Below are 54,986 nucleotides of genomic sequence, written 5' to 3'. Positions count from 1 at the left end.
GTGACGTCGAGCGCGCTGCCGAACGTCGAGATCACCGACAGGTAGGTGGCAACCCGACCGTCACGGCGGATCGTCACCGGCAACGCCGGCACGGAGGCGGACGGTTCGGCCAGTTCGACGGCCCCGGGCACGTACGACTCGCACTCGTCGAGCAGATCACTCAACTCCACGTCGCCCGCCACGGCAGCCTGGCGTCGCAGATGATGCAGCAGATGTGCCGCGACCTGGTCGAGGTCGTCGAGATACGGGGCCAGCCCGTCGGGGTGCAGCGTGAGGCGCAACACGTTGATCGTCGGCGACAGCAGGTGCTCGGCCACGCCCTCGGTCAGGGCGAACGCCGACTCGTTGGCCATCAGCAGGTTCCAGTGACGGTCCATCACCAACGTCGGGTTCGGTTCGCTCCCGTCGAGGATCGACCGGAGCGCGGCGACGACCGGCGCCATCTCCGGGTCGGTCAGATCGAACTGGCGATACGCCGGCGCATGGCCCGCGGCCAGCAGGAGGTCGTTCTGTTCGCGGGGCGGGACGTCGAGATGGCGTGCCAGGTGCAGGACGAGCTCGCGGCTCGGTCGGGACCGGCCGGTCTCGACGTACGACAGGTGCCGCGTCGACACCTGCGCCGCCGACGCCAGATCGAGCTGGCTCATCCGTCGTCGCGCACGCCACGTCCGCAGCAACGGACCGACGCCACGCTCGACCTGCCCGCGGCGGTCCGCAGATCGGGTCGTGTCGAGGGGGACCACCGTGTCGCCGGCCATGCGATCACCGTACCGACGGAGCGGAGCCGGTTCGATGACCTCGGAGGTCATCGACTCCGCACACCGACAGGTCACACGATGACGCCATGACCGACATCATCAGCACACCCACCACCACATCCACCACGTCCGACTCCACCACTCCCGCTCGACGGGACCACGAACGTCAGCTCCGGATCGTCCTGCGGGTCAACGCGGTCAGTTCGTTCGTGGCCGGCATCGTTCTCGCCGTCGTCCCCGACCGGGTGGACCAGGTCCTCGACACCGGCCACCCAGGCTGGGTGCGCGTCGTCGGGCTGGCACTGCTGCCGCTCGCCGCGTTCTACGCCTGGGTCTCGAGTGCGTCGCTCACGGCGCTGCGCCGGTTCACGCCGGAGATCGCGATCGCCGACGTCGCCTGGGTCGTCGCGAGCATCGTCACGGTGCTGCTCGGCTGGTACTCCACCGGTGGCGCCGTCGCCGTCCTCGCGGTGGCCGCACTCATCGACACCTTCGCTCTCCTACAGTGGCGGGGATGGCGACGGATCCGCTCGACCCGCTGACCGAGATCCGACGGATCTGCCTCGGGTTCCCGGAGACGAACGAGCGCATCAGCCATGGTGCACCGTGCTTCTTCATCCGCGACAAGAAGTCGTTCATGTACTTCCGCGAGGAGCACCACGACAACGACCGGGCACACCTCGTGTGTCCTGCACCGCCCGGCGTGCAGGAGCAGATGGTCGAGGCCGAACCCGAACGGTTCTTCCGTCCGCCCTACGTCGGCGGACGCGGCTGGCTCGGCGTGTACGTCGACGTCGATCCGGACTGGGACGAGATCGCCGGCATCGCGGAAGAGGCGTTCCGCCACGTCGCGCCGAAGACGGTCGTCAAGCAGCTCGACGTCTGATCGGCTCGATCAGGAGACGGCCACGGACAGGTTGTCCTCGATCCAGGGACCGACGCCGCTCATCCGATCGACGGTGACCCGCACGACCACGGCGGTCGGCGAGTCACGCAGCGCCAACGGGTGCCGTTTCAGGCTCGTGTACTTCTGCGCCAGCCGGTCCATCAGTTGCGGATCCGGGCCAGGCTCGACCTGTGCCCGACCGCGGATCACGAGGTGACGCTGATACCCACGTTCGTTCCGCTCGACATCCTCGATCGACAGGATGACGCGGTTGTCACGGGCGAGGTTCCGGGCCTTCATGCTGCTGGCGTCGGTGCCGAACAGGATCTCGTCGCCCTGCGCGATCACCCACACCACCGAGACCTGCGGACTGCCGTCGGCGTTGGTGGTCCACACGTGGGCCACCGCGTCGGATCCGAGCATCGCCTGAGCTTGGGCGTGGATGGCGGACATCGGGCACCTCCTGGTCGTGCCGACGACACTAGTGCACTTGTGATCGGGTGGCCAGCGACCCGGACGTGGTAGCGACAGCACCCGGATTCCCCATCGCTCCGCCGCCGCATCCGGACCTACGATTCCGCGATGCTGACCGCGTACCGCGATGCCTTCACCGGCCAGGGTGAACTCACCGAGCGGCAGGGCGGTCTGCTCGTCGTCGGTGCCGGCGTGCTGTTCAGCGTCACCGCGATCGCCTACGCCGCCGTCGAGGACGCGACCGACTTCCAGTTCCTCGCGTACCGCGGCGCGTCGACCGCGCTCGCGATGGTGATCCTCATCGTGCTCCGACGCGGCGGTCGGCCGGTCGACTTCTCGACGGTCACCCGCACGACGTGGCTCGCCGGCGCAGTGCTGGCGTGTACGTCGATGCTCTACATCCTCGCCCTGTCCGGCACATCGGCGGCGACGACGCTGTTCCTCCTCGCGGCGGCACCGATCTTCGCGGCGCTGATCGGTTGGATCTGGCTGCGCGAGCCGGTGGCGCGAACGACCGCCATCGCGATCGGCATCACGCTGGTCGGCGTGACGATCACGGTGGGCGCCGGCCTCGAGGTCGGATCCGCATCCGGGCTGCTGTTCGCCGGGCTGATCCCCGTCAGTGTCGGCACCTACAGCGTGCTGATGCGCTCGGCTCCGAGCGTGGATCCGGTCGTGCCGACGTTGATCGCCGGTTCGATCCTCGGCCTCGGCGCCGGCATCGTCGCAGTGGCACAAGGTGAGGGGCTGGGCGTGAGCCTGCGGGACGGAACGATGGCATGCGTGTCGGGCGGCGTCGCGCTCGGGTTCGGGCTGCCGTGTTTCAACCTCGGCCATCGGTCGGTGCCCGCGGCGAAGGTGCCGCTGCTCCTGATGACCGAGGTCGTCCTCGCTCCACTCTGGGTGTGGATCTGGCCCGGGGAGGTGCCGAGCGTCGCGACGCTCGTCGGCGGTGCGATCATCCTCGGTGCGGTGATCTGGCTGGTGCTGGTGTCGCGCGATGCACCCGCGCCGCGATCTCGGCGCGGATCTCAGCCGGCGAAGTTCGCGGCGATGCGCTGTTCGAGATAGTCGGCGGCGGTGATCGGGGCGTGCGTACCGCTGGGACTCTCGATGATCGCGTCCCGATCCGCCTGCGCGAAGTAGGCCATCGAGTAGCGCGGGCCGAGGCGGTCACCGACGATCTCGTCGGGTCGCGGCATCCGCACGCGGTGCAGGGTGGACGGGAGTTGGTCGTCACTCCAGCGCATCAGCATGTCGCCGATGTTGCACGTGACGGTCCCGGGCACGGGCTCGACGTCGGTCCATCCGAGCGGATCGTTCGACTCGCGGCTCGCCGCCTCGGCGCCCGGACACAGCTGGAGGCCGCGCTGGCCGACCCGCTGGTGGAGCAGCGTGAGGCAGTCGAAGTCGGTGTGGGCGCCGGCGCGCCACTCCCCCGGGCGCAGGTCGCTCGCGTCCATCGGGAGGTAGTGCAGGATGCGCAGCGTCGACTGGTACTCCGGCGAGGAGGGGTCGTGACGTTCGGTGAAGAACGCTTCCGGGAATCCGAGCTTGCGGGCGAACGACGACAGCAGCCGCATGGCGAGCGCGTGGTTCGCCGCCTCGAACTCGGAGAGGATCCGCCGGAAGTCCGCGATCTCGTCCTCGGTCGGCCAGAGGTCGTACTTCTCCATCCGCGAGATCGTGACCTGGAACGTCTCCTTGTGGTCGTACGTCCCGGTCGAGGGCCGCTTCTGTGACTTGAACTCCCAGCCGCTGTTGGTGCGCGGCGGCATCGACCGTCGCTCCTTCACCTCGGTCGGCAGGTCGAAGAACCGTTCGGTGATCGCGAACGCGGCATCGACGTCGGCCTGCGCGATGCCGTGCCCCGTCACCTGGAAGAAGCCGGTCTCGGCCGCAGCGGACCACAGCGCGTCGTCGATGTCGTCCTGCGACGAGCTCGGATCGGACAGGTCGATGATGCGGATCTCGCGGTCGACGTCGACGCCGTCGCCGCCGAAGGTGCGCTCTTTCGCGAGTTCGGTCTCGACCGATCCGGTTGCGGCGCGGGTCGCGTCGGTGGGTGCAGGCATGGTGATCTCCTCGTGGTTGCGAGGGGCAATGACCTGCGCGCCGTCGGCGTGCTGACTGCTTCTACCCGGTGTGCGTTCCACGATATCGAACCCGGCGAGTGTTCCAGCGATGCGGGTTTCCCCGCGCAGGCCGTCGAAGTGATAGCACGTCGTCGGTGACCGCACCGCGCCTTGTCCTCGGACCACTCCTCCGCCACGTCGGCGAGCGCGACGCGACGGTGTGGGTCGAGGTCGATCGAGCGTGCGTCGTCGAGGTCCTCGACTGCCGTGCAAAGACCTTCGAGGTGGCCGGACACCACTACGCGCTGGTCATCGTGCGCGGACTCGAGCCCGGTACCGCGACGCCGTACGAGGTCCGCCTCGACGACGCGGTCGTGTGGCCGGACCCGGACGCCGACCTCCCCCCGTCGCGCATCCGCACGTTCGATCCGGCGAATCCGATCCAGTTGCTGTTCGGGTCGTGCCGATACGCGCGACCCGATGCGGTCGAAGACGACAAGCGCTACGCACCCGACGCGCTCGACACGTACGCGCAGCGCCTGCTGCAGATGCCGGAGGACGAGTGGCCCGATGCCGTGCTGCTCCTCGGCGATCAGGTCTACGCCGACGAGACGACCGACGAGACCCAGGACCGCATCCGCGAACGCCGGAGCATCGCCGAACCACCGTTCGAACAGATCAAGGACTTCGAGGAGTACACGTGGCTGTACGAGGAGAGCTGGACCGATCCGGACATCCGTTGGCTGCTCTCGACGTTGCCGACCGCGATGATCTTCGACGACCACGACATCCACGACGACTGGAACACGTCCGGGTCGTGGCGCCGGGACATGCAGGAGACGTCATGGTGGAACGAACGCATCATCGGCGGCCTGTCGTCGTACTGGGTGTACCAGCATGTCGGGAACCTGTCGCCCGACGACCTGGAACACGACCTGACGTACCAGCAGGTGACCGCTCACGACGGTGACTGCGAGCCGCTCCTGCGCGAGTTCGCCGCCGCTGCCGACGCCGAGGCCGACGGAGCGAAGGGCGCGCGGTGGTCCTACCGACGGATCTTCGCCAACACCGTGTTGCTGATGATCGACTCGCGGTGCGGTCGGATTCTCGAGGGCGATCGCCGATCGATGGTGTCCGACGACGAGTTCGAGTGGATCGAGGAGCAGGCGAACGGCACCTACGACCACCTGTTGATCGGGACGTCCCTGCCGTGGCTGCTCCCCCGATCGTTCCACGACATCGAGTCGTGGAACGAGGTCTTGACGAAGGGCGAACGCGGCGAGCGGATGGCGCGCTGGTCCGAGAAGTTCCGGCGGGTGGCCGACCTCGAGCACTGGGCATCGTTCCGGGAGGGATTCGACCGGCTGACCGCGCTGTTCGAACGGGTCGGAAACGGTGAACACGAGGGTTCCGACGGTCGGTCCCCGGCGACGATCTGCGTTCTGTCGGGAGACGTGCACCACGCGTACGCGGCGCGTGCGAACTTCGATCGGGACGTCGATGCGGCCGTCTACCAACTCACGTGCTCACCGGTCCACAACTACGTGCCGGCCTTCATGAAGATCGGCTTCCGGGTGGCGTGGAGTCGTGCGGCCGCGGCCGCGACGCGGGTGCTGCTCCGTCGGGTGGCGCGCGTGCCCGACCAGCCGCTGACCTGGACGCGCGAGGCCGGACCGTTCTACGGCAACGAGATCGCCACGCTCTCGATCGACGGGCGCCACGCGCGGATGAAGCTCGAGCGCTCGGGCCGCAACGCGGACGGAGAGCCCGAACTCACCGAGGTCGTCGACCTCGAACTCGCCTGAACGACGAGCTCGGCAGGCCGCCCGGGCAGAGGTGCTACGTTCCACGCCCAGGGGGAACGAGCATGGATGCCGAACAACTGCGGTCGATACCACTCTTCGACGGGCTCGATGAGGGCAACCTCGCGAGTTGTGCCGAGCCGTTCACCGAGATCGAGATGGTCGCGGGGAGCAGCCTCGCGAAGCAGGACGATTTCGCCTACAAGTTCTTCGTGGTGCTCGACGGCGAGGTCGATGTCCACCGCAACTTCGAGTTCGTCACCAGTCTCGGGCGCGGCGAGTTCTTCGGGGAGACCGCGCTCGTCAAACACGAGAAGCGCAACGCCCGCGTCACGGCGAAGACCCGTTGTCGCCTGGCGTGCATGATGAGCTGGGAGTTCACGGCGATGACCGAGCGGTTTCCCATCGTCGCCGAGCGCATCGAGGCCGTCGTCCGCGAACGCGAGGCGTAGGGCAGACGACCGGCTGGGCTCGGCTCAGCCGCGACCGACGAAACCGGCACCGACGACGATCGTCTGCGCGTCACGCACGTAGCGCGGCCCGAGATGGGCGCGGATGATCTGCAGCGCGTCGTCGGCCGACGCGACGCCCGCACGTTGGAGTTCGTCGAGGTCGGGGAACGTCGCCTCGATCGCGCGCCCGAGCGCCGTGTGCGCCTCGATCACGACGTCGCGATCCAGCGGCGCGGGGAGCTTGTCGAGTTGCCCGAACGTCGCGCCCCGATCGCGGACACGATCGGCCGCGTCACCGGACGCGTCACCGAGCGCCGCGGCAGCATCGGCGAGCGTGCGGATCATGTCGTTGTGTTCCTCGACGAGTTGCTCGTCGAGCACCGGCAGCGTCTGACGCAGGCTCTGGATCAACGACTGCATCATCTGCGCGGTCGCGTAGGCCTTGGGGTTCGTCAATGCAGGGAGGATCTCGTCGTCGAGAGCCATGATCAGCCCTTCGAGGATCTGATCGACGGACGGCGTCGTGTTCATGCGGGGACCCCTGGGTACTGGAGCAGCTGGGCCATCCCGGGGAGGGCAGGCGTGCTCGACTGGACGAGGTAGAGGTGGAGCAGTTCGTGGTTGTCACCGTCGGTGCGGCGTTTGATGGCGGTGTTGATCGGCACCGCGATGTTGGCGGTGCCGAAGAGGATGAAGTAGCCGATCTCCTGCTCGGTGATCTCGAACCCGGTCAGCTTGTTGTAGTAGGCGAGGAAGCCGCCTTCGTCGGCGGGGTGGTGCATCACCTTCGTGTTGGACAGGTCGTCCATCATCAGCATCCAGCCGATGTCCTCGCGCGGGTCGCCGACGCGGGAGTTCTCCCAGTCGATGAGCGCCGTCACCTTCCCGTTCTCGTAGAGGAAGTTGGCCGGGTTGAAGTCGCCGTGGATCAGAGACAACGGGAGTGGCCGGGGCTTGTTCCGGCGCAGGGTGAGGTAGGCGTCGAGGAGGATGCAGAGCATCGGGTCGCGGTTCGTCGACGGGTAGCTGTCGAGGTAGTACTCGAACGTCGACTCCATGTAGCTGTCCCAGCTGCTCGCGTCGATGCCGACGCCGCGCGGGTCATCGAGGTCGCCGTGCGGATTGAGCGTGGCGATGTCGGTCTGGTGCAACTCGACGAGCGACTCGCACAGGTGACGGGCAACGTCGTCGGCCTGGTCGGTGTCGGGACCATCGTTGAAGAGGTCGGTCGTGAGCGAGTTGCCCGGCGCACGGCGGAGGATCATCGCCGCCTCGCCGAGGATCGACCGGTCCATCTCGAAACCGAGGCTCTGCGTGACCGGGACGCCGGTCTGGAGCCGGACCGCTTCGATCAGATCGTGCTCGACGGCGCGGCTCGTCTGCAGGATCGCCACCGACTCGGGCGGGTCCTTGCGCAGGATCAGCTCGTGACGTTGCTGGCCGCCGGCGGCGTGCACGATGGCGTCGAAGCGGAACGTCTCACGCGAGAAGCCGCCCGGAATCGGTCCGAAGTCGACGATCTCGACGTTCGACGATCCGGGGAACAGCCCCGCGACGACCTTCTTCACCGCTTGCTCGATGCCCCCATCCATGTGACGAACGTAACACCTGGCCGACAGGGTTCGACACCTGGCTATTCGGGTTCGGCTGCTCCACCGTCGTCGTCTCCGTCGTCGTCGTCGCCGTCGCGGGCGACCACGTAGCCGGCCGCGGCCACACCGATCGCGGCGGACACGGCACCGAGACCGATGAGGCCACCGAGTGCACTTCCCGCCGTGATGGCGCCGACTGCCCCACCGATCGCCGCAACGCTGGCCACGCGCCCGTGCTGCAGCTCGATGTGATCGCACACGACGACGAGATCGGTCGAGATCTGCTGGGACAGCAGGTGCGCGAGCCGACCATCCGGAAGCTCGAGCGTCGAGTCGGGAAGTTCGTCCGGGTGCGTCGCCTTGCGCCCGCGGATCGTGACCCCGCCGAAGCCCACCACGACCGCGCGGGCCCCGTGGGAGCTCTCGATCGCGTCGTCGAAGGAGTCCCGCTCGCCGTCCTGTTCGTAGACGGCGATCTCGTCGTGGGCGATCGCCACGCGCGCCGCGTGGAGGGCGTCGGCCGAGCGGGTGTCGGCGTTCGACCGGTCGCCTGCCAGGCGCAACACGTGGAGTGGACTCCGAGTCGTGCCGGCGAGTCCCGCGGCGAACAGGGCCGCGAACCCGGCGTCGGCGTGGGCCGGATCCAACTCGACGACCGGGCCGGTCGTCGGAGCATCGGGATGAACGATGGTGACCGCCAGCACGGGCAGACCCTCGACCTCGGACTGCGCGGCAGCTTGGATGATCTTGCGGAGGAACTCGCCCGGATGCCGCTCGACCCGGGGAACGTACGCCGCGTAGATGTCACGCTCGCCGCACAGCGCGAGCGCATGACGGATGCCGGTGTGCGGTGCGAGCTCGACGATGTCGATCGGGACACCGGCGTCGGCCGCGTCGGCCCGGTTGGCGGCGGTGTTCGGGGAGTCGGACGCAGTCGCCAGCACGATCTCGGCGGCGTGGTCGAGCGCCCGCGTCATCGCGGCGCGGGCGTTCGGCGTGCCGTCATCGAAGACGAGCACGGGGATGCGGTCGGAATCAGACATCGGAGGACCAGTCTCGCGTGTGTCGACTCACCGCTTGCGTTTCGCCCGGGCGGCCTTGTCGAACGACGACAGTCCGGCCGACGGTCTGCCCGACTCGGTCGCCGGCAACAGGCCGGCCTTGCGGGCCGCTCCGACACGTTTCGGACCCGATGCGGGCGACAGCCCGCGCGCGATCGCGACGTTGGCCGACGGTTTGGGTGAGCCGAGCGCCACCGACAGCAGGTAGACCAGCGCGTCCACACGCTCCTGCTCCTCGTCCGGATGGTCCTCGACCACGCCCGGCCATCCACGCTCGCCGAGCACCTCGGCTTCCATCGCCTGGTCGACGAGGTCGCCGATCGCGACGCGAATGATGCCCGCCATGCGAACGGGTTCGTCTCCGGCGGTCAGGAAGGTCGCCTCGCGGATGGTGAGTCGACGTTCACGCTCGTCCCACTTCGTCTCGAATCGCAGGTCGTACGGCTCGAGATCGGTGACCTTGATCGTGAACGACGACGGGACGGTGACGGTCGGACCGCCCGGTGGACCGACGGATTCCCGGGATCGGCTCGCCTTCGTCTCGAATTGCATGTGTCAATCCTAGTCCGTGGTGGCCTAGGTGTGAAGCTTTCCTGGGTTGACAATCAGTATGTGACGCCTGACCCTCTGTCAACCACGTTGGGTGTTGGTTGACTACTTGCCATGGCTTGCAGTGAGAATCGACAGGGGGAAGCGGCGTGCGACAGATGAACGACTCCCGATTCTCCACCTGGACCGGCCCCGCGCCCGTGCGTCCTGACGCGTCGATGACCACCCGCCGCCTGATCGACCTCGTCAACCTCGTGCCACCGGCACGCTGGGTGAGCGACGAGGACCTCGCACTGGCCTACTCGGCCCGGTACGGGAAGCCGATGACCGTCCACAAGCTCGCCGGCGCGCTGCTGCCGGATCAGCAGGCGAGCGTCGCCGACTGGGCGCTGCCGTGTCACCGTCTCCGCCTGGCAGACGGGCGACCGATCTCCCGCAAGTACGGCATCCTCGGGTCCGACGACGACTTCAACCGGATGTTCGAGGCCGAGAACGGCGAGGTTCGCGATGGCGCCGCCACCCGCGACTGCCACTTCGACCTGCTGACCGCCGTGCGGACGTCCGGTTCACGCCGCCAGGAACGCTGACGCCGCAAGTCGGCCCCGGCGCGTCCGGTGTCGACTCGGACGTCAGTCGCCGTTGATCGGAGCGATCACCTGCTCGACGAAGCGGAGCGCCGGCTCGACGTCGAGTGGATGACCGAAGTCCATGACGAAGTGTTCGACGCCGAGATCATGCAGATGGGTCAGTCGCTCGACCCACTGCTCCGATGCTGCATCGGAGTCGGGGAGCTCGCCGGCGACGGTGACGCTGCACTCGATGTCGGCGGGGTCACGTCCCGCATCACTCGCTGCCGAGTGGACGATGTCGCGCATCCGCAACCACGACTCGTCGCCGCCGCGGAGTGACCCGTTCCAGATGTCCGCCTGACGGCCGACGATCGGCAGACCGATCTGCTCACCGGAACTCCCGATGCAGATCGGTGGAACGACGTCGGGTCGCGGCGTGGCGGCGGCGTCGTCGATCTGGAAGTAGGTGCCGTCGAAGGTGGGGTGCGCCTCGGTCCACATCAGTCGACAGATCTGCACGACCTCCTCGAGTTGGCGGAGGCGGGTCGCGGTCGACGGGAAGTCGTAGCCGTACGACTCGTACTCGTCCTCGCGCCATCCGCCGCCGATGCCGAGGACGAACCGGTTGCCCGACAACACTTGGAGCGTGGAGGCCATCTTCGCGGTGAGTGCCGGATTGCGGTAGCCGTGGCCGAGAACGTGATGACACAGCATGACGTCGGGAAACCGCGCCGCGAGCCAGGTGAGGGTGACCCACGCTTCGAGGAAGCCCTCCGTCTTCTCGGAGTCGAATCCGTAGAAGTGGTCGGCGATCCACAGCGAGTCGAAGTGCGGCAACGCCTTCGGCAGGATGTGCTCCTCCTGATACATCACGATCGGCTGGAAATCGCTCCCCGCATGTCCGGCAACCGGCGACAACCATCCGAATTTCGTCATGCCGACAGGTTCGCACGTCGGATCCCGGTCAGCACTCTCACTCGAACGGCCCGAAGTGCCATGATCTCCCGATGCCGACCACCACCGCGAACGACATCGACCTCTGCTACGAGAGCTTCGGGCCCGACGACGCTCCCCCGCTGCTGCTCGTGATGGGACTCGGGGCGCAGATGACGCTGTGGAGCCCGGGGTTCATCTCCGAGCTCCTCGAGCGCGGGTTCCGGGTGATCCGATTCGACAACCGTGATGCGGGCCTGTCCACGAAGTCCGACGCGCCACCTCCGGACGTGATGGCGGTGTACGCCCAGGCGTTGGCAGGTCAGCCCGTGGAATCGCCGTACACCTTGTCGACGATGGCGGCCGATGCGGTGGGTCTGCTCGACGCGCTGGACATCCCCGCCGCGCATCTGGTCGGTGCGTCGATGGGCGGGATGATCGTGCAGATGATGGCGATCGAACACCCCGACCGGGTGCTGTCGATGACGAGCATCATGTCGACGACCGGCGCGGGTGACGTGGGCCAGCCTGATGCGGCCGCGATGACCGCCCTGCTCACGCCTCCGCCGACGGACCGCGCCGGTGCGATCGACGCGACGGTTGCGACGTCGCGCGTGATCGGCGGTTCGCTGTTCGACGAGGCCGAGGCACGGGCGCGAGCCGCCGAGGCGTACGACCGCTGCTTCCATCCCGCGGGAACGGCCTTCCAGATCGCCGCCGTCGCGGCGACCGGGGATCGCACCGAGCGCCTGCGGAGCGTGGAGGTTCCGACGCTGGTGGTGCACGGCCGCGAGGACCCGCTGGTCACGCTCTCGGGTGGCGAGGCCACGGCCGCTTCGGTTCCCGGCGCCGACCTCTTGGTGTTCGGACTCATGGGCCACGACCTGCCACCGCTCTACTGGTCGCAGATGGCCGACGCCATCTTCGGTGTGGCCGTGCGCGCCGAGTCGTACTGACCCGGGCCGTCCGCGGTCACCTCTCGGTGAGCAGGCCGCGCAGCTCCGGCTTCGGTGCACCGTAGCTGACGAGGACCACGTCGAGATCGGCACCCTCGTGGCAGGCGACGGCGCGTCGGATCGCGTCGACGATCCACTCGGTCCGGTTCCCGAACACTCCACCGCCGACCAGCGTCAGGAACACCGAGCGGTTGCCGGTCGACTCGGCAGCGATCGCCGCGGCCGAGAGTGTCGCCTCGTACGTTGCGTCGAGGACCAGTCGGGCGAGCGGCTCCCACCTTCCCGCCGGCTGATCGGAGTAGCCCACCGGGACCGCCGAGCAGTACGCCTGGCTGACGAGGTGACCGGCTGTCCCCGCGGCCGTCCCGAACGTCACCTCGGTGTCGGACTGCAATCCGATCCGCAGATGCCCGAGCAGTTCGTCGCGCTCGTCGACCGAGCAGCCTGCGACCACGTCCTCGACCCGATCCAGACCGCCGGCAGTTGCGAACAGGTAGCCGTTCTGCATCGTCCAGAGATCGCGGCCATCGGGTCCACCACCCAACGCCGCACCGAGGTTGGCGGCGCAGTCGATCTGGCGCTCGGCGGTCTGGCCGATCTGGTCACCGACACTCGCGAACCAGTTGCGTTGGATCGTTCCCGCACCGCAGGCGACCGCGCACGCTGGTCCTTGCGTCCGATCGTTCCAGTACCCGGTGACGCCGCGTTCGGGTGTGACCGAGGGACCGGGCATCTCCAGCAGGTTGAACTGCGACGCGACCTGGAACACCGCTCCCGCGTTCGCCGGATCGAGGTGCAGCGCACGCGCATCGGCGACGATCTCCCGAACCGAGACCGGTCCCTCCCGCGCCGGGCGAGTGCGGCGCAACTCGGCGAGCGATGGCGTCGTCAGCGTCCCGCAGTGCATCGAGCGACCGTTCACGCTCGACCGCAACACGTCGCCGTCGATCGTCAGCGATGAACGGACCGCCTGCTCGCTCTCGTCGAAACCGGTGAGCTCGACGAACCAGTTCATGCACCGATCGTAGGCACGGTGGCAACGCCGCGGTGTCCGTCCGCCAGGCACGCACCGGCCGGCCCGGAGCCCTACCGAAGCAGCGAACGCACGGTGGTTTCGAGCACCCGGGCGGTCGTCGCCAGCTCGGCGATCGAGATGCGTTCGTCGACGGCGTGGGCGTGGACGATCTCGCCTGGTCCGTACACCGCGCACGCCGCACCGGCCTCGCGCCGCCAGAGTGCCATGTCACATCCGTAGGGCGCGCCGATCGTGCCGGGCCGGACGCCCGTCTCCGACTCGGCGGCACCGCGCAGCGCTTCCACGAGCGGGTGGTCGACCTCGATCGACGACGACCCGAACGCGGCGCCGGTCCGTTCGATCCGCGGCGGATGGGCGTCGAGCCACTCGTCGCCGGTGATCGCCTCGCGCAAGGTCCGCTCGAATCGGGATTCGGCCTCCCGGACCGTCTCGTCGATCGTCACGCCGACGCGCAGTTCGGCGGTGATCTTCTCCATCACGTTCGACGCCCACACGCCGCCGTTCACCACACCCACCGTCGTCGGGTACGGCAGACCGGTCGTCACCATCGCCGGGTTCCGCTCGTTCTCGTTGACCTCCCGTTCGAGCCGCTCGACCGCCCGGTAGACGGTGATGAAGTGATCGAGCGCCGACTCACCGAGGAGCCGGGTGGCGGCGTGCGCTGACCGCCCGTCGACCTCGATCGTGTAGGTCAGGGCTCCGCCGTGGGCGACCACGACCTGCGGGCCGTCCGGACCCGACGTGGGCTCGGGCACGATCACGAGATCGCCGGTCCAGCCGCGCCGGATCGCGGCGAGGGTGCCGGTTCCACCGTCCTCCTCCCCCGGCACCGCGACGAACCGCAGCTCGCCCGCGAAGTCCCGGTCACCATGAGCGACACGGGTGAACGCCTCGATCGCGGCGACGACTCCACCCTTCATGTCGGCCGAGCCGCGCCCGTACAGCACGTCGCCGTCGAGCTCGCCGGCCGGATCACGGGACCACTTCACCCGGTCGCCGACCGGGACCACGTCCGCATGTCCGGTGAGCACGACGATCGGACCGGGCCGGTTCCCGACGATGCGCGCGGCCACCACCGGGACCTCGTCGCGCTCCACCTCGCGGCCCGGATACGCCGGATCGGACTCGAGGTCGGCCATCGGCGTCACCCACCGATCGACCTCGTCGGCAACCGGGTCCAACCACGACGCGATCAGGTCGATCGCGGGGTGCTCCTGTCCGGTCTCCGATGGCGCCGCAACCAGCGCCAGCGCCCGCTGCGCGAGGTGCTCGTCGACATCGGAGCTCGTCGCCATGCGCCTCACCGTAGAGCACCGTTCTCCGCGGGGCGACCGGTCGTCACCCCCATCGGATCAGGCGCCGGGTCGACTCGCGCCCGGCGCGACCGTGCGCGCCAGGATGCCGAGCGTCGCGCGCAGATTGGTCTCGGAGATGACGGGGAAGATGTCGCCGGCCATCTCGCTGTAGTGCTCGTGAATGTCCGACCAGTCGTAGTACGAGGTCACCCTGGTGCCTCCCTCGACCGGCTCGAGGCGGTACCCGTAGACGTGACCGATCGGCGGCTGCATCTGCCCGTCGATCGTCCACGCGATGTGGCTGTCCTGGTCGAACTCGGTGATGACCACGGTGACGTCGTATTCGCCGAGGTCGAAGTCGCGCAGCGAATCACGGTCCATGTGGACGACGAACCGGTCGTCCACGGCCGAGGCGGGATCACCGGTCGACGACATCAGCATGCCCGACGCGTCGATCTGCACGTGGCCCTCGGGACTCCGCAGGACCTCGAAGATCACGTTCGGCTCCGCGGCGATCACCCGGTCGACTTCGATTCGCTGTTCGCTCATTCCCTCACTCTGACACGTCGAGCGTGTGACGGCGGGGCGCTACCGAGGCAACCTGGCAGAGAAGCGATGTTGCGTGCCGAATCAGCGCGACAGGATGGTGCGATGCACATCTCGATCCTGCTCTTCGACTCCGTCGATCTCCTCGACTCGGGCGGCCCGTACGAGGTGTTCCTCACCGCGAACCGACTCGCCGCGCGCGACGGCGGTGACGCTCCGTTCGAGGTCGACACGGTCACCCTCGACGGAGAACCGGTCACGGCGTACGGCGGGCTCGGGCTGATCCCGACCGCGTCCGACGATGTGCTCACACGAACCGATCTGCTCATCGTGCCCGGCACGATCGATCTCACGGCGCCGCTCGCCGACCAGGATCTCCTCGCGGCGATCGACGCCGTCGCACGGCGGGACGGGGCCACGCTCGCCAGCGTGTGTACCGGGGCATTTCTGCTGCACGGTGTCGGTCTACTCGCCGACCGTCCGTGGACGACCCACTGGGAGGACATCGACAGCCTCGTCGAGCGAGCCGGTCCCGACGGTGCGCGCCGCCGCGTCCGCTGGGTCGATTCCGGCCGCGTCGTGACGGGCGGCGCCCTCAGCGCCGGCATTGCGATGGCACTGCACCTCGTCGATCGATTCGCGGGACGCGCCCTCGCCGAACGCACCGCCGAGCAGATCGACTACGTCTGGACCGAAGACTCCACCGGCGGTCCCGAGGCGGTCTGAGCGAATTCGTACGGCTGACATACTGACCGCATGTCGTCCGTCGCGGTGGTGCTCGGAGCCGGGGGCATCGTCGGCGCTGCGTACCACGCCGGGGTACTCACGGCGCTCGCCGAAGCGGGTTTCGACGCTCGCGATGCCGATCTGATCGTCGGGACGTCAGCGGGTTCGGGCGTGGCCGCGACGTTGCGCGCCGGGTTCCCACCGCTGGACCTCGCCCCTCGCAGTCGTGGCCGATCGATCTCGGCCGAAGCCGCAGCGGTCGTCGGCGATGCCACCGGCCCACCGACGTTCGACTTCACGCCCACGCCGTGGTCTCGCCCGCCACTTCCGTCGTCACCCGGTCTGCTGTTCCACGGGCTCCGACACCCGACGAAGGCCCTCGCCGGACTCATGCCGACCGGCACGATCCCGTCCGACGTGATCGGCGAGCGGATCGACGCCATGTACCGCGGGCGGGCGTGGCCCGACCGTCCGACCTGGATCTGTGTGGTCGACCTCGGGTCCGGCGACCGGGTCGTGTTCGGCCGGAATGACGTCGACCCTGCGATCGGGATCGCGGTGCAGGCGTCCTCGTCGATCCCGGGGTTCTTCCGCCCGGTCGTTCACGAGGGTCGGCGCTACATCGACGGCGGAGCCCACTCCCCGACCAACGCCGATCTCGTCGCGGACGGCGGATACGACCTCGTCGTCGTGGTCTCGCCGATGTCGGCAACGACCGACGCGAACCGCAACGTCCGCCCGACCACCCGCCGAATGCACGCCCGACAACTCGCCGGCGAGATCAAGACGGTCAGGAAAACCGGCGCTGACGTCTTGACCTTCCAACCCACCGCGGCCGACCTCGCGGCGATGGGACCGAACGCGATGGACTCCTCGACACGAGCAGCGACGACCGTCGCCGCGCTCGCCTCGACCCGCGAGCGCCTCTCCGATCCGAACGTCGCGGAACGACTCGACATCCTCCGCCGAGTGTCCCGACGCAGGTAGGCGTCACCCGCCGGCGGGCCGGAGTACGCCGAGTCAGCCGGCTTGCCGAGCGACGGCTTCCGCGTGGCGAGCGTGGAGGCGGTCGCGGAGTTCGGACGGGTTCGCCTCGATGTACTCACGCCGCTTGCGCTTCACCGTCGCCGTTCCCGCAGCGACACCCACCGCGGCGGCGCCCACCACACCGGCGAGACCGATCCACTTCCACAACTTCATCGCTCAGTACCGTAGATCTCACGATGACCGACACCGACGATGCCTCGCGAACCCGGCTCCGGCACCACCGCGACCACCCGCACTCGTCGATGTCGTTCGACGAAGCCGCCGGTCTCGCCCGCACCGGCGACGTCTGGCTGTTCCGCGGCACCTCGACCGCCGATCGGGCGATCCGCGCGTTCACGAACAGCCCGGTCAACCACGTCGGCATGGTGATCGCACTGGACGACCTCCCGCCGCTGATCTGGCACGCGGAGCTCGGCAAGACAATCCCCGACGTGTGGGCCGGGGTCACCCATCGCGGCACGCAGCTCCACCGTCTCGCCGATGCGGCCGGCCAGTGGAGTCACCGATACGGACAGACGGCGTGGATGCGCCAGATCGACATCGACGTCACGACCGAGATGGAGGACGCTGCCATCCAGACCGTGGCCGAATTCGACGGCCGAACCTTCCCGGCGACGCGTTCGCTCGCGACCGGCTGGGTCAAGGGTCGGATCCGCCGCAGGTCCGAGCTCGAGACGCTGTTCTGCGCCGAGGTCGTCGCCATCACCTACGAGCGGATGGGTCTCCTCGACGAGAAGCGACCGCCGAACTGGTACGACCCCGGCAAGTTCTGGAGCGGCCACCGCCTCGAACTGCACGGCGCGACGCTCGGCCCCGAGATCGAGATCACCGACATTCCGCCGTTCGAACTCGCCACGTAGTCGCTCGACGGGTCGGACCCGCAACGCGACGCTCTACCGGTGGAACTCGACGGCGAATCGGACCGGGCCGTCGATCACCACACGGTGCGGTCGCGCGGGTGGAATCACCTGATGCTCACCCGCAGACAGCGTCCGTAGCTCGTCGCCCGCGTCCTCGAAGACGAACCCGAGCGACCCCGACTCCACGACGAGCCGACCCCACACCCCGGTCGCCACCTGATGCGCGGACCGCAACCCCGCAGGTGTCGTGTGCTCGTCGAACGTCGGCGTCGTTCGTTGCAGGGCCATCCCTGCCGGAAGCTCGTCGTCGGTCATGCCTCCACCTCCCCGGGCTGCGAAGCATCGGACGCGGGCAGTCGGTCGACCGGCAGTTCGATCGAGAACGTCGCCCCGTGACCGGGCACCGACGCGACCGCGATCGTGCCGCCATGTGCCTCGACGATCGACTTCGCGATCGCGAGTCCCAGACCCGACCCACCCGTGGCCCGAGAACGCGACCCATCGCCGCGCGAGAAGCGGTCGAACGCAGTTCTGACCGCGTCCTCCGACAGTCCCGGACCGGTATCGGCCACGACGATCGACACGCCGGCACCGGCGTCCGAACCCGACCCCACACCCGAGGCCCGCAGACTGATCGACGCATCGGTCGGCGTATGGGTCACCGCGTTGTCGACCAGTCCGGCGACGACCTGGTGCAGGCGGAGCCGGTCCCCGACGAACTCGAGCGCGTCCGGGGCATCGACGTCGACCGCACGCTCCGGGTGTCCCGCCATCGCCAGCACGGCGACGTCGCGCACCATCTGCGCCACGTCGAACGCCGCGGTGTCGAGCGGCTGCTCCTCGTCGAACTTGGCGAGCAGCAGCAGATCCTCGACGAGCAGACTCATCCGTTCCGCCTCGCCCTGCATCCGCCGCATCGCGTCATCGAGTTGGCCCGGTTGTCGGAACCCGCCCTGGGTATAGAGGTCGAGATACCCCCGAATCGACGTGAGTGGGGTGCGGAGTTCGTGCGACGCGTCGGACACGAACGCCCGCAGACGATCCTCGGTCTGATCGCGCTCGTCGAGCATCACGTTGAACGCCGTGGCCAGACGACCCGCCTCGGTCGTGTCGGCGTAGTTCCCCGCGCGACGCGTGCGGTCACCATGGGCGATCGCATCGGCGGTGTCGGTCATCTCCTCGATCGGTCGGATCCCGAAGCGGTTGACCCAGGAGCCGATCAGCACGAGCACCAGCAGCACGATTCCGGCCACCGCGAGCAGCGTGTAGATCAACCGGTCCATCGTTTGTTCGATGTCGTCGATCGGCAACGCCACGAGCGCCGCCGCTGACGTCGGTGATGCAGGTTCGTACAGCACGCGGAACGTCGACTCTCCGTCCACGCCGTCCACGGTCAGGATCGCGGTGTCGGTCGGAGCTTCCGCGATCAACGCCTCGAGGTCGGGAACGTCGGCGAGGCGTTGGCCCTGGACGGCGACGCGCAGGTCCCCGGCGTCGTCGACGAACGCGAGGTAGAGGTCGGAGATGCTCTGGTCGTCGGCCGGCCCGGGACCGGGTGGGAGTGGTGCGCGGGCAGGGCCCGGCATCGGTGTGGAGGTGAGCTGAGCGTCGACCTCGTCGTACAGCTGAGCCCGTTGGGTCCGGACCGTGAACACGCCCGCCACCACGACGACCAGGAAGACCGCTCCGAGTCCGAGCAACAACCGCGTGCGCAGGGTCACGAATCGACCCGCAGGCAGAAGCCGACGCCGCGGATGGTGTGGATCAGCTTCGGCTCGACCTGATCGAGCTTGCGCCGCAGGTAGCTGATGTAGGTGTCGACGACCGTGGAATCGCCACCGAAGTCGTACTCCCACACGTGGTCGAGCAGCTGCGCGCGTGTCAACACCCGACCCGTGTTCGCCAGCAGATGGTGCAACAACTTGTACTCCGTCGGCGACAGATCGACCGTGGCTCCGGCCCGCGTGACGCGATGCGCATCGACGTCGAGCTCCAGATCGGCGCAACGCAACACGGCCGGCCGGCCGAAATCACCGCTCTGTCGCAGACGCAACTGGACCCGGGCGACCAGCTCGGCGATCGCGAACGGCTTGACCATGTAGTCGTCGCCGCCGACCGTCAGGCCGCGGACGCGGTCGTCGGTGGAATCGCGAGCGGTCAGGAAGATCACGGGAATCCGCGATCCGGAGTCACGCAGCCGAGCCAGCACCTCGAACCCGTCGAGTCCGGGCATCATCACGTCGAGCACGATCAGGTCCGGTCGGAACTCCTCGACCATCGCGAGGCCGGCGCGCCCGTCGGCCGCACCGGCCGTGTCGATGTCCGCGAGCTGCAGGGCCGACTCGACGAGGAACCGGATGTTCTCCTCGTCGTCGACGACCAGGACCCGCGGCGCAGCGGTCATCGTGCTCCGTCGGCGTATGCGGTCAGCGCTGCGGCTTCAGCCATGACGACATCCTCGCCCACCAGGTCGGACGCTCCGTCGATGAGCACGTCGCTCCAGTCTGCGATCACGTCGTCGACAGTACCGCTGGTGAACAGGAGCTCCGTGAGCTCGTCGGTCTTCTGGGCGTACAGCGCAGCGAACCCGTCGTCGGCCATGAACCGCTCGACCAGGATGTTGGACCCGCCGGCACCAGCACCCGGAAGGTCACCCGCGGGCGGACCGCCGACCGGGCGTTCGCCGGCTGCACCGGCGGGCGGACCGCCGACGGGGAGCTCGCCGGGGACACCGCCGCCGGGAGCACCGCCGCCGGGGACACCTCCACCCGCTGCGCCTCCGCCCCCGCCACCGACGTTGGCGGTGCCGAAGGCGAGGTTGAGGTCCCACGACACGACCGTGAACTGGTCGGTCGTGGTGTCGTACTGGAGGTAGGAGTTGTTCCCGCGGCCGTCGATGTCGTCGTCGTTGCCGATCAGGTCCTGGTACGCGAGGTAGGTCGCGAAGGCGTCGACGTCGAGGCGGTCGCCCAACTCCGCCGCGAACGTCGCGTCGTCGGAGTTGTTGATGAAGTCGAGGAACCCGATCAGCGGCGTGAGGTCGTCGTCGCCGGCCTCCTGGTCGAAGACGTCGTCGTACGCATCGGGATCGTCGCCGCGGTAGCTGTAGTCGCCTTCGCTGTCGGCCTTGTAGAGCAGGCCGTCCTGGTCGTCGAAGTTGTCGTCGTGCCAGGTGCCATCGGGGTTCTCGACCGCCAGCCGGAGTTCCGTTTCACCGCCGTTGACGGTGAACGCGGTGGCGATCGCATCCTGCGACGCCAAGCCGGTGAGGCTCAACAGTTCCTGCGCGACCGCTTCGTTCATCCCGGTCTCGGTCGAGTTCGACCGGATCACGATCTCGTCCACACCGTCGTGGTCCTGACCGTCCACGAACTCGTCGAGGTCGATCAGCCACGGGAGGTCCTCCGGGTTGTCGGCGGTCTCGGCACTCAGACCGAACAACGACGAGTTGCCCTTCAGTCGCATGCCGGCGTTCTCGTAGGTCTCGCCGTCGATCGTGACGTCGATCGAGATCCAGTCCTTCTCACCGGTTTCGGTGAAGGTCTGGATCATGGCGTCGTACTCGGTCTCGTCCAGGCCGACCGAGATCGTGTGGACGGTGCTGGAGTCGAACAGCTCGCTGGAGACTGCGAGCGAGTCGGTGTCGGTGGCGTCGGGATCGGTGGCGACGGGCTCGTCGCCGGCGGCCTCCGATGCGGGAGTGCTGCATGCAGCGAGGATGGCGACGAGCGCCGACATGGCTGCGAGGCGGGGAATGGTTCGGATGGGAGTCATGACACCAGACAACGCCGCCACCTTGCGCGGACGATGCGAGGCGCTTGTGAGTTCCCTGTGAACCGCTGATCTCGTGAACGGTTCGCGCACGAATCACACGCAACCATCCGACGGTTCACAGACGGCTCACAAGGTCGAGGCGTTGGCTGGTCGGCATGTCACAACCAGCACTCGTCGCCGCCGACCTCGTCGCCATCGCCCTCCTCGTGTTCGGCCTCTACTTCCCCCGCCATCGACGGCGCGACATGATCGTCCCGATCCTCGGGCTCAACGTCGGCGTCCTCGCCGTCGCGACCGCTCTGTCCACCGCCGAGGTGAGCGCCGGACTCGGCCTCGGGCTGTTCGGTGTGCTGTCGATCATCCGCCTGCGGTCGTCGGAACTGGCGCAGCAGGACATCGCCTACTTCTTCACCGCACTGGCGATCGGTCTGCTCGGAGGGATCGCCGTGTCGCCTGCGTGGCTCACCCCGGTCCTGATGGGCGCGATTCTGGTCGCCCTGTACATCGGCGACCATCCCGCGCTCTACTCGCGGAGTCGCAACCAGACGATCACGCTCGACACCGCCTATCCGAACGAGCGCGACGCCATCACCCGCCTCACCGAACTCCTCGACGCCGACATCACCCGCGTCGACATCCGCAAGCTCGATCTCGTCAACGACACCACGGTCGTCGACGTCCGCTATCAAGTCCGACGGGCGACGCCGGACAACGCAATCCACGATGACGTTCGCGTCGACATCGGCCGGATCGGGTCCCGCTCATGAGTACCGCACCGACGCTCGAACGCCCACGGATCACACTCGACCGCGTCGACGAGATCGCCGCGCTCCAGACCCGAATCGACCGAAAATACCTCGTCGATGAGGTCACCGCTCGCGACCTCGTCGACCAGCTGCCGATGTCGGCACACGTGCTCGAGATCGATGCCCGGATCGAATTCGGCTACCGCTCCACCTACTTCGACACTGCCGACCTGGCCCTGTACCGAGCAGCGGCCCATCGGCATCGTCGCCGCTTCAAGGTCAGGACGCGGACCTACACCGACACGGGCGACACCTACCTGGAGGTCAAGACCAAGGGTGCCCGAGGAGCGAACGTGAAGTCGCGGATCGAGGTTCCCGATCTCACCACCGGGTGCCTGACGACGGCCGGGCGCACCTTCATCGACGAGACCACGGGAACGCACGACGTCTCCGAGCACCTCGAACCGGTGTTGACGACCGAATACACCCGGAGCACCATCGTCGACGTGGATGGCGGCGGCCGGTTCACGATCGATCGCGACCTCCGCTGCAGTGACGGCTCGGGACGCAGCGCGACGCTCGACCGGGTCGTCGTCGAGACCAAGTCGAGCGGTGCTCCGAGCGCGGCAGACCGCTGGTTGTGGCAACACCACGTGCGACCGCAACGGATCAGCAAGTTCTGCACCGGCCTGGCCGCGCTCCATCCCGACCTGCCGTCGAACCGGTGGCATCGGGTGCTCGACCGGTGCTGGCACGCGGATCAGGCGGCGTGAAACCCCGCTCTGCCGGTGACCGCTGCGCTGCGCATGCGCGCTCGTGAGTCTGATAGGACACCGCCATGACCGCAGATCTGCTGACCACCCACGCGACGAACCAGGGCGACAAGCTCGCGGTGATCGACGACCGCGGCGACGGGAACGTCCGCACGCTCACCTACGCCGAACTCGAACAGGAATCGAATCGTCTCGCACACGTACTCCTCGAGCACGGTGTCTCCCACGGCGACAAGGTCGTGTGGTGCGGCCAGAACTCGACCGGCATCGTCACGATGGTCAACGCCGCCCGCAAGGTCGGAGCGACGGCGGTCCCGCTCAACTATCGCCTGTCCGACGAGGAGGCGGCCTACGTCGTCGACCACAGCGACGCCACGACGGTCTACGTCGACGCCGAGTTCGCGCCGCTGTTCGAACGGGTCCGCGATGACATCCCGAAGGTGACCAACGTGTTCGTGTTCGATGGCGACGGACCGGGCACGCTCGTCGACCCACTCGTCGCCACCGCTCCCGACACCCCGCCCGACGTTCCCGACGCCGACGAGGAAGCGGCGACGATGATCTACACGTCGGGCACCACCGGCAAGCCGAAGGGTGCGTATCGCAAGACGTCCGGAAGCACCGCCCAGGCCGGCGCGCTGTTGGCATTCATCGGGTACAGCCCCGACGACACCTACATCACGACCGGCCCGCTCTACCACTCGGGACCCGGCGGCTTCATGGGGATCGGCCTCGCGATGGGCCAGACCATCGTGCTCCAACGCAAGTTCGATCCGACCGACTGGTTGCGCCTCGTCGACGCCTACCGCGCGACCACGACGTTCGCCGCGCCGACGCCGATCCGGATGATCTGCAACGTCGACGAGGAGACCAAGGCGCGCTTCGACACCTCGTCGATGCGGGTGATGATCGCCAACGCGGCGCCGTGGAGCTTCGCCCTCAAGCAGCAGTACGTCGAGAACTTCCCGCCCGAGTCGTTGTTCGAGGTCTACGGATCGACCGAGCTCGGCGTGAACACGGTGATGCGCCCGGAAGACCAGATGCGCAAGCCGGGATCGTGCGGCAAGGAGGCGCCGCAGGTCGAGATCCGGCTGTACGACGACGCCGGCAACATCGTCACCGACACCGGTCCCGAGGCGACCGGCGAGTTGTACGTCCGGTCGGGCTCGGTGTTCAACGACTACTACAAGCAGCACGACAAGTTCGAAGAAGACCATCGAGACGGATTCCAGACCGTCGGCGACATCGCCTACCGCGACGACGAGGGCTTCATCTACATCTGCGACCGGAAGAAGGACATGATCATCTCCGGCGGGATGAACATCTACCCGGCCGAGATCGAAGCGGCGCTCGAGGCGCACCCCGACATCTTCGAAGCCGCCGTCTTCGGGATCCCGAACGAGGAGTGGGGCGAGTCGGTCCACGCGGTGATCGTGCGCGTGCCCGGCACCGAGTTGGACGAGGCGGCCGTCGCCGTTCACGCTCGCGCGCACCTCGCCAACTACAAGATCCCCCGATCCATCGACTGGATCGACGAGCTCCCCAAGACCGGCTCCGGCAAGATCCTCAAGCGGGAGTTGCGTGCCCCCTTCTGGGCCGGATGAGAGTGACGCCGTCGCCGAGGGTGAGGATCACCGATTCACAGTCGTCTCGACCCGCGACGTGGTCGTTGAAGTCACGCAGGGCGACCGTGTTGTCGTCGGTCGCGTCGGCGTCGAGGATGCGGCCCGACCAGAGCACGTTGTCCACGAGGATCGCACCCCGTTCCGTGAGCCGCGGAAGCAGCAGGTCGAGATAAGTGCGGTAGCCGCCCTTGTCGGCGTCGAGGAACGCGAGATCGACATGCGGCTCGTCCGGGAGCTGTGCGAGCCCGTCGGCGGCGGGTCCGATCCGCATGTCGATCCGATCGGCGACCCCAGCGGCGGTCCACGCTTCCATCGCGGTCTCGAGGTACGTGTCGACGAGGTCGAAGCAGATCAGGCGACCGTCGGTCGGGAGTCCTCGTGCGAGCCACAGTGCGGACATCCCGGTGAACGTGCCGACCTCGACGATCGTGCGCGCTCCGGTTGCCTCGACCAGCAACTGCATGAACCGACCCTGGTCCTCGCCGATGTTCATGCCGGCGAGATCACCGAAACGCTCGCGCGTCGCCGTCGCCAGCTGTGCCGCGATCGGGTCCGTGTCGAGATGGTCGACCACGTACTGCTGGATGTCGTCAGGGATGCCGAAGGATCTCATCGGCCCATGTTCTCACCGAAGCAGTTCGTTGCGGTAGCTGTGGGTCCCGTCGAAGCGGGACAGCAGATACGGCCCGGTCACCATCGGCTCGTGCCGTGGCGGCTCCCCGGCTGGCACGCACGTCGGGATCGCCGAGATCTCCAGATGGAATGCCGGCTCGACGAACAGCGGCGACGAGTACCGGTCGACACCGGGCGGGTTCACGACACGGTGCGGGTTCGACACCCACCGGTCGTTCGTCCAGATCGCCATGAGGTCACCGAGGTTCACGACGAGCTTGCCCGGCGGGACGGACACGTCGACCCACTCCCCCGACCGCTCGCACACCTGGAGCCCACCGTTGCCGTCGTCCGCGAGCAAGGTGAGCGTGCCGTAGTCCGTGTGCGCCCCGCAGCCGAGCTGCCCCGGTTCCGGCGTGACCGTTTCCATCGGCGGATAGTGGATCAGCCGCAGGTGGTACATCGGCTCGCCCGGCTGTCCCTCGATGAAGAACGGATCGAGGCCGAGCGCCATCGACATCGCCCGCTGCATCCGCAGCACCGCCTCGATCATCGCCTCGCGGTAGGCCTCCACCGCCTCTCGGAAACCGAGCAGATCGGGCCACTGGTTCGGACCGTGGAGCGGTGTCCCCGCGACGACCTCGGGATGATCGGGAGCGTGGTCGATCCCGGTGTCGAGCGTCTCCTTCAGATCGCCCGCCATCCCATCGAGCGATTCGGTCTCGAAACCGACGTAACCCCGGTGGCAGTCCGAGAGCCCGATCGCGATCGCCTCCTTGTCGGACTCCGGGAGGGCGAAGAACTCGCGCATCGCTGCGAAGTACCCCGCGCGGATCTCATCGGGAACACCGTGTCCGTCGACGAGGAGGAAGCCGGTCTCGCACAGCGTCTGGTCGATCAGACCCGCGGTGCGACGCGCAGCCTCCGATGAGAGGTCGGCGCCGGTCGCGAACGGAGAGAGATCGAAGCTGTTCAGCACGATCTCGCCGCCCACGGTCCCGAGCATCGGGTGTCCATCGTCAGAGCCGTCATTCTCCGCTGCGTTTGACCTCGCCCCACGCCTCCAGCATCGACTGCGCCATCTTGCGGTGCTCACGAGCGAGGCTGCGCGCCTCGTCCCCTTCGGCACGGCTGCCGATCGCGCCCGCACCGAACATGTTCCCTCGGAAGTACGGGCCGAACATCTGCGGAGTGAACGCACCCCGCTGATCCACGTCGACTCCTTCGACCACGGGACCACCCGCCGGCGGGTCGATCGGGTCGAGCCCGAGGCCGTCGAGCACATCGATCAGATCGTCGTCGTGAGTGCGATCCGCGTAGTCACGTCCCCGGTATCCGAACACCTCGTTCCCGTCGGGGTCGATCACGAACAGCCCGGGCAGCGCGATCCCGTCGCGGTCCTCCGGGTTGAACATGTCCATCGGCTTCAAATATGTCTCGCCACCGGGGTCGCTGACGTACAACACGTTCGGAATCGGCCAACGCTCGAGCATCGCCGCGTTCCGCTCGTCGGAGTCGACACTGATCGCGATGATCTCCGCGCCCGCCTGATGGATCCGGTCACTCACCGATGCCAGCTTCACGAGCTGGCCACAGCAGTACGGTCACCAATCGCCGCGATACGTGAGCAACACGACCGCGCTCCCGCCGCGCCGCAATCCGAGGATCGGCTCGTACACATCCGATGAATCGACCATGATGGGATCATGGCAACGTTCGACGATGTCCGCCGCATCGGGACCGCGTTTCCCGACGTCGAGGAGAGCACGTCGTACGGAACTCCGTCGCTCAAGGTGAAGAAGAAATCGTTCTGTCGGATGTGGAGCGACCGCGAGTACGCACGCGACGGCATCGATCCGGACGACACCGAGGTGCTCGTCGTGATGTGCGATGTGGAGGAGAAGCCGGCGCTGCTCGACGAGTTCGACGTGCTGTTCAGCACACCGCACTACGACGGCTACGGCGCGATGCTGGTCCGCCTCGCCGACGTGTCGGACGTCGATCTCGCTGACTTCCTCGAGGACGCCTACCGCCAGAAGGCGCCGGCGAAGCTCATCGCCATCCTCGACCAGGCGTCGTCCGACTAGAGATCGGACAGGTCGATGTCGACCATCAGTTCGTTGGCGAGGCCTTCGAGGGCCGCGGCGAGTCGGTCTTGGTCGAGGCCGGCGGGTGCGCGCAGCAGAGCGTGGGCCTCGAACAGGATCTCACCCGACATCGGCGCGCTCGTCGACGCCGTCTCGAGTTCGTCGATGCTCACACCGTGAGCCGCCAACGCTCGCGAGATCTCGTGCACGATGCCGGGCCGGTTCTGGCCCACCAGGTCGAGTGTGAGGAACTCGTCTGCGCCGCCGGCCGCTGCGTCGCCATCGTTGTCGGTGCCCGCGTTCTCGACCCCGATCTCGAGCAGACCCTGCGACGTGAGCGGGTCGAGATCGGCGACGAGCGCATCGACCAACCGGTCACCGACGCTCACCTCGACGATGCCGGCGAACTTCGTCCCCAACCGCGCCATGCTGCTGCGATCCCAGCTGGCACCGTGTCGAGCCACCACTTCAGCGACCGCCTCGACCAGTCCCGAACGGTCGTCGCCGATCACCGTCAACACCAACGTCCCCATCCGCGCACCCTACATCGCCCGCCTCGACCCTCGATCGGACCCACGCAACTCGGCCGCGAGCAGGACCATTCGGTGTCTGACACCCGATGGCACACCCGATGGGGTGGGGTCAGCGGACGAGGGTGATGGCGTCGGACCAGTCGATGAGCAGCGACGGGTAGAGGCCGGCAACCAGCGTGAACACCGCGGCGAAACCGATGGCGATCGCGGCACTGACGGGGACCGTGATCGCGGGGGCATCGTCTTCGACGTCCTTCTGCCACATGGCGACCATGATCCGCAGGTAGACGAAGGCGGCGATGACCGCGGTCACCATCGCGATGATCGCGAGGCCGTAGCTCTCGGCGTCGACCCCGGCCTGGATCACGCCGAACTTGGCGATGAACCCGGTCGTGAACGGCACACCGGCCTGTGCGAGCAGGAAGATCGTGAACGCACCCGCCAGCAACGGCTTGCGCTTGGCGAGGCCGTCGAACACCGACAGGTCGGCGTCGGCCTCGCGGGCCACCAGTGCGACGACTCCGAACGAGCCGATCACGATGACGGAGTAGAGCAACAGGTACAGCTGCACCGACGAGATCCCCATCCCGCCGTCGGCCTCACCGGCGGTGTGCGCGGCCGCTTCGACGCCGACGAGGATGAAGCCGGCGTGGCTCACCGACGAGTAGGCGAGCATCCGCTTGACGTTGCGCTGTACGACGGCAAGGAACGAACCGACGACGAGCGACGCCACGGCGAGCACCCAGATGATCGGCTGCCAGTCGTCGCGGAAGCTCGGCAGACCCGAGATCAACACCCGGATCAGTGCGCCGAACGCGGCGGCCTTGCCCGCCGACGCCATGAACGCCGTGATCGGAGTGGGGGCGCCCTGGTAGACGTCGGGCGTCCACACGTGGAACGGTGCGGCGGCGATCTTGAAGCCGAGGCCCACGAGCAGCAGCGCGATGCCGGCGAGGGCAAGGACGTCGTTGCCGCTGTCGCCGCGATTGGCGAGCGAGGTGACCATCTCGCCGATGTTCGTCGAGCCGGTGGCACCGTAGACGAGGGCGATGCCGTACAGGAAGAACGCCGAGGCGAAGCCGCCGAGCAGGAAGTACTTGAGCCCGGACTCGGCCGATGCATCACTGCGCCGATTCGACGCCGCCAGCACGTAGAACGCCAGCGACAACGTCTCGAGGCCGAGGAACAGCACGATCAGGTCGTTCGCCGACGCCATGACGATGCCGCCCGCTGCCGCGACGAGCAGCAGCGCGTAGATCTCGGGACCGTCGTTCGGCGTGTCGCGGATGTACTCGTCGGCCAACATCGAGACGAGCACGACGGCACCGCTGATGACGATCGTCGACCACATCGCGAAGGTGTCGAACGCCAACGCTCCGCCGACGAGCGTGGCGGGGCCGTTGTCGGAGATGTCGTCCCAGTTGAAGATCGCGAGAACGCCGGCTGCACCGCCGATCATCGCGGAGACGAACGCGTAGAGACCGCGTGGCCACTGCGGGGTCAGCGCGCCGACCACCATCAACAGGAGCGCTCCGCCCACCAGCGTCAGCAGTGGCGACAGAGCGAACCACCAGATCTCCGGTTCGGAGATCGGCAGCGTGTCAGCTTGAGCGAGCACGTTCATCAGCCCTCGCCCTCCTCGTGGTCGTCGGCTTCGTCGCCGTGGCCGTCGTCCTCACCGTGGCCGTCATCGCCGTGTTCGGGCTCGAACTCGCCGCGTTGCGTGGTGTAGTCGGGGTCGGCATCGATGTCGGTGTTGTCGGCGACGTGAGCCACCAAGCGGTCGACACTCGGCTCGATGCGGTCGAGCAGCGGCTGGGGATACACACCGACGAACACGATCGCCACGAGGAACGGCAACAACACGAGCCCCTCCTTCATCTTCAGTTCCGGGAAGGAAGCGTTGTCCTCGTCGGGCTCACCGTGGAACACCCGCTGATATGCCCAGAGCAGGTAGAGCGCCGCCAGGATCACGCCTGCGGTGGCCACGACGGTCCACCAGCGGGCGCTCTGGAACGACCCGATCAGGATCAGGTACTCACCGATGAACCCGTTGAGACCGGGCACGCCGATCGATGACAGCATCACGACCATGAACCCGGCGGCGAAGATCGGAGCGACCTTCTGCAGACCGCCCAACTCGGCGATCTGGCGGGTCTTGCGACGCTCGTAGATCATTCCGACGAGCAGGAACAGCGCGCCGGTCGACACGCCGTGGTTGACCATCTGCAGGACCGAACCCGAGATCGCCTGCGACGTGAACGCGAACGTTCCGAGCACGATGAAGCCGAGGTGGGCGATCGACGAATAGGCGACCAGCCGCTTCAGATCCTTCTGCATCGTGGCGACGATCGCGCCGTAGATGATGCCGATCACGGCGAGCGTCAGCCACAGCGACCGACTCCACACCGAGGCTTCGGGGAAGAGATAGAGCCCAAACCGGAGGAAGCCGTACGTGCCGAGTTTCAGCATCACGCCGGCCAGGACGACCGAGCCGGCCGTCGGCGCCTGGGTGTGGGCGTCGGGCAGCCACGTGTGCAACGGGAAGATCGGGACCTTCACCGCGAACGCCACGGCAAAGCCGAAGAACAGCCATCGTCCGGTGGACGCGGCGAAGTTCGATCCTTCGGCGATGTCGACGAGGTCGAACGTGAGGTAGCCGAGATCGTCCCGGGCGAGCATCGCCGTGGCGACGAGCGCGACGAGCATGAACGCCGAACCGAGGAAGGTGTAGAGGTAGAACTTCGTCGCCGCGTACTCGCGGTCCTCATAACCCCACCCACCGATGAGGAAGTACATCGGCACGAGCACGATCTCGAAGAACAGGAAGAAGAGGAAGAGATCGAGCGACAGGAACGATCCGATCACTCCCGCCTCGAGCATCAGCAGCCACGCCAGGTACGGCTTCTCGTCGTGATGTGGGTCGATGCCGACGATCGCGAGCGGGAACAACACCGCGGTCAACACGATCAGGAAGAGCGAGATCCCGTCGACACCGAGATGCCAGCCGATCCCCCAGTCCTCGATCCACGTGTGTTGCGACACGAACTGGAATCCGTCGGCGCTCTGGTCGAACTCCTTCAGCATCCACAGTGCCATCGCACCGGTGACCGCCGAGAACATCAGCGCGAGCAGCTTCGCGAACTCGGGGCGCGACCGCTGCGTGAACAGGAGCGCGACCGCACCGACCATCGGCACGGCGATCAGTGCCGTCAGGAGCGGGAACGCCCCCGCACCCGCGTGCGTCACTTCGGCAGCCAACATCACAGAATTCCTCGAATCACCACGAACCAACCGAGGAGCAACACGACACCGATGCCGATCACCCCGGCGTATTGCCGCACGTAGCCGGTCTGGCCCTTGCGGGCTTCACCTGCGCTCACGCGCACGACGGTGGCCACGCCGTTGACCGCACCGTCGATCACCTTCTGGTCCTCGTCGGCGATCTCCTGGAAGGCCGCCCGACCCGGGTTGCCCATGAACCACGAGATCGCGTCGTCGTAGTGCCAGCCGTCGCGCAGCAGTTCCGGCTCGAACGCCTTGATCTTGCGCTTCTGGTACACGAGCCAGCCGACGACGATGCCGAGCAGTGCGCATCCGATCGCGACGAACATCAACGGGATCTGCAGGTCGTCGGCGGTCGTCCCGACGATGATCGCCTCGCCGATCCCGCGTTCCTCGGCCGAGGGCCCGAACTCGACGATCGGATGGAGCCAGTCGAGCAGCTTGTGCTGCCACTCGGAGGGAATGATCCCGACCGACGGCAACTGGACGAGCCCACCCACGATCGACAGCCCGGCGAGCACGATGAGCGGCAGGACCATGAACGGCGGCGACTCGTGGGGCTTGAAATCACCCTGCGCCTCGTGGTCGTCGGCGTTGTCGTGCCAGTGCGCCTTGCCGAAGAAGGTCATGATCACCTGGCGGGTCATGTAGAACGCCGTCAGGATCGCCGTGACGATGCCGATCGCATAGAGCACCCAGCTGTCGGCGGCGGCGAAGAGCAGGATTTCGTCCTTCGACCAGAACCCGGCGAACGGCGGCACCCCTGCGATGGCGAGCCAGCCGATGATGAACGTCGACGCCGTGATCGGCATCAGCTTGAACAGCTTGCCCATCTTGCGCATGTCCTGCTCGTCGTGCATCCCGTGGATCACCGAGCCGGAGCCGAGGAACAGCAGCGCCTTGAACATGGCGTGCGTGATCATGTGGAAGATCGCCGCGACGTACGCGCCGGTTCCGACGGCGAGGAACATGTATCCCAGCTGTGACACCGTCGAGTACGCGAGCACCTTCTTGATGTCGTTCTGGGCGAGCGCGATCGTGGCGGCGAACAACGCGGTGAGCGCGCCGACCCAGGCGATCGTGGTCGGGACCCAGTCGGCCGCGGCGCCCAGCACGGGGTTCACCCGCACCATCAGGTACACGCCCGCGGTGACCATGGTGGCGGCGTGGATCAGCGCCGACACGGGGGTGGGGCCGGCCATGGCATCGGGGAGCCACACGTAGAGCGGAAGCTGCGCCGACTTGCCGACCGCACCGACGAACAGCAGTGCGCCGATCCCAGTCGCCGTGGCCACGGTGAGCGTGCCGGCGAGCGCAGAGTCGTTGATGACCGCGTAGTCGAGCGAGCCGACCGCGCCGAACGCGAGGAACATCGCGAGCATGAAGCCGAAGTCGCCGATGCGATTGGTGACGAACGCCTTCTTGCCGGCCGTGGCATTGGCATCCTTGGTGTGCCAGAAGGCGATCAGGAAGTACGAACAGGTGCCCACGCCCTCCCATCCGAGGAACGTGACCAGCAGGTTCGAGCCCAGTACCAGCAGCGTCATCGAGAGGATGAAGAGGTTCAGGTACAGGAAGAACTTGGAGAACTTCGGGTCACCGTGCATGTACCCGATCGAGTACAGGTGGATCAGTGCGCCGATTCCGGTGACGAACAGACACATCACGATCGACAACGGGTCGACCAGGAACGCCATGTCGATCTGCAGGTCCCCGACCGGCACCCACGAGAACAACGTCTCGGTGTGGGACCGTTCGGCTTCGTCCATCCCGAGCAGGTCGAAGTAGATCAGCGCGCTCACGACGAAGCTGGCGCCGACCATCGCGGTGGCGAACAACCCGGCGAAGGGCTCGCCGAGCTTGCGGCCGGCCAGGAGGAGCGTCAGAAACCCGAACAGCGGAAACGCGGGAATCAGCCAGACAAGTTCGAGCATGTTCAGCCCTTCAACTCTGCGAGGTCGTCGGCGGTCGCGCCGGGGCGGCGGCGCAGGATCGACACGAGGATGCCGAGTCCGACCACCACTTCGGCCGCGGCGACCACCAGCACGAAGAACACGGCGGTCTGGCCGTTGATGTCGCCGAGCGACGTCGCCAACGCAACGAACGTGAGGTTCGCGGCGTTCAGCATCAACTCGATGCACATGAACATCACGAGCGGGTTGTTGCGCACCAACAGCCCGAAGGCGCCGATCGCGAACAACAGCGACGCCACGATCAGGTACCAGCTGGGCTCGATCGCGGCGATCACGCTCCGACCTCGCTTCCCTCGTCTGCGGAACGCTTCGGCCACTTGCGGGTCATCAACACGGTGCCGACGACGGCCACGATCAACAACACCGACGTGAGTTCGAATGCGAGCACGTGGTCGTTGTACAGGTTCTGCGCCAACTGCTGGATGTTGCTGTCGGGATCCTCGACCGTGGCGGTGTCGATCCCGGTGCCGGGGTTGAGCGTGCCGATGGCGTCGCCCGCCTCGATCACGGCCGCGGTGATCAATGCGACCAGCCCGACCGCCATGACGGCCGCGAGGGGGCGTTGGATCTTGATCGGTTCGATCGACAGGTCGACGGCCCGGTCGACACCGAGCAGCATGATCACGAACAGGAACAGCACCACGATGGCACCCGCGTAGACGATGACCTGCACCGCGGCGAGGAAGTGGGCTTCCTGTGCGACGAACTGGACAGCAACGCCGAACAGTGTGAGCACGAGACCGAGCGCGGAGTGCACCGGGTTCTTCATCGTGACGACGCCGATCGCTCCGCCGAGCATCATCACCGACGCCGCGAAGAACACGACGTATTCGAGGAAGGTCGTGTTCATCGTTCGACGATTCTCACACTGGTTTCGCGGGTCGAGGCATCTCGTTCCGGCTGGCCGACTTCGGGCGCACGGGTGCCGTGGCCGAGTTCGTTGCTCCAGCCGACCTCGCCCTCGAACGCGGCGTCGCCCGACGGCGACGTGGCGCGCATCCAGCCCGACGTGTGCTCGTCGTCGCCGTCGCGCCAGTCCTCCCACGGGAGGTTCTGCGGCTTGCCCTCGTCGTCCACGACGAGTTCGGCCTTGGTGTAGATCGCGTCCTTGCGGTTCGTGAACGAGAACTCGAACAGCTTCGACTCGGTGATCGCCTCGGTCGGGCATGCCTCGACACACAGGTCGCAGTGGATGCACCGGAGGTAGTTGATCTCGTAGATCCAGCCGAACCGCTCGCCGGGCGAGGTGGGGTTCACCGGGTCGTTGTCGGCACCGCGCACGTGGATGCAGTTGGCCGGGCACACGCCGGCGCACAGCTCGCAACCGATGCACTTCTCCATGCCATCCTCGTAGCGGTTGAGGACGTGGCGTCCGTGCAGCCGCTCGGGCTTGGCCACCTTCTCGTCGTGCTTGACCGCGTTCTCGGACTTTCCTTCGCGCTTCGCCTTGCGGCCGCCGGAGTACTCGGTCGTGACGCGCTTGCCGCCGAAGAGCCGATGCTGACGCATCGTGACGGCGAATCCTTCGAAGTAGCCCATCAGACGGGACTCCCTTCTTGTTGAGGTGCAGCCGCCCGCTCACGGTTCCTCCGGCTGACCTGCAGCGCGGCGTAGAACAGTGCGATCGACGCGATGCCCACCACCACGCAGATCGCCGTGACCCGGAGCGAATCGGCGAACGTGCCGTCGGGCGAGAACTGACGGAGCGCCGCGAGCAGCAGGAACCAGCCGAGCGCGACCGGGATCAGCACCTTCCAGCCGAAGTCCATCAGCTGGTCGTACCGCAACCGTGGCAAGGTCGCCCGGAGCCAGATGTACACGTAGAGGAAGACGAGCAGCTTGAGGACGAACCAGATCGTGCCCTCGATCGCGCCGGGGATGAACGGGATGTCGATCCCCGCGATCGGCTGCGGTCCGCCGAGGAACAGTGTGACGATCACACCGGACATGGTGATCACGTTCATGAACTCGGCGAGGAAGAACAGGGCGAAGGCGATGCCGCCGTACTCGGTGTTGAATCCCGACACCAGCTCCTGCTCGGCCTCGACGAGGTCGAACGGCGGCCGGTTGAGTTCGGCGGTGGTGGCGACGAGGAAGATCGCGAACGGCACGATGCCGGTGGCCACGAGGTTCCAGTCGACGAAACTGTCCTGGGTCTGGACGATGCGGGCAGTCGACAACGACCCGCTCGACAGCAGCACGGCAGCGAGGCTCAGCCCGAGCGCCGCTTCGTACGAGATCATCTGGGCCGAGCCGCGCACCGCGCCGAGCAGCGGGTACTTGGAGCCCGATGCCCAACCGGCGAGCATCACGCCGTAGACGGCGATCGACGACATCGCGAGCACGAACAGGATCCCGACCTGCGGGTCGGCGAGCTGCACGCGGGTGACCTGGCCGAAGATCGTGACGGTGCCGTCCTTGCCGTCGGTGAAGTCGCCACCGAGCGGGATCACGGCCCAGATCAGGAACGCCGGGATGAACATCAGGTAGGGGGCGAGCTTGTACAGGAACGGATCGGACTTGCTCGGCCGGAACGTCTCCTTGAAGAACGCCTTGATGCCGTCGGCGAGCGACTGCATGATGCCCCACGGTCCGGCCTTGTTCGGCCCGACGCGGTTGTGCATCCCGGACACGATCTTGCGTTCGCCCCAGATCATCAACATCGTCGCCACGAGCGACACCACGAAGATCACGAGGACCTTCCCGATCATGATGAGCAGCGAGGTCCAGAGCCAGCCTCCGGTACCGAGCGGATCGATCGCCAACATCAGATCACCTCGATCTTCACGTCGGTCACCGACGCGGTCGCGTCGATCAGCGTCTCGATCACGCTGCCGTCCTGGTTGAACGGAGCCCAGGCGATCCCTCGCGGCACCGCGTGGTTCGCCGCCACCGGCAGGATCGCGGTCGCCTGGGCGCCGATCAGCTGCAGGTCGTCGCCGACGGACGCACCCAGCGCGTCGATGTCGAGGGGATGCAGATGGATCGCCGCTCCGGGCGCCAGCTTCGCGATCGAGTGGGACATGGCGGTGCCGATGGCCCGATCGTAGAGCTTGCGCCCGACGACGAGGCGATGGTCGTAGCTGTTGCGCTGGCCCGCTGCAGAGACGGCGTCGGACAGCGTTCCGGCCACGACGCCTGCGAGGACCCCGTTGCGTTCGGCGACCAGAGCTGCAGGGGTCACGTCGGCGAAGGCGGGCACCTCGGCGGCGATCGCCGCGGTCACGTCGTCGACCGACGACACGTTCACCAGGTCACCGTCGACATCGAGCATGAGCGCCAACTCCGCGGCCATCATCCAGTCGGGACGGGCCGTGCCGGTGGTGGTCACCTTGTCGGCGAGCACCGTCACGCGACCTTCGATGTTCGTCGTCGTGCCCGACTTCTCGCCGTAGGCCGCGGCGGCGAGGACGACATCGGCGAGCTGTGTGGACTCGCTGCGATGCGTGTCGATCGAGATGACGCGACGCGCGCCGGCCAGCGCCCGCCGGGCGAGGCCGGTGTCGGGGCAGTCGTTGAGCGGGTCGGCGCCGAGCAGGATCAGCAGCTCGAGCTTGCCGTCGGCGGCGGCGCGCAGCGTCGCGAGGCCGTCGTGGTCGTCGTCGGCCGGGGCCATGCCGACGCTGAGCGCCCCGACCACGTTGCCGCGACGGAGTGCAGGCAGGACCTTGGCGTTCGGATTCGCGTCGAGCACGGCGGCCAGCGCCGCCATCGTCTCGTCGGGCGACTCGGCGAGGTTGCCGCGGCCGACCACGACCACCACGTCGTCACCGGTGAGCAGTTCGCTGTTGCGCTGAACGGTGTCGGCCTGCAGCCCCGGTTGGTGGCGGAGGCTGTGCTTCGCGTACCGGGTGAGACCGGTGTCGACGCTCGAGATCTCGACGATCGTCGAGTTCCCCTCGACCGCGGCGTCACGCAGGCGGAGGTAGAGCACAGGGAGCTCTTCTTTGATGTCCGGTCCGAGGAGCACGATCGTCGACGCGGAGGCGGCTTCGTCGATCGTCGCTCGGTTCAATCCGAGGATCGATGCGGGCAGACCGTCGCCGAGCTGGGCATCGCGATAGGTGATGCCGAGGGCGTCGGCGAGCTGTGCCCAGGCGAAGGCGTCCTCGTTGGTGCCACGGGCGCCGCCGAGCAGACCGATCGAGTCGGGACCGCCCGCAGCGAGCGCATCGGTGATCAGACGGGCCGCACCGTTCAAGGCCGCATTCCACGATGTGGGCGTGAGGCCGGCCTCGGTCTTGACGAGCGGATCGGTCAACCGCAGATCGGAGTTGACGGCCTCGAAGTCGAACCGACCGCGGTCGCAGAGCCAGCCGTGGTTGACCGGGTCGGAGTCGACGCCCTGGTAGCGGAGGATCTCGTCACGGCTCGACTGGACGACCACGCGGCATCCGACCGAGCAGGTGGTGCAGGTCGATTCCTCGGCCGTGAGGTCCCACGGACGCGCCTTGAAGCGGTACGGCTCGGCGGTCAGTGCCCCGACCGGGCAGATCTGCACCGTGTTCCCCGAGAAGTACGAGGCGAACGGTTCGTCCGGGAAGGTCATCACCTGCGTCTGGTTGCCGCGCTGGGTGAAGTGGATCAGCTTGTCGCCCGCGACCTCGTCGGCGAAGCGCGTGCAGCGGTCGCAGAGGATGCAGCGCTCGCGGTCGAGCAGCACCAGATCGGAGATCGGGATCGGCTTCTCGAAGTGCCGCTTCTCCTCGACGTAGCGGGACTCGCCGGGACCGTGGCTGTAGGCCTGGTCCTGGAGCGGACACTCGCCGCCCTTGTCGCAGACCGGGCAGTCGAGCGGGTGGTTCGCGAGGAGGAGTTCGATCATGCCCTCCTGCGCGCGCTTGGCGGTGGGCGACTCGGTCTCGATCTTCATCTCGGGCGAGACGGTGATCATGCACGACGGCTGCAGCTGCATGCCGCGGCCGGTGTCGACCTCGACGAGGCACTGCCGACACATGCCGACCGACTTCATCCGCGGGTGATAGCAGAAGTGCGGGATGTAGGCGTCGTGGCGTTCGGCCGCCGCGATGACCAGTTCACCCTTGTGCGCTTCGATCTCGCGACCGTTCAGCGTGACCGGCACGATGTTCGGATCGGGCTCGGCGGCGGGTTCCTCGGCGGCCTCGACGTCGTCGGCAACGTCCTGCTCGGCGACCTCCTCGCCCTGTTCGGCATGGCCCGCGTCGTCGTGTGTCGCGTCGACCGGTTCGGTCGCGTTCGATTCGTCTGAGCTCATGAACCTGCCACCGCAACGGGAATGGAGATGCGCTTCGGGGCCGGAACCACCTTCGCATCGAACTCGTCACGGAACAACGTGAGTGCCGAGTGGAGCGGAGCGTAGGCGGAGGGACCGACGAAACAGATCGTGGTCATCTTGTACGGGAACGGCGTCGCTTCCAAACCGAGACGTTCGGACGCCGCGTGCGGCATGTCGCCCGGGCAGATCGACTGCCCGACCTCGAGGATCTGGTCGAGGTCGGCGTCGGTGCCGTGGCCTGCGCAGACACGCTCGAGAATCCGCAGCAACCACGTGCCACCTTCACGGCACGGCACGCACTTGCCACACGATTCGTGGGCGTAGAACCGGACGAGCGTGAGGGCCGCCTCGGGGATGTCGGTCGTGTCGTCCATCACCATGACGGCGCCCGAGCCGAGCATCGAGCCGGCCATGCCGGCCTCCTTGCCCTCGAACGGGATGTCGAGTTGGTCGGGCAGGAACCACGGAGCGGAACCGCCACCGGGCACGAACGCCTTCAACTCGTTGTCGTCGCGGATGCCCTGGCAGAACTCGTCGCCGTAGATGATGTCCCGGAACGTGGTGGTGCCGTTGACGATCTCGTACACACCGGGGCGCTTCACGTGACCGGAGATCGCGACCATGCGGGTGCCCGGCGAGGTCTCGGTGCCGATCGCGGTGTAGGCGTCGGAACCCTTGGACGCGATGAACGGGAGGTTCGCGAGCGTCTCGACGTTGTTGACGATCGTCGGCTGACCATAGAGACCGACAGCCGCCGGGAAGTACGGCGGCTTGAGACGCGGCATGCCGCGCTCACCTTCGAGCGACTCGATCAGCGCGGTCTCCTCACCGACGACGTACGCACCGGCACCCCAGTGGAGGACGATGTCGAGGCTGAAGTCGGTGCCCATGATGTTCTTGCCGACGTAGCCCTCGGCGTACGCCTCGTCGAGTGCGGTGGCGATGCGCTCGTGCGCCAACGGCATCTCGCCGCGGACGTACAGGAAGCACTGCGACAGGCCCGCCGCGTACGACGCGATCAGGCAACCTTCGATCAGCTGGTGCGGATCGCGCTCCATGAGGAGGCGGTCCTTGTAGGTGCCGGGCTCCGACTCGTCGCCATTGACGACGAGATAGCGCGGCCACACGCCCTGCGGCGTGAAGCCCCACTTGACGCCGGCCGGGAAACCGGCACCACCGCGGCCGAGCAGCGTGGAGGCCTTGACCTCGCCCGCCATCTTCTCGGGACCCATCTCGATGGCCTTCTTCAGCCCGTCGTACCCGCCGGTGGCGAGGTAGCGATCGATCGTGTGGCTGTCCTCGAACTCGAAGCGCGAGGTGACGACCTTCGGACGGTCGCCCTCGTAGAAACCCGGGGTGTAGTCGCGGGTGATCGCAGTGCTCATGAGTCGTCTCCGACACTGACGGGAATCCACACGGGACCGTCGCTCACGTCGTCCGGATCGGGTGCGCCGACGAACTTCTCCGCGGGGATGTGCTGGCGATTCCGGCCCAACGTGCCGTGCGGCGGGATCTCACCGTCGAGATTGCCCGCGCGCAGATCGTCGACCAGCTGGTCGAAGGAGTCGTTGGTGACGCGGTATCGATGCCGATAGTTGACCTGCAGCGTGGGCGCCTCGGTGCAGGCGGCCTGACACTCGGCGGGTTCGAGCGTGAACATGCCGTCCTCCGTCGTGGAGCCGGCCTTGATCCCGAGCTTCTGCTCGGCGTGATGCATCAGACCGTCGGAGCCGAGCAGTGCGCAGCTCATGGTCTGGCACACGTTGATCACGTACTTGCCGACCGGTTCGAACTTGAACATCTCGTAGAACGTGGCGGTTCCGATCACCTCGGCCGGCGTGATGTCGAGCAGCTCGGCGAGGTGTCGCATCGCCTCGGGCGTGACCCACCCGTTCTGTTCCTGACTCAGATGCAGCAGCGGGATCAGCGCCGACTTCTTGCGCGGATAGCGCTCGATGATCTCGTGCGCCAACAGCACGTTCGAATCGTTCAGGCGGCTCATCTGTCCACTCCTCCGAGCACGGGGTCGACCGACGAGATGACGGCGACGGCATCGGCGATCAGTCCGCCGCGCATCATGTGCGGAATGCACTGGACGTGGGCGAACGAGGGGTCGCGCATGTGGATGCGATACGGGTTCGGGCCACCGTCGGATGCGATGTAGCAGCCGAGTTCGCCACGCGGGCCTTCGATCGCCTCGTACACCTCACCCTCGGGCACCTTGAAGCCCTCGGTGAAGATCTTGAAGTGGTGGATCAGCGCCTCCATCGACTCGTCGATCCGAGCGCGTGGTGGCGGCGTGACCTTCTTGTCCTGGATGCGGGTGTTGCCCTCGGGCATCTTGTCGAGGATCTGGCGAACGATCTTCATCGACTCGCGAATCTCGGCGAGGCGGATCGCGAAGCGGTCGAATGCGTCGCCGTACGAGCCGACGATCACGTCGAACTCCAACTCGTCGTACCGACCGTACGGCTGGTCGCGACGCAGGTCCCACTCCACTCCGGTCGACCGCAGCACGGCTCCCGACGCACTCAGTGCGAGTGCCTCGTTCGGGGTGATCACACCGACGCCCTGCAGACGGTCGCGGAAGATCGGCTGACCGGTGAGCAGGATGTCGTACTCGTCGAGGCGCGGCGGGATCAGCTCGAGGAGCCGCAGCACACCGTCACGCCAACCGGGTGGGAGGTCGGCTGCGACGCCGCCCGGGCGGATGTAGTTGTGGTTCATCCGCAGGCCGGAGACCTCCTGGAAGAACCGCAACACCTCCTCGCGCTCACGCCAGCCGTAGATCATCATCGAGACCGCGCCGAGGTCCATGCCGTTGGTGGCCATGAACAACAGATGGCTCGACATGCGGTTGAGTTCGGCCATCAGCATGCGGATCCACACGGCACGTTCGGGGATCTCGTCGGTGATGCCGAGCAGTCGCTCGACCGCCATCGAGAACGCCAGCTCGTTGGCCAGCGGACTCAGGTAATCCATGCGGGTGACGTTGGTGCCGCCCTGCATGTAGGTGAGGGTCTCGCCGGTCTTCTCCATGCCGGTGTGGAGATAGCCGATCACCGGCTTGCAACGCAGCACCTCTTCGCCCTGGAGTTCGAGCATCAGGCGGAGCACGCCGTGCGTCGACGGGTGGGCAGGCCCCATGTTGAGGATCATCGTCTGATCCTCTTCCGGGTCGTCGGGGAGATCGCCGAGCTGCGCGGCTTCGGCCTCGGACATCCGCAGCACCGAGCCGACCTCGCGGAGGAGTTCGTCGGCGGTGGTCTCGCTGCGCGGCTTGAGCAGCTGTTCGCCCTCGTTGGTGTTCGCGATGAAGGCGGCGTAGTTCGATTCGGCGTGCTTGGGTTCGATCTGGTCCGGGTCGACGCCGGTCTCGGCGAGTTCTTGTTCGGTCAGCTCTTCTTCGGTGGTGGACATCAGGCGTGCGCTCCCTTGAACTGGACGGGAATCTCTCCGACCCCGTAGTCCTTGCGCAGCGGATGACCTTCCCAGCCCTCCGGCATCAGGATGCGGGTGAGATCAGGATGGCCCTCGAAGGCGATGCCGAACATGTCGAAGGTCTCGCGCTCGTACGGCTCGGTGCCCGGGTGGAGATCGAACAGCGAGGCGAGGGTCGGGTCGGACTCCGGCACCTGCACACGAAGTCGGATCCGACGGCGCTGTCCGATGTCGAGCAGGTTCACCACGACCTCGAACCGCTCGGGCGCGACGCCCTCGGGGAGCGCGCGGCCCATGTGTTGCAGGTAGTCGACGCCGCACAGGTCCATACACACGCTGTAGCCCTCGTCGGCCAACGCCTTGGCCACGTCGACGTACTGCTCGCGCGAGGGGTGGACGACCTCCTGGCCGCGGCTGTCCGTGACCGGGCAGCCATGGATCATCGGAACCGCTTCGGTGTCCGTCTCCGGCTGGGTGGTGGTGTCGTCGCTCACGACTTCGTTCCCATCAGCACCGGTGCCGGTGCGGGCTCGATGTGCTCGACGTGGATCTGGGCACCTTCGCCGGTTTCCTTCCGACGCTTCAGGATCTGCTCGTTCTCGATCAGGCCGTGGAGTTGCTCGATGGCGTGGATCAGCGTCTCGGGCGTGGGCGGGCAGCCGGGGGCGTACACGTCGACGGGAACGACCTGGTCGACTCCCTGGACGATCGCATAGTTGTTGAACATGCCACCGGAGCTGGCGCACACGCCCATCGAGATGACCCACTTCGGCTCCATCATCTGGTCGTACACCTGCCGCAGCACCGGTGCCATCTTCTGGCTGACCCGACCGGCGACGATCATGATGTCGGCCTGACGGGGGCTGGCCCGGAAGACCTCCATGCCGAAACGCGAGATGTCGTAGTGCGCGCCGCCGGTGCCCATCATCTCGATTGCGCAGCATGCGAGACCGAACGACGCGGGCCACGACGAACGCGACCGCGACCAGTTGATGAGGTCTTCGAGTTTTCCCGTGAGGACGTTGTGTGACAGCCCGCCCAGTCCGTCGTCGAGCACATCGTTGACGATGCCCATGTTGCGGTCTCCTTACGCGGCCGGTTGGTTCGTGGTGTTGCTCGGATCGTCGAGACGACCCTCGTTCCCGACCCGGCGAATCGTCGACCCGAGCGAACGAGTCGGCGACACGATCTCGGCGTCGGCTTGCAGGCTCCGGTACTTCTGGATCGGACCCCAGTCGAGTCCGCCGCGGGCGACCTCGTACACGAACGTCAGGAAGAAGACGACCGAGAACAGGAAGATCGCCCAGAACGCGTACGCGCCGAGTTGGCCGTGAGAGACCGCGTACGGGTACACGAAGATGATCTCGATGTCGAACATGATGAACAGCATCGCGACGATGTAGAAGCTCACCGGGAACCGCTCGGGAGGTTCACGGGAGGGCACGATGCCGCACTCGTAGGGCGCTTCCTTGGCGGCCGACGGTCGACTCGGGCCGAGCAGCTTGGACGCGAACAGGCTGAGCACGCCGAACACGATGCCCAGGAGCATCAGGATCACGATCGGCAGGTACTGGCCCATCAGGCGGTCGCCACGGCCTTCGCGTTGGCGAGGTTCTCGGCGAGGTGCCGGTCACGACGATGGAGCAGGTAGCACAGTGCGAAGAAGATCGCTCCGCCACCGATCGTCAGGACGACCGCCGGCTGGCGTCGGGTACCGAGGTCGCGGACCATGTACACGTACTGACGCTGCTGGGTTTCGTCGATCGTCGGCGAGACGGGCGCACGGCCGTCTTCGGTCCGGACCTGGACGTTCGGAGCGGCTTCGACGAGCACGTAGTGCGGCTCGTGCCGGAAGGCGAGGAAGTCGAGCGAATCGTTGTCGAGACCCGGGATGGCGCCGGCCTCGATCATCGGTGAACGGGCGCCGCCGATGTCGAAGATGTCGACGATCGTGTACTCCCCGGCCGCGAATGCACCGGCTTCTTCGAGCAGCACGCTGGCCTCGGCCGATGCCTGGCCGAACGCCGGCGACGCCGGGTCGAGAACGATGAAGCCCTCGCTCACGAGTTCGTTGCTGACGACCTCGGCCTCCTGCGCCGGTGTGGCCCCGACCGGAACGTCAGGCAGTTCCTCGAGCACTCCGGCACTGCGCAGCGCTTCGGTGTCCTGCAGGACCGAGGCCCCCGCGACGGGTTGCCACGACGGGTCCGCACCGCGGAGCCCGATGCCGTAGATCCACCAGGTGAGACCCATGAGCATCATCCAGCCGGCGAGGGCGGCGATGGTCACGAGGAACCCCAGTCGGGATCCCATGTTGGTCATCAGGATCAGGTAGATGCTGCCGACCAGGATGACGACGGCGATGATGACGGTGAGGAGTCCGCGAAGTTCGGGCTCCCAGCCGATTGCCAACAGATTCATTTCGCTCACAGACTCCGGACGTATTCGACGACGGCACGAACTTGTTCGTCGGTCAGCATCGAACCGAAGCCGGGCATGCGTCCGCTGCCCTGGCCGTTGATTCCGTACTGCTTGCCGAACTCGGAGCCCGTCTTGATGAACTCCACCATCTGTTCTTCATCGGTGAAGTGACTGTTGGTCGACCCGGCGGTCAGGTTCCAACCGTACGCGCCCTGACCGGCGACGCCGGGGTCTCCGTAGCTCCAGCCGAGGGTGTGGCACCGGGCGCAGCTGTAGGCACCGGCACCCAGTTCGAGGTTGAACAGGGCCTCGCCGTACGAGACGCCGTCGGCTTCCATCGCCTGACGGGCGGCGGCCTCGATGTTGTCCATCTCGTCGGCCGGGAGGAGGCCGGACGGACAGAGCTGGGTGTCGAAGTACTCGACCGCTCCGCCGAGGGCGTCGGCGTCCTCGGTGGTGGCGTTGTCGCCGAGTTCGTCCTCGAGGCAGCCCTCGCGCTCGATCTGGATGCTCTTCAGGTACTCGATGAGCGTCTGGATCTGCTGTTCGGTCATCGGTCCACCGCCGACGGTTCCCCACGGGGACATCGGCGAGAACGGGCGACCGTAGTTGAGGATGAACTCGATCTCCGAAGCGTCGAAGCGGTAGAAGACCGTGTTGAGCGCCGGCGCGGTCCAGTTGACGGCTTCGACTGCTCCGGTGACCGGATCGGTGACGGTGAACGGCGCCTCGCCGCCGACGGCGTTCATTCCGCCGTGGCAACCAGCACAGTTGAAGCCGCCTTCTGCGGTGGGTGCGAACAGCTCCTCACCCCAGGTGGCGAAGCGCTTGTTCCAGCCTTCCTCGGCGCCGGCCTGACGGCTCGGTTCGAGGACCCAGTAGAGGGGGAGCCCGATGACGCTGACGAGCAGCAGCGCGACACCGAGCAGTTGCATCCGCTCGAGACGCGAGCCCTCGAGCGTCTCGTCGTCGTAGTACGGCTTGCGGTTCGGCGCGAGTTCGATCTCGGAGCCGATCTCGGCGCGGCCCGCGCGCACGTTGAAGAACGCGTAGACGACGAACCCGACGAGGATGATGGCGAACGCCAAGCCGGCGATCGCGGTCGTGGTGAGTGCAAGCATCAGTGGTCGCCGCCACCGGTGCAGTGGGGGCCTTCAGCTTCCTGGCCGGTCGTGTTGGTGCCGATCGCCGGCCCGGGGACCACGACGCCGGTGTTGATGACGACGTCGCCGCTCGCCGAGATGTCGGCGGGGTGGCGGTCCATTCCGCGAGGAGCGGGCCCGCCCTTCTTCTCACCGACCCGGTTGTACTGCGAGCCGTGGCACTGGCATTCGAACCACTGGCTGGTCGGGCACTCGGGCACGCGGCAGCCGAGGTGCGGGCACTTCTGGCTGAGGACGACGATGCCCTCCTCCATCGCGGTCAGCAGGTTCGCCGGGTAGACGGTGCGCGCGATGGGCAGTGCGTCGGATGGGTACTCGGTGATCCACGAGCGGGCTTCGGGAACGTAGTAGAAGCCACCGCCGGCCTGGATGCCGTCCTTGATCGCGGCGAGCTTGCCGGCGGGCACTTGGCCACCGAAACCGCCGGTGCCGGTCGGCCAGAGGAAGCCGACGAATGCGGCTGCGGCGAACGCTCCGAGGCCGGCGCTCATGAGCGTGACCGTGGCGCGGTTGAAGAACTGCCGACGCGACACGCCGATGACCTCGGGGTCGGGCTCGACCCACGGGACGATGGCGGGCTCTTCGTCGACGGTCGCGAGCGCAGTTCCGGTGCCGCGTGATGCGGTGCCCTCCGCTTCGGCGACCGCCGCCGTGCGCGACGAGGTGGCTTCGGCCTCGTAGGCGCGCGAGTCCTTGCGGCTCGCGCGGTCTCGATTCAGGGTCTCCCCCGACAACGCGCCGGCGCCGCGTACGTCGCTGCGGCGCGCGAGCGTGAAGAAGCTGATCGCGGCGAGGACGAGGACGACCCCGATGGCGATGGCAATGACAGCTGCGGTGTTCATGATGTGTGCTCCTTCTCCATCAGAGCTCGAAGAACAGGCCTTCGACCCATGGGAATACGAAGTTGAATCCCGGTCCGCGGAAGAACGACCCGATGATCACCAGCACGGCCCAGAACATGATGTGCACGGTCTGGAGTGATGTGGCGAACTTGCGGTCTTCGGGTTTGTTCGACGGGTTGCGGTCGAGATACGGGGTGAGGATCAGCGCGATCAGGCCAACACCGGGCAGGGTCACGCCGGCGACCATCGGGTGGAAGTACACCAGCAGTTCCTGCAGACCGAGGAAGTACCAGGGTGCCTTCGACGGGTTCGGCGTCTGGTTCGTGTTGGCCAACTCGAGCAGTGGTGCGTGCACGAAGATCGAGAACACGAACACCAACGCCGTGCAGGCGAGGGCGGCCACGAACTCGGCGGCGAGCAGGTGCGGCCACGTGTGGACCTTGTCGACCGGGGTGGCCTTGACGTCCTGAATCGTGCCGGACTTGACGACGGTGAGCAGGCGCTGGGTGTGACCACCGGGGCCACCACCGATCGGCACGCCGCCACCAGCAGGTTCGGCAGCCACGACGGCGCCGACCTTGTCGGCGACCGCGACCGAGCCACCGGACTCGGCTTCGGGGGCATCCTTCGCGGACTTGGCCGCCTTGCTGCGCTGCAGCAGGTGCTCGGGAATACGCGAGTCGCTCGCTGCTGCGGGTTCCTCCGCTGCGGCGGGTTCGGCGGCCGGTTCTTCCTTGGCCTTGTCGCGCGCCGCGGCTGCCCGCTTCAGCAGGTGCTCGGGGATTTCAGTCATGTGGTGACCTCATCGCTCGTGTGACCGCTCATGTCGTGTCAATCCTTGTTCGTCGCCAGTCGATCATCCGGATCACAACGGACCCGAAATGCCGCCGTCTTTACGTACCCGCCAGAAGTGGATCGCCATGAAGATGACGATCACGAACGGCAGGAACAACACGTGCAGGACATACCATCGGAGCAGGGTCTCCGCGCCGATCTCGGCACCGCCCAGCAAGACGAATCTGACCTCCTGACCGAAGACAGGGGTGTACCCCATCATGTTCGTGCCCACGGTGACCGCCCAGAGCGCCAACTGGTCCCAGGGCAGGAGGTAGCCCGTGAACGAGAGCAGCAGGGTGAGCATCAGCAGGATCACCCCGATCACCCAGTTGAACTCGCGCGGCGGCTTGTATGCGCCGTGGTAGAAGACGCGCGCCATGTGCAAGAAGACGGCGAGCACCATGAGGTGTGCTCCCCATCTGTGCATGTTCCTGACCAGCAACCCGAACGTGACCGAGGTCTGCAGGTTGTTGATGTCGTCCCAGGCAGCCGTGGTTTCCGGACGGTAGAAGAACATCAGGAAGATGCCCGTGACGGTGAGCAGGATGAACAGGAAGAAGCTGAGTCCACCGAGGCACAGGGTGTAGCTCACCTTGACCGCGTGGCGCTTCACCTTGACCGGGTGCAAGTGGTACAGCACCGAGTTCATGATCACGTAGCTGCGGTTACGCGGGCTGTCGGTGTAGCCCTTGCGGAAGATCGAACCGGGACGGAAGATCGAGCTCCAGGCCTGGCTTCCCTGCACGCCGTCCATGGCGTCCTTCGCGCGGTCGCCGAGGGTGGGTTTCGGTTTGTCGTCGATGATTTTGGACATGAGAAGTCGTTGGTCCTCAGAGCCTCATGCCATAGCCGTAGCCATGGTTGTTGGTTCGGGTGTGGTAGTCGCCGGCCGCGGTTGCGGTGCCGGCCTTGCCGAGAATGATCACGCCGGTCGGGCACCGGTCAACGCACAGTGCACAGCGGGTGCAGATGTCGTCGTCGATCGTGAACATGAATGCATCGGACGGGTCGAGACCCGGTTGTTCGGTGCCGACCGCGTCGTCGACCGCGTCGAGGCTGACCATGTGGATGCACTTCCACGGGCAGATGTCGACACATCCCTCACAGCTGATGCACTCCGACTGATCGATGTGGATGAACTGCTTCGGCTTGACGGCCTTCGACAGGTAGTCCGCGTCGACCTCCACCAACGTGTAATCGTCGGTGTAGGGCATCATCGGCGGATTGGCGTCGGTCTTCGGCATCGAGAATCAGGCCTTCTTCACCAGGGGGCGGCCGTAGGTGGACGTGGGCAGTTCCTTCGCCCCGGTGCTCTCGCCGCGCTTCTGCCACCAGACGGCGAGCCAGATGTTCAAGCCGAAGAACAATGCGTGCAGCAGGACGACGATGGTGTCGCGCACCGCCTCGTACTGCAGGGTGATCGGATTCCAACCGCCGGCGGATTCGGGCTTGAGGATGTCGAACGGGCCGTAGATGAGCTTGTCACGCGACCAACCGAGGTCCTTGTCGGCATGGTCGATGAACTGGTGGGGGAGGATGCCGTAGGTGAGGAACAGCATCCCGAAGATGTAGGTGGCACCGAGCATCGCCTCGCCCCAGGTGACGGGCTTGCCGACGGGACGTCGCTTGCCGTACCAGACCACGCCGAGGAGCATCAGGATGGACGCGATGAACGAGACGATGAAGGCCTGGTTGAAGAAGGGCCAACTCAAAATGTCGACTGCGGTCATCGGTACGAACGAACTCCTGGATTGTGAACGGTGACGTGGTGGTGACTTCCCGAGCCTACTCATGGCAGGAAGATCAACGAAGTCTGGCAGACAGGTTCTCAGCACGCGCCAGGTTGTGCACAAGTTCTCGCGGCGTCCGACGAGCGGTGGTGATCGGCTCGGGAGGCGAATGTGTGGCGAGAGTTTCGCCAGCGCGTGCTCGCCATCTATCCTCTGCCGAGTGACTGAGATCCCCGAACACCTGCTGAAGCGGTCGCGCGAGCGGCGCGCCGCGATCGGCAAGGGTGACGACGCCGGCGACGCCGACACCGCGGCGTCCACTCCCGCCTCGACGCCCGCGACGACCGAGAAGGCCGCCGCTCCGGCAGGACCGAGCGGTCCCCCGGTCCGCGCCGCGGCGCCGGCGCCCGAGGCTCCCAAGCCCCCGAAGCCCGACCCGGCGTACGTCACCGCTGCGAAGCAACGACGCAAGGTCCCGTGGTGGGCCATGGCCACCCTCGGCCTCATGCCGGTGTGGGGATTCATGTACGTGCGTGCGGTCACCGAGCCGCCCGAAGTCGTCGAAGGTCCGCTCGGCATCGGTGCCGAGCAGTACGGCACCTGCGCGGCATGCCATGGCGCGGCCGGTGGCGGCGGCGTCGGCTACCCGTTCGCGGGTGAAGAGGTGCTGAAGACGTTCCCGAACATCGAAGACCAACTGCGCTACGTGTACTGGGGCACCGGCGAATACAACCTCGCCGGCGTCGACATCTACGGCAACCCCGACCGCGAGGGCGGCCCGCACGTCACGAACGGGCTGGGCGTCATGCCGCAGCAGGGTTCGCTGGCCGGCGGCGGTCTCACCGACTACGAGATCCTCGGTGTGGTCTGCCACGAGCGGTACACGCTCGGCGGCGCCGACCCCACCAGTGAGGAGTACGAGGTCGAGTTCGAGGAGTTCTGCTCCGAGGAGTCGGCGGTGTTCAGCGCGCTCGAGGCCGGAGAATTCTCCCTCGCCGACGAAGAGGTCCCGGCCCTCGTCGACGAAGCGGGCGAAGAGTTCGAGATCGACGTCATCGGCCCGCCGGTCGAAGGCTCCCCCGCCGCAGCCGAAGGCTGAGCAACTACTCTGCACATGTGACCGATCGTTCGTCGACCGACGTCCTCGTCGTCGGCGGCGGCCCGGCCGGCTGTGCCGCAGCGATCCGCCTCGCAGCGGTCGGACATCAGGTCACGGTGCTCGAGAGCAGCACCGGCGACGCCCCGATCGGGAGCGGGGACCTGCTCGTCCCCGCAGCCGTCGACGAACTGTCGGAACTCGGCGTCGACATCGGTGCGGTCGGTGCGAACCCGATCGACGGGACTCGCCTCTGGCGCGGTGAACGGTCCGTGCCGGTCCGCTGGCCCCACACGCGGGCGGGGACCTCGACCGGTGCGGTCATTCGTCGGTCTGCCTTGAACGAGGCGCTGCGTGCCCGGGCCGCCGATGTGGGTGCCGAGGTTCGCCTCGGGTCGCGGGCCACCACGCCCTCCGTCGAACGCGGTTTCGTCCGTGGCGCGGCCATCGAGACCACCGACGGCTCCGCCGACGAGATCGGTTGTCGATTCCTGATCGTCGCGGACGGTGCCAACAGCCGATTCGGGCGCGGTCTCGGCACCCACCGCGACCGACGCTGGCCGTATGCGATCTCGGCGAACACGTACGTCACGAGCGGACGTTCGGACGACTCGTGGATCGAGACGGTCCTCGGTCCGCCCGATGCCGACGGGCATCCGATCACGGGTCACGGGTGGGTGCACCCGATCGGCGACGGCACCCTGAACGTCGGCGTCAGCATGCTGTCGAGCTACCGGTACGTCCACGGGGTGAACATCATCAAGTTGCTCGATGCGTTCGCGTCCTCCGTCGCCGAACGCTGGGGCTTCGACCCGGGCGAACGACTCGTCGAACCCGTTCGCCGCCGAACCCCGCTCGGCGGCTCCGTCTCCCCGGCGATGGGCCCGACGTTTCTGGTGGCGGGTGACGCAGCTGCGATGGCCAACCCGTTCAACGGACACGGCGTGCGCGCTGCGCTCGCGACCGGGCGGACGGCAGCGGACGTCCTCGACGAGGCGTTGACCGTCGGGAACTCGACCACGCTGCAGCACTACCCGGCGCTGCTCGAGGAGTCGCTCGGCCAGTACCACAAGGTCGGCCGTCTGACCGCCCGTTTCCTCGGGCGTCCGATCCTGCTCCGCACCGCGTTGACGACCGGCATCCGCAGCGAGGCGGCCATGGGTGCGGCGCTGCGCATCGCGACCAACGAACTCCGCGACGGTGAGACCGGCGGTGCCGAACGCGCCTACCGCATCGCCGCCCTCATCGCCCGCTTCGCCCCCAGCTGGTGAAAATGGGCCTCGGTGCCCGTCAGTCCATGGCGAGGACGGGCGCAGCCGTGGACTCCACGGTGAGCTCGTCGCCGAGGCGCACCACGGCTCCGGCCGGTTCGATCGTGCAGGCGATCCCGAAGAGTCCGCTTCCCTCCACGATCGAGCGGAACCCGCCCTCGATGCCGGGGGCCTCGGTGCACCAACGATGCGCACGGAGCACCTTGGCCGGCTCCTTGTGCGCGTCCCCCGACTCCTGGTCGACCTGCGGGATCTGACAGCGCGGCCAGGGAGCCGCCGCCCGCAGCGACACCGGCCCGATCGCGAAACGATCCCACGTGTCCTCGTCCCACGCCGGAGCGCCGGACACGATCAGGTTGGCCCGGAACCGGTCGATCCCGAACGGCTCCGATGCCCGCTCGGCGAGCCAGTCCGCCGATGACCGTGACGCGACCAGGATCGGCGCGGCATCGCTGAACGGGGCGCCCTGTCCGAACAGATCGAACTCCTCGGGCAGGCGCCAGCCGCCCGGATCGCGCATGGCGACCAGTCGACCGGAGGCTCCGGTGAGGTCGGTGAACCAGCGTGCGGCGTCGTCGCCCGCGTCGATCGCCTCGACCGGAACACCGAAAAGTGATTTCACCGTCGTCGACGAGCCGTCCCGATCGACATCGATCGCCGGACGACCCGGCGCGGTCAGCCTGAGCCCGCCGTCCTCCAGCGGTTCCGGCCGGACGGTCGCGAGGACGCGGTGCTGACGCTGCGTGACGCCGTTCCGGTCGTCGTCGACGAACTGCCATTCTCGGTCGCCCGCCAGTCCGATCGGTGACACGGTGGCTTCGTCGAGGCTCACCCCACCGCACGACTTGATCGGGTAGACGACGATCTGGCTGAGGGTCACGGCCATCGCCGGATCGTACTGTTCGGGGCCTCAGTGGTGGGACTTGCGGCGCAGCTGACCGGGCCGCGGCAACCGCAGGGTCACGACCGACAGCGCGAGAATGACGGGGTAGATCTCGAGTCGCCCGAGCAACATCTGCACCATCGCGATCGCCCGTCCGGGGCGCGGGATCGCGAGGAAGTCGCCGCCGTGGTCGAGCGCACCGAGACCCGGGCCGACGTTGCCGAACGACGTCGCCGACGCCGAGAACGAGGTGATCATGTCCGGCCCGGTGGCGGCGATGAAGAACGATCCTCCCCCGAAGATCACGAGCGCGAGCACCAGGAAACCGACGACCTTGCCCGCCACGTCGTCGCTGAGGATTCCCCGCCCGACCCGCACCGGCCGCACGAGCCGCGGGTGGAGGTGCTTGAGCGCCTCTCGATGGGCGAAGCTCGACACCGCCATCACCCGCAGGATCTTCACGCCGCCCGCGGTCGACCCGGCCATCGCTCCGATCGGGAGCAGGATCAGGATCAGGGCCTGCGCGGCCTGGCTCCAGAGGCCGTACTCGGTGGTGACGTAGCCGGTCGTCGTGATCGTCGAGGTCATCGTGAACAGTGCGTCCCGGAAACCCGTGCCGCTCCCCTCGCCACGCCCGGCCGTGACGTACGCCCACAGCGTCGCTCCGGCGACCACCAAGGCGTAGATCCGGAACTCGGTGGAGACCAGCAATGGCTTCACGTCGCTGCGCAGCGCGCGGTAGTAGAGGGTGAAGCTGCCGCCGGCGAGGAACATCGCGACGATCGCGATCCACTCGATCTCCGCGGACTGGTAGTGACCCAGCGACGATTGATACGGCGAGAAACCGCCGGTGGAGACCGTCGTGAAGCTGTGGCTGATCGCGTCGTAGACGCTCATGCCCGCGGCCGCGTACGCCGCCGCGAGGACGACGGTGAACCCGATGTAGACGGCCCAGAGCCGTCGCGCGGTCTCGCGCACCCGCGGTGTCAGCCGCTCCCCGGTCGGGCCCGGCGCCTCGGCCTGCATGAGGCTCATCCCACCGGAACCGACGGTCGGCAACACGGCCACCACCAGCACGATGACGCCCATCCCGCCCATCCACTGGGTCAACGAGCGCCAGAACAGCAGCCCGCGCGAGGTGGCCTCGATGTCGGGGGTGACGGTCGCACCGGTGGTCGTGAAGCCCGAGATCGACTCGAACAGCGCGTCGTCCCACCGCTCGAAGTGTCCGGTCAGGATGTACGGAACGGCACCGGCGACCGCGATCACGATCCAGGTGATCGTCACCGCGGAGAACACGTCGAGCACCCGGATCCGACTCGGCGTGATCGTCGAGCGCCACAACAGTCCGCCCACGACGCTCATCACCGATCCCGTGAGCAGCAGGACGAGCGTGTCGGAGTCGCTGTGGACGAGGTCGATCAAACCGGAGACGATGACGCCCAGGCCCACGACCATGATCGTCAGACCCACGATGTGACCGACCAGCGTGGGCCGACGCTCCGAGCGAACCAAGCGCTCCCCGCGGCTGAGAACCGAAGCGCGTGAGTCGAACAGCGCGCGTGGGTCGATGTCGTGTTGGCGCCGACCGACGTTCACGCGGTGAACGCCTTGAGCAACGCGGGGATCGACTCCGGTCGCGCGAAGACGACGACGTTGTCACCCGCGTGCAGGGTCGTCTTGCCCCGCACGATCTCGCCGGGCCCGCCTTCTCGCGTCACCGCTCCGAGGACGATCGAGTGCGGGAGGTGCAGGTCGGCCACTCGAACGCCGTCTGCGGACGATCCCTCCTCGATCTCGAACTCGTCGACCTCGATGTCGCTCTCGAGGAACGTCGCGACGGACGCGGTTCCGCCGCGGACGTGGCGCAGCACCGCGTTCGCCGACGCGGTGCGCGGGCTGACGGCAGCGTCGATGCCGAACTGGCGCACCAGTGGGAGAAGGGCGAGGCGGTGCAGGACCGCGACCGTGAACGCCCGCTTGTCACCTGCGGCGAACGCACACGCGAGGACGTTCGCCGCATCGTCGCCCGTCGCCGCGATCACCAGGTCCATCCGCGTGGCGGACTCCTCGTTGAGCAGGTCGATGTCCTCGATGTCGCCGTTCACGATCGTCACGTACGGGAGGCGTTCGCTCAAGTACTTGGCCCGATCGAGATCCTGCTCGACGAGCACGACATCGGCGCCCTCCTCGGTGAGCCGCTCGGCGACGCGCGAACCGACGGCACCGCCGCCCAGCACCATCACCCGGTTGGCGCGACGATGCTTGGCACCCAGCAGTTCGAGGATCTCGTTGCGCGTGTCTCGCGTGGTCAGGACCCGGACGTGGTCGCCGGCTTCGAGGCGCTGGTCACCGCGAGGGATCACGGTCTCACCGTCGCGAGTGAGTGCCCCGAACAGGAACCGCCAGTCGGGTTCGTAGGTCTGGCCGATCTCCGCGAGGGTGCTCCCTGCCAGCGGCGACGAGTCGCTGATCACGGCACCGATCACCAGCAGATCGCCGTCCGACATCCGGTACACCTCGTCGGCGCCCGACACCCGAGCCAACTCCATGATCTCATCGGCGGTGTCCGCATCCGGGTCGATGATCAGGTCGGCCTTCATCGCATCGCGGAGCGCTTTGCCGGCGGGTCCGCGCAGCTCCTCGGTCTGGATCCGCGCAACGGTCTGGGCGACGCCGTACTCCTTCGCGAGCAGCGACGCGATGAAGTTGACCTCGTCGTTCTGCGTGACCCCGGCGAGCAGGTCCGCCTGGCGGATCCCTGCGGTCTCGAGCGTCGACGGCGTCGTCGCGCTCCCGATGACCACCTGGACGTCGAGTTCCTCACCGATCGACGCGGCGACCGACTCGTCCTGCTCGATGATGACGATGTCGTTGCCTTCGGCGCCGAGACGCTGTGCGAGGTAGCGGCCGACTTCACCCGCGCCGACGATGATCACATGCATTGTCGCAAGTGTTGCGCATCCACACCCTTCCCGTCGCGTTCCCACCCCGTTCTCGTGAACTGTTCCCGCGCTCCG

Annotated in this window: 59 protein-coding genes and 1 pseudogene (1 of these 60 running past the window's edge); 16 read left to right on the top strand and 44 right to left on the bottom strand. The window is 67.2% G+C overall.

Annotated features, from left to right (window positions below; all coding sequences use genetic code 11):
- Positions 1-758: the 5' portion of a helix-turn-helix domain-containing protein gene (locus ON45_RS03205; RefSeq protein ID WP_040491921.1), read on the bottom strand. 52 nt of this gene lie to the left of the window's left edge; only the first 758 of its 810 coding nucleotides appear in the window; its start codon is at positions 756-758; its stop codon lies off the left edge, out of view.
- Positions 759-844: 86 nt separating this feature from the next.
- Here ON45_RS03205 and ON45_RS03200 point away from each other — a divergent pair, with 86 nt between their 5' ends.
- Both ON45_RS03200 and ON45_RS03195 read left to right on the top strand, forming a co-directional pair.
- A complete protein-coding gene (locus tag ON45_RS03200) occupies positions 845-1,300 on the top strand; it encodes a hypothetical protein (protein WP_040491862.1) in 456 nt (151 codons plus the stop codon).
- Positions 1,273-1,644, top strand: a complete 372-nt coding sequence (locus ON45_RS03195) for an MmcQ/YjbR family DNA-binding protein (protein ID WP_040491861.1) — start codon at positions 1,273-1,275, stop codon at positions 1,642-1,644. The genes ON45_RS03200 and ON45_RS03195 overlap by 28 nt, the downstream gene beginning before the upstream one ends.
- A 9-nt stretch (positions 1,645-1,653) precedes the next feature.
- On the opposite strand, the gene ON45_RS03190 is transcribed toward ON45_RS03195, so the two are convergent.
- Entirely contained in the window at positions 1,654-2,097 is a 444-nt protein-coding gene (locus ON45_RS03190; protein ID WP_051062366.1) for a PPOX class F420-dependent oxidoreductase, read from the bottom strand.
- A 129-nt stretch (positions 2,098-2,226) separates the two neighbouring features.
- On the opposite strand from ON45_RS03190, the gene ON45_RS03185 reads away from it, so the two are divergent.
- Positions 2,227-3,189, top strand: coding sequence for a DMT family transporter (locus ON45_RS03185; protein ID WP_040491860.1), 963 nt, complete (start codon positions 2,227-2,229; stop codon positions 3,187-3,189).
- Here ON45_RS03185 and ON45_RS03180 read toward each other — a convergent pair.
- A complete protein-coding gene (locus ON45_RS03180; RefSeq protein WP_040491918.1) occupies positions 3,150-4,193 on the bottom strand; it encodes an isopenicillin N synthase family dioxygenase in 1,044 nt (347 codons plus the stop codon). The genes ON45_RS03185 and ON45_RS03180 overlap by 40 nt on opposite strands.
- Before the next feature lie 155 nt (positions 4,194-4,348).
- Here ON45_RS03180 and ON45_RS03175 point away from each other — a divergent pair, with 155 nt between their 5' ends.
- Complete coding sequence (locus tag ON45_RS03175; RefSeq protein WP_040491859.1) at positions 4,349-5,998, top strand: DUF7800 domain-containing protein; 1,650 nt, start codon at positions 4,349-4,351, stop codon at positions 5,996-5,998.
- 62 nt (positions 5,999-6,060) lie between these two features.
- On the top strand, positions 6,061-6,447 hold the full coding sequence (locus ON45_RS03170; RefSeq protein WP_040491858.1) for a cyclic nucleotide-binding domain-containing protein: 387 nt from the start codon (positions 6,061-6,063) through the stop codon (positions 6,445-6,447).
- Positions 6,448-6,471: 24 nt separating this feature from the next.
- Here ON45_RS03170 and ON45_RS03165 read toward each other — a convergent pair whose 3' ends face one another.
- The 4 genes from ON45_RS03165 to ON45_RS22405 are packed head-to-tail and all read right to left on the bottom strand — an operon-like array spanning position 6,472 to position 9,652.
- Positions 6,472-6,978, bottom strand: a complete 507-nt coding sequence (locus ON45_RS03165) for a hypothetical protein (RefSeq protein ID WP_040491854.1) — start codon at positions 6,976-6,978, stop codon at positions 6,472-6,474.
- The gene (locus ON45_RS03160) at positions 6,975-8,039 is read right to left on the bottom strand and encodes a phosphotransferase family protein (RefSeq protein WP_040491852.1); all 1,065 of its coding nucleotides are present in this window, start codon (positions 8,037-8,039) and stop codon (positions 6,975-6,977) included. The genes ON45_RS03165 and ON45_RS03160 overlap by 4 nt, the downstream gene beginning before the upstream one ends.
- A gap of 41 nt (positions 8,040-8,080) precedes the next feature.
- Positions 8,081-9,082: a hypothetical protein gene (locus ON45_RS03155; RefSeq protein ID WP_040491850.1), complete on the bottom strand. Its 1,002-nt coding sequence runs from the start codon at positions 9,080-9,082 to the stop codon at positions 8,081-8,083.
- A 27-nt stretch (positions 9,083-9,109) separates the two neighbouring features.
- On the bottom strand, positions 9,110-9,652 hold the full coding sequence (locus tag ON45_RS22405; protein ID WP_040491848.1) for a hypothetical protein: 543 nt from the start codon (positions 9,650-9,652) through the stop codon (positions 9,110-9,112).
- A gap of 155 nt (positions 9,653-9,807) precedes the next feature.
- On the opposite strand from ON45_RS22405, the gene ON45_RS03145 reads away from it, so the two are divergent.
- Complete coding sequence (locus ON45_RS03145) at positions 9,808-10,236, top strand: hypothetical protein (protein ID WP_040491846.1); 429 nt, start codon at positions 9,808-9,810, stop codon at positions 10,234-10,236.
- A gap of 42 nt (positions 10,237-10,278) precedes the next feature.
- On the opposite strand, the gene ON45_RS03140 is transcribed toward ON45_RS03145, so the two are convergent.
- Positions 10,279-11,154, bottom strand: coding sequence for an LLM class flavin-dependent oxidoreductase (locus ON45_RS03140; protein ID WP_040491844.1), 876 nt, complete (start codon positions 11,152-11,154; stop codon positions 10,279-10,281).
- A gap of 71 nt (positions 11,155-11,225) precedes the next feature.
- On the opposite strand from ON45_RS03140, the gene ON45_RS03135 reads away from it, so the two are divergent.
- Positions 11,226-12,107: an alpha/beta fold hydrolase gene (locus tag ON45_RS03135; protein WP_040491842.1), complete on the top strand. Its 882-nt coding sequence runs from the start codon at positions 11,226-11,228 to the stop codon at positions 12,105-12,107.
- Between the two features lie 16 nt (positions 12,108-12,123).
- Here the strand turns inward: ON45_RS03135 and ON45_RS03130 are convergent, their stop codons facing one another.
- The 3 genes from ON45_RS03130 to ON45_RS03120 form a co-directional block, all read right to left on the bottom strand.
- Positions 12,124-13,122 carry a hypothetical protein gene (locus tag ON45_RS03130; protein WP_040491840.1) on the bottom strand — a complete coding sequence of 333 codons (999 nt, stop codon included), beginning with the start codon at positions 13,120-13,122 and terminating at the stop codon, positions 12,124-12,126.
- 71 nt (positions 13,123-13,193) lie between these two features.
- A complete protein-coding gene (locus ON45_RS03125; protein ID WP_051062365.1) occupies positions 13,194-14,438 on the bottom strand; it encodes a M20 family metallopeptidase in 1,245 nt (414 codons plus the stop codon).
- 57 nt (positions 14,439-14,495) lie between these two features.
- Positions 14,496-14,987 (bottom strand): SRPBCC family protein, encoded by a 492-nt coding sequence (locus ON45_RS03120; RefSeq protein ID WP_040491838.1) that lies wholly within the window; start codon positions 14,985-14,987, stop codon positions 14,496-14,498.
- A 102-nt stretch (positions 14,988-15,089) separates the two neighbouring features.
- On the opposite strand from ON45_RS03120, the gene ON45_RS03115 reads away from it, so the two are divergent.
- On the top strand, positions 15,090-15,710 hold the full coding sequence (locus tag ON45_RS03115) for a DJ-1/PfpI family protein (RefSeq protein WP_040491915.1): 621 nt from the start codon (positions 15,090-15,092) through the stop codon (positions 15,708-15,710).
- A 30-nt stretch (positions 15,711-15,740) separates the two neighbouring features.
- Positions 15,741-16,697 carry a patatin-like phospholipase family protein gene (locus tag ON45_RS03110; RefSeq protein ID WP_051062363.1) on the top strand — a complete coding sequence of 319 codons (957 nt, stop codon included), beginning with the start codon at positions 15,741-15,743 and terminating at the stop codon, positions 16,695-16,697.
- A gap of 33 nt (positions 16,698-16,730) precedes the next feature.
- Here ON45_RS03110 and ON45_RS03105 read toward each other — a convergent pair whose 3' ends face one another.
- A complete protein-coding gene (locus tag ON45_RS03105) occupies positions 16,731-16,910 on the bottom strand; it encodes a hypothetical protein (protein WP_040491836.1) in 180 nt (59 codons plus the stop codon).
- Between the two features lie 23 nt (positions 16,911-16,933).
- On the opposite strand from ON45_RS03105, the gene ON45_RS03100 reads away from it, so the two are divergent.
- Positions 16,934-17,617 (top strand): hypothetical protein, encoded by a 684-nt coding sequence (locus ON45_RS03100; RefSeq protein WP_206537635.1) that lies wholly within the window; start codon positions 16,934-16,936, stop codon positions 17,615-17,617.
- Positions 17,618-17,650: 33 nt separating this feature from the next.
- Here the strand turns inward: ON45_RS03100 and ON45_RS03095 are convergent, their stop codons facing one another.
- From ON45_RS03095 to ON45_RS03080, 4 genes are read right to left on the bottom strand one after another with little or no spacing between them, the layout of a single operon-like run.
- On the bottom strand, positions 17,651-17,932 hold the full coding sequence (locus tag ON45_RS03095; protein WP_040491835.1) for a TehB family protein: 282 nt from the start codon (positions 17,930-17,932) through the stop codon (positions 17,651-17,653).
- Complete coding sequence (locus ON45_RS03090) at positions 17,929-19,338, bottom strand: sensor histidine kinase (protein WP_051062362.1); 1,410 nt, start codon at positions 19,336-19,338, stop codon at positions 17,929-17,931. Before ON45_RS03090 ends, ON45_RS03095 begins: the two co-directional genes overlap by 4 nt.
- Positions 19,335-20,021 carry a response regulator transcription factor gene (locus ON45_RS03085; protein ID WP_040491833.1) on the bottom strand — a complete coding sequence of 229 codons (687 nt, stop codon included), beginning with the start codon at positions 20,019-20,021 and terminating at the stop codon, positions 19,335-19,337. Before ON45_RS03085 ends, ON45_RS03090 begins: the two co-directional genes overlap by 4 nt.
- Positions 20,018-21,391: a CotH kinase family protein gene (locus ON45_RS03080; protein WP_040491831.1), complete on the bottom strand. Its 1,374-nt coding sequence runs from the start codon at positions 21,389-21,391 to the stop codon at positions 20,018-20,020. The genes ON45_RS03085 and ON45_RS03080 overlap by 4 nt, the downstream gene beginning before the upstream one ends.
- A 155-nt stretch (positions 21,392-21,546) precedes the next feature.
- On the opposite strand from ON45_RS03080, the gene ON45_RS03075 reads away from it, so the two are divergent.
- From ON45_RS03075 to ON45_RS03065, 3 genes are all read left to right on the top strand, one after another.
- On the top strand, positions 21,547-22,158 hold the full coding sequence (locus tag ON45_RS03075) for a DUF4956 domain-containing protein (RefSeq protein WP_051062361.1): 612 nt from the start codon (positions 21,547-21,549) through the stop codon (positions 22,156-22,158).
- Complete coding sequence (locus ON45_RS03070) at positions 22,155-22,910, top strand: polyphosphate polymerase domain-containing protein (RefSeq protein WP_040491828.1); 756 nt, start codon at positions 22,155-22,157, stop codon at positions 22,908-22,910. Before ON45_RS03075 ends, ON45_RS03070 begins: the two co-directional genes overlap by 4 nt.
- 65 nt (positions 22,911-22,975) lie before the next feature.
- The gene (locus ON45_RS03065) at positions 22,976-24,514 is read left to right on the top strand and encodes a class I adenylate-forming enzyme family protein (protein ID WP_040491826.1); all 1,539 of its coding nucleotides are present in this window, start codon (positions 22,976-22,978) and stop codon (positions 24,512-24,514) included.
- Here ON45_RS03065 and ON45_RS03060 read toward each other — a convergent pair.
- The 3 genes and pseudogenes from ON45_RS03060 to ON45_RS03050 form a co-directional block, all read right to left on the bottom strand.
- A complete protein-coding gene (locus ON45_RS03060; RefSeq protein WP_040491825.1) occupies positions 24,477-25,148 on the bottom strand; it encodes an O-methyltransferase in 672 nt (223 codons plus the stop codon). The two genes, ON45_RS03065 and ON45_RS03060, sit on opposite strands and share 38 nt — an antisense overlap.
- A gap of 12 nt (positions 25,149-25,160) precedes the next feature.
- The gene (locus tag ON45_RS03055) at positions 25,161-26,153 is read right to left on the bottom strand and encodes an isopenicillin N synthase family dioxygenase (protein WP_040491824.1); all 993 of its coding nucleotides are present in this window, start codon (positions 26,151-26,153) and stop codon (positions 25,161-25,163) included.
- 22 nt (positions 26,154-26,175) lie between these two features.
- A pseudogene (locus ON45_RS03050) lies at positions 26,176-26,739 on the bottom strand (peroxiredoxin family protein); the annotation flags it as partial.
- Positions 26,740-26,853: 114 nt separating this feature from the next.
- Between ON45_RS03050 and ON45_RS03045 the strand changes: the two are divergent.
- The gene (locus tag ON45_RS03045) at positions 26,854-27,234 is read left to right on the top strand and encodes an MmcQ/YjbR family DNA-binding protein (RefSeq protein ID WP_040491820.1); all 381 of its coding nucleotides are present in this window, start codon (positions 26,854-26,856) and stop codon (positions 27,232-27,234) included.
- Here the strand turns inward: ON45_RS03045 and ON45_RS03040 are convergent.
- The 22 genes from ON45_RS03040 to ON45_RS02935 all read right to left on the bottom strand — a co-directional run bounded on the left by ON45_RS03040 (position 27,231) and on the right by ON45_RS02935 (position 48,716).
- On the bottom strand, positions 27,231-27,767 hold the full coding sequence (locus tag ON45_RS03040; protein WP_040491818.1) for a glycine cleavage system transcriptional repressor: 537 nt from the start codon (positions 27,765-27,767) through the stop codon (positions 27,231-27,233). The two genes, ON45_RS03045 and ON45_RS03040, sit on opposite strands and share 4 nt — an antisense overlap.
- A 109-nt stretch (positions 27,768-27,876) precedes the next feature.
- Positions 27,877-29,391 (bottom strand): NADH-quinone oxidoreductase subunit N, encoded by a 1,515-nt coding sequence (locus ON45_RS03035; RefSeq protein ID WP_040491817.1) that lies wholly within the window; start codon positions 29,389-29,391, stop codon positions 27,877-27,879.
- Positions 29,391-31,031 (bottom strand): NADH-quinone oxidoreductase subunit M, encoded by a 1,641-nt coding sequence (locus ON45_RS03030; RefSeq protein ID WP_051062360.1) that lies wholly within the window; start codon positions 31,029-31,031, stop codon positions 29,391-29,393. The genes ON45_RS03035 and ON45_RS03030 overlap by 1 nt, the downstream gene beginning before the upstream one ends.
- Positions 31,031-32,986: an NADH-quinone oxidoreductase subunit L gene (gene nuoL, locus ON45_RS03025; protein WP_040491816.1), complete on the bottom strand. Its 1,956-nt coding sequence runs from the start codon at positions 32,984-32,986 to the stop codon at positions 31,031-31,033. The genes ON45_RS03030 and nuoL overlap by 1 nt, the downstream gene beginning before the upstream one ends.
- Before the next feature lie 2 nt (positions 32,987-32,988).
- The gene (gene nuoK / locus ON45_RS03020) at positions 32,989-33,300 is read right to left on the bottom strand and encodes an NADH-quinone oxidoreductase subunit NuoK (protein ID WP_241432139.1); all 312 of its coding nucleotides are present in this window, start codon (positions 33,298-33,300) and stop codon (positions 32,989-32,991) included.
- Positions 33,297-33,875: an NADH-quinone oxidoreductase subunit J family protein gene (locus tag ON45_RS03015; protein ID WP_051062359.1), complete on the bottom strand. Its 579-nt coding sequence runs from the start codon at positions 33,873-33,875 to the stop codon at positions 33,297-33,299. The genes nuoK and ON45_RS03015 overlap by 4 nt, the downstream gene beginning before the upstream one ends.
- A complete protein-coding gene (locus ON45_RS03010) occupies positions 33,872-34,564 on the bottom strand; it encodes a NuoI/complex I 23 kDa subunit family protein (protein WP_040491814.1) in 693 nt (230 codons plus the stop codon). Before ON45_RS03010 ends, ON45_RS03015 begins: the two co-directional genes overlap by 4 nt.
- On the bottom strand, positions 34,564-35,793 hold the full coding sequence (gene nuoH, locus ON45_RS03005; protein WP_051062358.1) for an NADH-quinone oxidoreductase subunit NuoH: 1,230 nt from the start codon (positions 35,791-35,793) through the stop codon (positions 34,564-34,566). Before nuoH ends, ON45_RS03010 begins: the two co-directional genes overlap by 1 nt.
- Positions 35,793-38,261, bottom strand: coding sequence for an NADH-quinone oxidoreductase subunit NuoG (gene nuoG, locus ON45_RS03000; RefSeq protein WP_051062357.1), 2,469 nt, complete (start codon positions 38,259-38,261; stop codon positions 35,793-35,795). The genes nuoH and nuoG overlap by 1 nt, the downstream gene beginning before the upstream one ends.
- Positions 38,258-39,667 carry an NADH-quinone oxidoreductase subunit NuoF gene (gene nuoF / locus ON45_RS02995; RefSeq protein ID WP_040491813.1) on the bottom strand — a complete coding sequence of 470 codons (1,410 nt, stop codon included), beginning with the start codon at positions 39,665-39,667 and terminating at the stop codon, positions 38,258-38,260. The genes nuoG and nuoF overlap by 4 nt, the downstream gene beginning before the upstream one ends.
- Positions 39,664-40,284 (bottom strand): NADH-quinone oxidoreductase subunit NuoE family protein, encoded by a 621-nt coding sequence (locus ON45_RS02990; RefSeq protein WP_040491811.1) that lies wholly within the window; start codon positions 40,282-40,284, stop codon positions 39,664-39,666. Before ON45_RS02990 ends, nuoF begins: the two co-directional genes overlap by 4 nt.
- Positions 40,281-41,702 carry an NADH dehydrogenase (quinone) subunit D gene (nuoD, locus tag ON45_RS02985; protein WP_083914177.1) on the bottom strand — a complete coding sequence of 474 codons (1,422 nt, stop codon included), beginning with the start codon at positions 41,700-41,702 and terminating at the stop codon, positions 40,281-40,283. The genes ON45_RS02990 and nuoD overlap by 4 nt, the downstream gene beginning before the upstream one ends.
- Complete coding sequence (locus ON45_RS02980) at positions 41,702-42,217, bottom strand: NADH-quinone oxidoreductase subunit C (protein WP_241432138.1); 516 nt, start codon at positions 42,215-42,217, stop codon at positions 41,702-41,704. The genes nuoD and ON45_RS02980 overlap by 1 nt, the downstream gene beginning before the upstream one ends.
- Complete coding sequence (locus tag ON45_RS02975) at positions 42,214-42,798, bottom strand: NADH-quinone oxidoreductase subunit B (protein WP_051062356.1); 585 nt, start codon at positions 42,796-42,798, stop codon at positions 42,214-42,216. The genes ON45_RS02980 and ON45_RS02975 overlap by 4 nt, the downstream gene beginning before the upstream one ends.
- A gap of 12 nt (positions 42,799-42,810) precedes the next feature.
- Positions 42,811-43,302: an NADH-quinone oxidoreductase subunit A gene (locus tag ON45_RS02970; protein ID WP_051062355.1), complete on the bottom strand. Its 492-nt coding sequence runs from the start codon at positions 43,300-43,302 to the stop codon at positions 42,811-42,813.
- Entirely contained in the window at positions 43,302-44,144 is an 843-nt protein-coding gene (locus ON45_RS02965; RefSeq protein WP_040491810.1) for a hypothetical protein, read from the bottom strand. The genes ON45_RS02970 and ON45_RS02965 overlap by 1 nt, the downstream gene beginning before the upstream one ends.
- 5 nt (positions 44,145-44,149) lie before the next feature.
- On the bottom strand, positions 44,150-45,265 hold the full coding sequence (locus tag ON45_RS02960; protein ID WP_040491809.1) for a c-type cytochrome: 1,116 nt from the start codon (positions 45,263-45,265) through the stop codon (positions 44,150-44,152).
- Positions 45,265-46,149 carry a QcrA and Rieske domain-containing protein gene (locus ON45_RS20965; protein ID WP_051062354.1) on the bottom strand — a complete coding sequence of 295 codons (885 nt, stop codon included), beginning with the start codon at positions 46,147-46,149 and terminating at the stop codon, positions 45,265-45,267. Before ON45_RS20965 ends, ON45_RS02960 begins: the two co-directional genes overlap by 1 nt.
- 19 nt (positions 46,150-46,168) lie before the next feature.
- The gene (locus ON45_RS02950; protein WP_040491807.1) at positions 46,169-46,942 is read right to left on the bottom strand and encodes a cytochrome b family protein; all 774 of its coding nucleotides are present in this window, start codon (positions 46,940-46,942) and stop codon (positions 46,169-46,171) included.
- A gap of 72 nt (positions 46,943-47,014) precedes the next feature.
- Positions 47,015-47,800: a selenite/tellurite reduction operon b-type cytochrome ExtP gene (gene extP / locus ON45_RS02945; protein WP_148288506.1), complete on the bottom strand. Its 786-nt coding sequence runs from the start codon at positions 47,798-47,800 to the stop codon at positions 47,015-47,017.
- A 16-nt stretch (positions 47,801-47,816) separates the two neighbouring features.
- Positions 47,817-48,230, bottom strand: a complete 414-nt coding sequence (locus ON45_RS02940) for a 4Fe-4S binding protein (RefSeq protein ID WP_040491805.1) — start codon at positions 48,228-48,230, stop codon at positions 47,817-47,819.
- A 6-nt stretch (positions 48,231-48,236) separates the two neighbouring features.
- Complete coding sequence (locus ON45_RS02935) at positions 48,237-48,716, bottom strand: hypothetical protein (RefSeq protein ID WP_040491804.1); 480 nt, start codon at positions 48,714-48,716, stop codon at positions 48,237-48,239.
- A 220-nt stretch (positions 48,717-48,936) separates the two neighbouring features.
- Between ON45_RS02935 and ON45_RS22925 the strand changes: the two genes are divergently transcribed.
- Both ON45_RS22925 and ON45_RS02925 read left to right on the top strand, forming a co-directional pair.
- Positions 48,937-49,815, top strand: a complete 879-nt coding sequence (locus tag ON45_RS22925; RefSeq protein ID WP_040491802.1) for a hypothetical protein — start codon at positions 48,937-48,939, stop codon at positions 49,813-49,815.
- A gap of 17 nt (positions 49,816-49,832) precedes the next feature.
- On the top strand, positions 49,833-51,083 hold the full coding sequence (locus tag ON45_RS02925) for an NAD(P)/FAD-dependent oxidoreductase (RefSeq protein WP_040491800.1): 1,251 nt from the start codon (positions 49,833-49,835) through the stop codon (positions 51,081-51,083).
- A gap of 19 nt (positions 51,084-51,102) precedes the next feature.
- Here the strand turns inward: ON45_RS02925 and ON45_RS02920 are convergent, their stop codons facing one another.
- The 3 genes from ON45_RS02920 to trkA all read right to left on the bottom strand — a co-directional run bounded on the left by ON45_RS02920 (position 51,103) and on the right by trkA (position 54,911).
- The gene (locus ON45_RS02920) at positions 51,103-51,969 is read right to left on the bottom strand and encodes an MOSC domain-containing protein (RefSeq protein WP_051062353.1); all 867 of its coding nucleotides are present in this window, start codon (positions 51,967-51,969) and stop codon (positions 51,103-51,105) included.
- A 24-nt stretch (positions 51,970-51,993) separates the two neighbouring features.
- Positions 51,994-53,439 (bottom strand): TrkH family potassium uptake protein, encoded by a 1,446-nt coding sequence (locus ON45_RS02915; protein WP_148288505.1) that lies wholly within the window; start codon positions 53,437-53,439, stop codon positions 51,994-51,996.
- 122 nt (positions 53,440-53,561) lie between these two features.
- Positions 53,562-54,911, bottom strand: coding sequence for a Trk system potassium transporter TrkA (gene trkA / locus ON45_RS02910; protein ID WP_040491798.1), 1,350 nt, complete (start codon positions 54,909-54,911; stop codon positions 53,562-53,564).
- Positions 54,912-54,986: the final 75 nt, after the last annotated feature.

It is taken from the genome of Ilumatobacter nonamiensis YM16-303 (genome assembly GCF_000350145.1).
GTDB classification, from domain to species: Bacteria; Actinomycetota; Acidimicrobiia; order Acidimicrobiales; family Ilumatobacteraceae; genus Ilumatobacter_A; species Ilumatobacter_A nonamiensis.
Note: the sequence above shows the minus strand (reverse complement) of the source record. Positions and strands in the feature narration are given on the sequence as shown.

What these genes read in the sequence shown, in the direction of transcription:
- ON45_RS03085 (WP_040491833.1), bottom strand. Translation starts at nt 20,021, where the DNA reads ATGACCGCTGCGCCGCGGGTCCTGGTCGTCGACGACGAGGAGAACATC.
- ON45_RS02965 (WP_040491810.1), bottom strand. Translation starts at nt 44,144, where the DNA reads ATGAATCTGTTGGCAATCGGCTGGGAGCCCGAACTTCGCGGACTCCTC.
- ON45_RS03060 (WP_040491825.1), bottom strand. Translation starts at nt 25,148, where the DNA reads ATGAGATCCTTCGGCATCCCTGACGACATCCAGCAGTACGTGGTCGAC.
- ON45_RS03200 (WP_040491862.1), top strand. Translation starts at nt 845, where the DNA reads ATGACCGACATCATCAGCACACCCACCACCACATCCACCACGTCCGAC.
- trkA (WP_040491798.1), bottom strand. Translation starts at nt 54,911, where the DNA reads ATGCATGTGATCATCGTCGGCGCGGGTGAAGTCGGCCGCTACCTCGCA.
- ON45_RS03055 (WP_040491824.1), bottom strand. Translation starts at nt 26,153, where the DNA reads ATGCTCGGGACCGTGGGCGGCGAGATCGTGCTGAACAGCTTCGATCTC.
- ON45_RS03190 (WP_051062366.1), bottom strand. Translation starts at nt 2,097, where the DNA reads ATGTCCGCCATCCACGCCCAAGCTCAGGCGATGCTCGGATCCGACGCG.
- ON45_RS03120 (WP_040491838.1), bottom strand. Translation starts at nt 14,987, where the DNA reads ATGAGCGAACAGCGAATCGAAGTCGACCGGGTGATCGCCGCGGAGCCG.
- nuoL (WP_040491816.1), bottom strand. Translation starts at nt 32,986, where the DNA reads ATGCTCGAACTTGTCTGGCTGATTCCCGCGTTTCCGCTGTTCGGGTTT.
- ON45_RS02975 (WP_051062356.1), bottom strand. Translation starts at nt 42,798, where the DNA reads ATGGGCATCGTCAACGATGTGCTCGACGACGGACTGGGCGGGCTGTCA.
- ON45_RS03115 (WP_040491915.1), top strand. Translation starts at nt 15,090, where the DNA reads ATGCACATCTCGATCCTGCTCTTCGACTCCGTCGATCTCCTCGACTCG.
- ON45_RS20965 (WP_051062354.1), bottom strand. Translation starts at nt 46,149, where the DNA reads ATGAACACCGCAGCTGTCATTGCCATCGCCATCGGGGTCGTCCTCGTC.
- ON45_RS03155 (WP_040491850.1), bottom strand. Translation starts at nt 9,082, where the DNA reads ATGTCTGATTCCGACCGCATCCCCGTGCTCGTCTTCGATGACGGCACG.
- nuoF (WP_040491813.1), bottom strand. Translation starts at nt 39,667, where the DNA reads ATGAGCACTGCGATCACCCGCGACTACACCCCGGGTTTCTACGAGGGC.
- ON45_RS03170 (WP_040491858.1), top strand. Translation starts at nt 6,061, where the DNA reads ATGGATGCCGAACAACTGCGGTCGATACCACTCTTCGACGGGCTCGAT.
- ON45_RS03010 (WP_040491814.1), bottom strand. Translation starts at nt 34,564, where the DNA reads ATGGGCTACTTCGAAGGATTCGCCGTCACGATGCGTCAGCATCGGCTC.
- ON45_RS03160 (WP_040491852.1), bottom strand. Translation starts at nt 8,039, where the DNA reads ATGGATGGGGGCATCGAGCAAGCGGTGAAGAAGGTCGTCGCGGGGCTG.
- ON45_RS03095 (WP_040491835.1), bottom strand. Translation starts at nt 17,932, where the DNA reads ATGACCGACGACGAGCTTCCGGCAGGGATGGCCCTGCAACGAACGACG.
- ON45_RS03040 (WP_040491818.1), bottom strand. Translation starts at nt 27,767, where the DNA reads ATGGGGACGTTGGTGTTGACGGTGATCGGCGACGACCGTTCGGGACTG.
- ON45_RS03100 (WP_206537635.1), top strand. Translation starts at nt 16,934, where the DNA reads ATGACCGACACCGACGATGCCTCGCGAACCCGGCTCCGGCACCACCGC.
- ON45_RS03145 (WP_040491846.1), top strand. Translation starts at nt 9,808, where the DNA reads ATGAACGACTCCCGATTCTCCACCTGGACCGGCCCCGCGCCCGTGCGT.
- ON45_RS03130 (WP_040491840.1), bottom strand. Translation starts at nt 13,122, where the DNA reads ATGAACTGGTTCGTCGAGCTCACCGGTTTCGACGAGAGCGAGCAGGCG.
- ON45_RS03180 (WP_040491918.1), bottom strand. Translation starts at nt 4,193, where the DNA reads ATGCCTGCACCCACCGACGCGACCCGCGCCGCAACCGGATCGGTCGAG.
- ON45_RS03070 (WP_040491828.1), top strand. Translation starts at nt 22,155, where the DNA reads ATGAGTACCGCACCGACGCTCGAACGCCCACGGATCACACTCGACCGC.
- ON45_RS02970 (WP_051062355.1), bottom strand. Translation starts at nt 43,302, where the DNA reads ATGGGCCAGTACCTGCCGATCGTGATCCTGATGCTCCTGGGCATCGTG.
- ON45_RS02920 (WP_051062353.1), bottom strand. Translation starts at nt 51,969, where the DNA reads ATGGCCGTGACCCTCAGCCAGATCGTCGTCTACCCGATCAAGTCGTGC.
- ON45_RS03015 (WP_051062359.1), bottom strand. Translation starts at nt 33,875, where the DNA reads ATGAACACGACCTTCCTCGAATACGTCGTGTTCTTCGCGGCGTCGGTG.
- ON45_RS03125 (WP_051062365.1), bottom strand. Translation starts at nt 14,438, where the DNA reads ATGGCGACGAGCTCCGATGTCGACGAGCACCTCGCGCAGCGGGCGCTG.
- ON45_RS02990 (WP_040491811.1), bottom strand. Translation starts at nt 40,284, where the DNA reads ATGAGCCGCCTGAACGATTCGAACGTGCTGTTGGCGCACGAGATCATC.
- ON45_RS03045 (WP_040491820.1), top strand. Translation starts at nt 26,854, where the DNA reads ATGGCAACGTTCGACGATGTCCGCCGCATCGGGACCGCGTTTCCCGAC.
- ON45_RS03065 (WP_040491826.1), top strand. Translation starts at nt 22,976, where the DNA reads ATGACCGCAGATCTGCTGACCACCCACGCGACGAACCAGGGCGACAAG.
- ON45_RS03080 (WP_040491831.1), bottom strand. Translation starts at nt 21,391, where the DNA reads ATGACTCCCATCCGAACCATTCCCCGCCTCGCAGCCATGTCGGCGCTC.
- ON45_RS03105 (WP_040491836.1), bottom strand. Translation starts at nt 16,910, where the DNA reads ATGAAGTTGTGGAAGTGGATCGGTCTCGCCGGTGTGGTGGGCGCCGCC.
- ON45_RS22405 (WP_040491848.1), bottom strand. Translation starts at nt 9,652, where the DNA reads ATGCAATTCGAGACGAAGGCGAGCCGATCCCGGGAATCCGTCGGTCCA.
- ON45_RS03135 (WP_040491842.1), top strand. Translation starts at nt 11,226, where the DNA reads ATGCCGACCACCACCGCGAACGACATCGACCTCTGCTACGAGAGCTTC.
- ON45_RS03185 (WP_040491860.1), top strand. Translation starts at nt 2,227, where the DNA reads ATGCTGACCGCGTACCGCGATGCCTTCACCGGCCAGGGTGAACTCACC.
- ON45_RS02960 (WP_040491809.1), bottom strand. Translation starts at nt 45,265, where the DNA reads ATGCTTGCACTCACCACGACCGCGATCGCCGGCTTGGCGTTCGCCATC.
- extP (WP_148288506.1), bottom strand. Translation starts at nt 47,800, where the DNA reads ATGTCCAAAATCATCGACGACAAACCGAAACCCACCCTCGGCGACCGC.
- ON45_RS02940 (WP_040491805.1), bottom strand. Translation starts at nt 48,230, where the DNA reads ATGCCGAAGACCGACGCCAATCCGCCGATGATGCCCTACACCGACGAT.
- ON45_RS03030 (WP_051062360.1), bottom strand. Translation starts at nt 31,031, where the DNA reads ATGTTGGCTGCCGAAGTGACGCACGCGGGTGCGGGGGCGTTCCCGCTC.
- ON45_RS03035 (WP_040491817.1), bottom strand. Translation starts at nt 29,391, where the DNA reads ATGAACGTGCTCGCTCAAGCTGACACGCTGCCGATCTCCGAACCGGAG.
- ON45_RS03110 (WP_051062363.1), top strand. Translation starts at nt 15,741, where the DNA reads ATGTCGTCCGTCGCGGTGGTGCTCGGAGCCGGGGGCATCGTCGGCGCT.
- nuoH (WP_051062358.1), bottom strand. Translation starts at nt 35,793, where the DNA reads ATGTTGGCGATCGATCCGCTCGGTACCGGAGGCTGGCTCTGGACCTCG.
- ON45_RS02950 (WP_040491807.1), bottom strand. Translation starts at nt 46,942, where the DNA reads ATGACTGAAATCCCCGAGCACCTGCTGAAGCGGGCAGCCGCGGCGCGC.
- ON45_RS03195 (WP_040491861.1), top strand. Translation starts at nt 1,273, where the DNA reads ATGGCGACGGATCCGCTCGACCCGCTGACCGAGATCCGACGGATCTGC.
- nuoG (WP_051062357.1), bottom strand. Translation starts at nt 38,261, where the DNA reads ATGAGCTCAGACGAATCGAACGCGACCGAACCGGTCGACGCGACACAC.
- nuoD (WP_083914177.1), bottom strand. Translation starts at nt 41,702, where the DNA reads ATGTCCACCACCGAAGAAGAGCTGACCGAACAAGAACTCGCCGAGACC.
- ON45_RS03140 (WP_040491844.1), bottom strand. Translation starts at nt 11,154, where the DNA reads ATGACGAAATTCGGATGGTTGTCGCCGGTTGCCGGACATGCGGGGAGC.
- ON45_RS03075 (WP_051062361.1), top strand. Translation starts at nt 21,547, where the DNA reads ATGTCACAACCAGCACTCGTCGCCGCCGACCTCGTCGCCATCGCCCTC.
- ON45_RS03165 (WP_040491854.1), bottom strand. Translation starts at nt 6,978, where the DNA reads ATGAACACGACGCCGTCCGTCGATCAGATCCTCGAAGGGCTGATCATG.
- ON45_RS02935 (WP_040491804.1), bottom strand. Translation starts at nt 48,716, where the DNA reads ATGACCGCAGTCGACATTTTGAGTTGGCCCTTCTTCAACCAGGCCTTC.